The 55,431-nt window shown below is 48.5% G+C and carries 62 protein-coding genes and 2 tRNA genes (1 of these 64 only partly in view); 37 read left to right on the forward strand and 27 right to left on the reverse strand.

What is annotated here, in order from left to right; translation table 11 throughout:
* Nucleotides 1-154: 154 nt before the first annotated feature.
* Nucleotides 155-625 carry an NUDIX hydrolase gene (locus ITJ88_RS00005; RefSeq protein ID WP_195864302.1) on the reverse strand — a complete coding sequence of 157 codons (471 nt, stop codon included), beginning with the start codon at nt 623-625 and terminating at the stop codon, nt 155-157.
* 130 nt (nt 626-755) lie between these two features.
* On the opposite strand from ITJ88_RS00005, the gene ITJ88_RS00010 reads away from it, so the two are divergent.
* The 6 genes from ITJ88_RS00010 (at nt 756) to ITJ88_RS00035 (ending at nt 4,100) form a co-directional block, all read left to right on the forward strand.
* Nucleotides 756-832, forward strand: a tRNA-Met gene (locus ITJ88_RS00010).
* A 118-nt stretch (nt 833-950) separates the two neighbouring features.
* Entirely contained in the window at nt 951-1,400 is a 450-nt protein-coding gene (gene tsaE / locus ITJ88_RS00015; RefSeq protein WP_023469616.1) for a tRNA (adenosine(37)-N6)-threonylcarbamoyltransferase complex ATPase subunit type 1 TsaE, read from the forward strand.
* Nucleotides 1,397-2,050, forward strand: a complete 654-nt coding sequence (gene tsaB, locus ITJ88_RS00020) for a tRNA (adenosine(37)-N6)-threonylcarbamoyltransferase complex dimerization subunit type 1 TsaB (RefSeq protein ID WP_195864303.1) — start codon at nt 1,397-1,399, stop codon at nt 2,048-2,050. The genes tsaE and tsaB overlap by 4 nt, the downstream gene beginning before the upstream one ends.
* Nucleotides 2,043-2,498 carry a ribosomal protein S18-alanine N-acetyltransferase gene (rimI, locus tag ITJ88_RS00025; RefSeq protein ID WP_195864304.1) on the forward strand — a complete coding sequence of 152 codons (456 nt, stop codon included), beginning with the start codon at nt 2,043-2,045 and terminating at the stop codon, nt 2,496-2,498. Before tsaB ends, rimI begins: the two co-directional genes overlap by 8 nt.
* A complete protein-coding gene (tsaD, locus tag ITJ88_RS00030) occupies nt 2,495-3,502 on the forward strand; it encodes a tRNA (adenosine(37)-N6)-threonylcarbamoyltransferase complex transferase subunit TsaD (RefSeq protein ID WP_195864305.1) in 1,008 nt (335 codons plus the stop codon). The genes rimI and tsaD overlap by 4 nt, the downstream gene beginning before the upstream one ends.
* Nucleotides 3,503-3,530: 28 nt before the next feature.
* Complete coding sequence (locus ITJ88_RS00035) at nt 3,531-4,100, forward strand: hypothetical protein (RefSeq protein WP_055969420.1); 570 nt, start codon at nt 3,531-3,533, stop codon at nt 4,098-4,100.
* A 47-nt stretch (nt 4,101-4,147) separates the two neighbouring features.
* On the opposite strand, the gene ITJ88_RS00040 is transcribed toward ITJ88_RS00035, so the two are convergent.
* From ITJ88_RS00040 to ITJ88_RS00050, 3 genes are all read right to left on the reverse strand, one after another.
* Nucleotides 4,148-4,807 carry a haloacid dehalogenase type II gene (locus ITJ88_RS00040; RefSeq protein WP_195864306.1) on the reverse strand — a complete coding sequence of 220 codons (660 nt, stop codon included), beginning with the start codon at nt 4,805-4,807 and terminating at the stop codon, nt 4,148-4,150.
* A gap of 68 nt (nt 4,808-4,875) precedes the next feature.
* Nucleotides 4,876-5,331 carry a flavodoxin gene (locus ITJ88_RS00045; RefSeq protein ID WP_195864307.1) on the reverse strand — a complete coding sequence of 152 codons (456 nt, stop codon included), beginning with the start codon at nt 5,329-5,331 and terminating at the stop codon, nt 4,876-4,878.
* A 105-nt stretch (nt 5,332-5,436) separates the two neighbouring features.
* Nucleotides 5,437-5,757: a winged helix-turn-helix transcriptional regulator gene (locus tag ITJ88_RS00050; RefSeq protein ID WP_023469609.1), complete on the reverse strand. Its 321-nt coding sequence runs from the start codon at nt 5,755-5,757 to the stop codon at nt 5,437-5,439.
* Nucleotides 5,758-5,940: 183 nt separating this feature from the next.
* On the opposite strand from ITJ88_RS00050, the gene ITJ88_RS00055 reads away from it, so the two are divergent.
* A complete protein-coding gene (locus tag ITJ88_RS00055) occupies nt 5,941-6,339 on the forward strand; it encodes a DoxX family protein (RefSeq protein WP_195864308.1) in 399 nt (132 codons plus the stop codon).
* A 19-nt stretch (nt 6,340-6,358) separates the two neighbouring features.
* Nucleotides 6,359-6,952, forward strand: coding sequence for a flavin reductase family protein (locus ITJ88_RS00060; protein ID WP_195864309.1), 594 nt, complete (start codon nt 6,359-6,361; stop codon nt 6,950-6,952).
* A gap of 131 nt (nt 6,953-7,083) precedes the next feature.
* On the opposite strand, the gene ITJ88_RS00065 is transcribed toward ITJ88_RS00060, so the two are convergent.
* A complete protein-coding gene (locus tag ITJ88_RS00065) occupies nt 7,084-7,506 on the reverse strand; it encodes a hypothetical protein (protein WP_064299193.1) in 423 nt (140 codons plus the stop codon).
* Nucleotides 7,506-9,407 (reverse strand): ATP-binding cassette domain-containing protein, encoded by a 1,902-nt coding sequence (locus tag ITJ88_RS00070; RefSeq protein ID WP_195864310.1) that lies wholly within the window; start codon nt 9,405-9,407, stop codon nt 7,506-7,508. The genes ITJ88_RS00065 and ITJ88_RS00070 overlap by 1 nt, the downstream gene beginning before the upstream one ends.
* 167 nt (nt 9,408-9,574) lie before the next feature.
* On the opposite strand from ITJ88_RS00070, the gene ITJ88_RS00075 reads away from it, so the two are divergent.
* The 9 genes from ITJ88_RS00075 (at nt 9,575) to ITJ88_RS00115 (ending at nt 17,184) form a co-directional block, all read left to right on the forward strand.
* On the forward strand, nt 9,575-10,234 hold the full coding sequence (locus tag ITJ88_RS00075) for a redox-sensing transcriptional repressor Rex (RefSeq protein WP_023469604.1): 660 nt from the start codon (nt 9,575-9,577) through the stop codon (nt 10,232-10,234).
* The gene (locus ITJ88_RS00080; protein WP_029342825.1) at nt 10,234-10,431 is read left to right on the forward strand and encodes a twin-arginine translocase TatA/TatE family subunit; all 198 of its coding nucleotides are present in this window, start codon (nt 10,234-10,236) and stop codon (nt 10,429-10,431) included. The genes ITJ88_RS00075 and ITJ88_RS00080 overlap by 1 nt, the downstream gene beginning before the upstream one ends.
* Nucleotides 10,432-10,438: 7 nt before the next feature.
* Nucleotides 10,439-11,218 carry a twin-arginine translocase subunit TatC gene (gene tatC / locus ITJ88_RS00085; protein ID WP_029342824.1) on the forward strand — a complete coding sequence of 260 codons (780 nt, stop codon included), beginning with the start codon at nt 10,439-10,441 and terminating at the stop codon, nt 11,216-11,218.
* A gap of 104 nt (nt 11,219-11,322) precedes the next feature.
* A tRNA-Ala gene (locus ITJ88_RS00090) sits at nt 11,323-11,398 on the forward strand.
* 224 nt (nt 11,399-11,622) lie between these two features.
* Nucleotides 11,623-15,369 carry a S8 family serine peptidase gene (locus tag ITJ88_RS00095; RefSeq protein WP_195864311.1) on the forward strand — a complete coding sequence of 1,249 codons (3,747 nt, stop codon included), beginning with the start codon at nt 11,623-11,625 and terminating at the stop codon, nt 15,367-15,369.
* 127 nt (nt 15,370-15,496) lie between these two features.
* Nucleotides 15,497-15,655: a hypothetical protein gene (locus tag ITJ88_RS00100; RefSeq protein ID WP_014971497.1), complete on the forward strand. Its 159-nt coding sequence runs from the start codon at nt 15,497-15,499 to the stop codon at nt 15,653-15,655.
* Nucleotides 15,656-15,774: 119 nt separating this feature from the next.
* Entirely contained in the window at nt 15,775-16,227 is a 453-nt protein-coding gene (locus tag ITJ88_RS00105; protein WP_195864312.1) for a hypothetical protein, read from the forward strand.
* 13 nt (nt 16,228-16,240) lie between these two features.
* Nucleotides 16,241-16,750, forward strand: a complete 510-nt coding sequence (locus tag ITJ88_RS00110; protein ID WP_195864313.1) for a hypothetical protein — start codon at nt 16,241-16,243, stop codon at nt 16,748-16,750.
* Nucleotides 16,717-17,184, forward strand: a complete 468-nt coding sequence (locus ITJ88_RS00115; protein ID WP_195864314.1) for a hypothetical protein — start codon at nt 16,717-16,719, stop codon at nt 17,182-17,184. The genes ITJ88_RS00110 and ITJ88_RS00115 overlap by 34 nt, the downstream gene beginning before the upstream one ends.
* A 55-nt stretch (nt 17,185-17,239) precedes the next feature.
* Here ITJ88_RS00115 and ITJ88_RS00120 read toward each other — a convergent pair whose 3' ends face one another.
* The 4 genes from ITJ88_RS00120 to ITJ88_RS00135 all read right to left on the reverse strand — a co-directional run bounded on the left by ITJ88_RS00120 (nt 17,240) and on the right by ITJ88_RS00135 (nt 21,030).
* The gene (locus ITJ88_RS00120; protein ID WP_230088480.1) at nt 17,240-18,247 is read right to left on the reverse strand and encodes a FecCD family ABC transporter permease; all 1,008 of its coding nucleotides are present in this window, start codon (nt 18,245-18,247) and stop codon (nt 17,240-17,242) included.
* On the reverse strand, nt 18,244-19,245 hold the full coding sequence (locus ITJ88_RS00125; protein ID WP_195864315.1) for a FecCD family ABC transporter permease: 1,002 nt from the start codon (nt 19,243-19,245) through the stop codon (nt 18,244-18,246). The genes ITJ88_RS00120 and ITJ88_RS00125 overlap by 4 nt, the downstream gene beginning before the upstream one ends.
* Before the next feature lie 78 nt (nt 19,246-19,323).
* Nucleotides 19,324-20,235 carry an iron-hydroxamate ABC transporter substrate-binding protein gene (locus ITJ88_RS00130; RefSeq protein WP_195864316.1) on the reverse strand — a complete coding sequence of 304 codons (912 nt, stop codon included), beginning with the start codon at nt 20,233-20,235 and terminating at the stop codon, nt 19,324-19,326.
* Between the two features lie 3 nt (nt 20,236-20,238).
* On the reverse strand, nt 20,239-21,030 hold the full coding sequence (locus ITJ88_RS00135) for an ABC transporter ATP-binding protein (protein WP_023469594.1): 792 nt from the start codon (nt 21,028-21,030) through the stop codon (nt 20,239-20,241).
* Nucleotides 21,031-21,214: 184 nt separating this feature from the next.
* Here ITJ88_RS00135 and ITJ88_RS00140 point away from each other — a divergent pair, with 184 nt between their 5' ends.
* From ITJ88_RS00140 to ITJ88_RS00155, 4 genes are all read left to right on the forward strand, one after another.
* On the forward strand, nt 21,215-22,273 hold the full coding sequence (locus tag ITJ88_RS00140) for an NAD(P)/FAD-dependent oxidoreductase (protein WP_029342814.1): 1,059 nt from the start codon (nt 21,215-21,217) through the stop codon (nt 22,271-22,273).
* 176 nt (nt 22,274-22,449) lie between these two features.
* Nucleotides 22,450-23,745 carry a cation:dicarboxylate symporter family transporter gene (locus ITJ88_RS00145; protein ID WP_195864317.1) on the forward strand — a complete coding sequence of 432 codons (1,296 nt, stop codon included), beginning with the start codon at nt 22,450-22,452 and terminating at the stop codon, nt 23,743-23,745.
* A gap of 178 nt (nt 23,746-23,923) precedes the next feature.
* Nucleotides 23,924-24,211, forward strand: a complete 288-nt coding sequence (locus ITJ88_RS00150) for a hypothetical protein (protein ID WP_195864318.1) — start codon at nt 23,924-23,926, stop codon at nt 24,209-24,211.
* An 18-nt stretch (nt 24,212-24,229) separates the two neighbouring features.
* On the forward strand, nt 24,230-24,526 hold the full coding sequence (locus tag ITJ88_RS00155) for a DUF2089 family protein (protein ID WP_023469590.1): 297 nt from the start codon (nt 24,230-24,232) through the stop codon (nt 24,524-24,526).
* Between the two features lie 41 nt (nt 24,527-24,567).
* Here ITJ88_RS00155 and ITJ88_RS00160 read toward each other — a convergent pair whose 3' ends face one another.
* Nucleotides 24,568-24,780: a DUF4305 domain-containing protein gene (locus ITJ88_RS00160; protein WP_230088481.1), complete on the reverse strand. Its 213-nt coding sequence runs from the start codon at nt 24,778-24,780 to the stop codon at nt 24,568-24,570.
* A gap of 42 nt (nt 24,781-24,822) precedes the next feature.
* Nucleotides 24,823-25,515, reverse strand: a complete 693-nt coding sequence (locus ITJ88_RS00165; protein ID WP_195864319.1) for a CPBP family intramembrane glutamic endopeptidase — start codon at nt 25,513-25,515, stop codon at nt 24,823-24,825.
* Between the two features lie 220 nt (nt 25,516-25,735).
* Here ITJ88_RS00165 and groES point away from each other — a divergent pair, with 220 nt between their 5' ends.
* From groES to ITJ88_RS00185, 4 genes are all read left to right on the forward strand, one after another.
* A complete protein-coding gene (gene groES / locus ITJ88_RS00170; RefSeq protein WP_023469587.1) occupies nt 25,736-26,020 on the forward strand; it encodes a co-chaperone GroES in 285 nt (94 codons plus the stop codon).
* Nucleotides 26,021-26,052: 32 nt separating this feature from the next.
* Nucleotides 26,053-27,693, forward strand: a complete 1,641-nt coding sequence (groL, locus tag ITJ88_RS00175) for a chaperonin GroEL (RefSeq protein WP_029342811.1) — start codon at nt 26,053-26,055, stop codon at nt 27,691-27,693.
* A 147-nt stretch (nt 27,694-27,840) separates the two neighbouring features.
* Nucleotides 27,841-28,461, forward strand: a complete 621-nt coding sequence (locus tag ITJ88_RS00180) for a LysE/ArgO family amino acid transporter (protein WP_195864320.1) — start codon at nt 27,841-27,843, stop codon at nt 28,459-28,461.
* A 36-nt stretch (nt 28,462-28,497) separates the two neighbouring features.
* On the forward strand, nt 28,498-29,436 hold the full coding sequence (locus ITJ88_RS00185) for a HEAT repeat domain-containing protein (protein WP_195864321.1): 939 nt from the start codon (nt 28,498-28,500) through the stop codon (nt 29,434-29,436).
* A 107-nt stretch (nt 29,437-29,543) separates the two neighbouring features.
* On the opposite strand, the gene ITJ88_RS00190 is transcribed toward ITJ88_RS00185, so the two are convergent.
* The gene (locus tag ITJ88_RS00190) at nt 29,544-31,334 is read right to left on the reverse strand and encodes an LTA synthase family protein (RefSeq protein ID WP_195864322.1); all 1,791 of its coding nucleotides are present in this window, start codon (nt 31,332-31,334) and stop codon (nt 29,544-29,546) included.
* A gap of 155 nt (nt 31,335-31,489) precedes the next feature.
* Here ITJ88_RS00190 and ITJ88_RS00195 point away from each other — a divergent pair, with 155 nt between their 5' ends.
* Both ITJ88_RS00195 and wrbA read left to right on the forward strand, forming a co-directional pair.
* Entirely contained in the window at nt 31,490-33,637 is a 2,148-nt protein-coding gene (locus ITJ88_RS00195) for a hypothetical protein (protein WP_195864323.1), read from the forward strand.
* 209 nt (nt 33,638-33,846) lie between these two features.
* Complete coding sequence (gene wrbA / locus ITJ88_RS00200; RefSeq protein ID WP_023469582.1) at nt 33,847-34,449, forward strand: NAD(P)H:quinone oxidoreductase; 603 nt, start codon at nt 33,847-33,849, stop codon at nt 34,447-34,449.
* Nucleotides 34,450-34,510: 61 nt separating this feature from the next.
* Here the strand turns inward: wrbA and ITJ88_RS00205 are convergent, their stop codons facing one another.
* Both ITJ88_RS00205 and ITJ88_RS00210 read right to left on the reverse strand, forming a co-directional pair.
* Nucleotides 34,511-36,943, reverse strand: a complete 2,433-nt coding sequence (locus ITJ88_RS00205; protein ID WP_195864324.1) for a HAMP domain-containing sensor histidine kinase — start codon at nt 36,941-36,943, stop codon at nt 34,511-34,513.
* Between the two features lie 215 nt (nt 36,944-37,158).
* Nucleotides 37,159-38,172 carry a zinc-binding alcohol dehydrogenase family protein gene (locus ITJ88_RS00210; RefSeq protein ID WP_206542181.1) on the reverse strand — a complete coding sequence of 338 codons (1,014 nt, stop codon included), beginning with the start codon at nt 38,170-38,172 and terminating at the stop codon, nt 37,159-37,161.
* Nucleotides 38,173-38,361: 189 nt separating this feature from the next.
* On the opposite strand from ITJ88_RS00210, the gene ITJ88_RS00215 reads away from it, so the two are divergent.
* Both ITJ88_RS00215 and ITJ88_RS00220 read left to right on the forward strand, forming a co-directional pair.
* Nucleotides 38,362-38,802, forward strand: coding sequence for a hypothetical protein (locus ITJ88_RS00215; RefSeq protein WP_195864325.1), 441 nt, complete (start codon nt 38,362-38,364; stop codon nt 38,800-38,802).
* Nucleotides 38,799-39,167 (forward strand): VOC family protein, encoded by a 369-nt coding sequence (locus tag ITJ88_RS00220; protein WP_195864326.1) that lies wholly within the window; start codon nt 38,799-38,801, stop codon nt 39,165-39,167. The genes ITJ88_RS00215 and ITJ88_RS00220 overlap by 4 nt, the downstream gene beginning before the upstream one ends.
* Nucleotides 39,168-39,219: 52 nt before the next feature.
* On the opposite strand, the gene ITJ88_RS00225 is transcribed toward ITJ88_RS00220, so the two are convergent.
* The 4 genes from ITJ88_RS00225 to ITJ88_RS00240 form a co-directional block, all read right to left on the reverse strand.
* Nucleotides 39,220-39,732, reverse strand: a complete 513-nt coding sequence (locus ITJ88_RS00225) for a PCYCGC motif-containing (lipo)protein (RefSeq protein ID WP_195864327.1) — start codon at nt 39,730-39,732, stop codon at nt 39,220-39,222.
* Between the two features lie 76 nt (nt 39,733-39,808).
* Nucleotides 39,809-40,726 carry a metal ABC transporter substrate-binding protein gene (locus ITJ88_RS00230; RefSeq protein WP_195864328.1) on the reverse strand — a complete coding sequence of 306 codons (918 nt, stop codon included), beginning with the start codon at nt 40,724-40,726 and terminating at the stop codon, nt 39,809-39,811.
* The gene (locus ITJ88_RS00235) at nt 40,723-41,568 is read right to left on the reverse strand and encodes a metal ABC transporter permease (RefSeq protein WP_195864329.1); all 846 of its coding nucleotides are present in this window, start codon (nt 41,566-41,568) and stop codon (nt 40,723-40,725) included. Before ITJ88_RS00235 ends, ITJ88_RS00230 begins: the two co-directional genes overlap by 4 nt.
* Nucleotides 41,565-42,302: a metal ABC transporter ATP-binding protein gene (locus ITJ88_RS00240; RefSeq protein ID WP_195864330.1), complete on the reverse strand. Its 738-nt coding sequence runs from the start codon at nt 42,300-42,302 to the stop codon at nt 41,565-41,567. The genes ITJ88_RS00235 and ITJ88_RS00240 overlap by 4 nt, the downstream gene beginning before the upstream one ends.
* A 227-nt stretch (nt 42,303-42,529) precedes the next feature.
* On the opposite strand from ITJ88_RS00240, the gene mgtE reads away from it, so the two are divergent.
* On the forward strand, nt 42,530-43,882 hold the full coding sequence (gene mgtE / locus ITJ88_RS00245) for a magnesium transporter (RefSeq protein ID WP_195864331.1): 1,353 nt from the start codon (nt 42,530-42,532) through the stop codon (nt 43,880-43,882).
* A gap of 53 nt (nt 43,883-43,935) precedes the next feature.
* Here the strand turns inward: mgtE and ITJ88_RS00250 are convergent, their stop codons facing one another.
* The 4 genes from ITJ88_RS00250 to ITJ88_RS00265 form a co-directional block, all read right to left on the reverse strand.
* Entirely contained in the window at nt 43,936-44,586 is a 651-nt protein-coding gene (locus ITJ88_RS00250; RefSeq protein WP_195864332.1) for a hypothetical protein, read from the reverse strand.
* A gap of 13 nt (nt 44,587-44,599) precedes the next feature.
* Entirely contained in the window at nt 44,600-44,929 is a 330-nt protein-coding gene (locus tag ITJ88_RS00255; protein WP_047394390.1) for a potassium channel family protein, read from the reverse strand.
* Between the two features lie 12 nt (nt 44,930-44,941).
* Nucleotides 44,942-46,507 carry a sensor domain-containing diguanylate cyclase gene (locus ITJ88_RS00260; RefSeq protein WP_195864333.1) on the reverse strand — a complete coding sequence of 522 codons (1,566 nt, stop codon included), beginning with the start codon at nt 46,505-46,507 and terminating at the stop codon, nt 44,942-44,944.
* 94 nt (nt 46,508-46,601) lie between these two features.
* Entirely contained in the window at nt 46,602-47,435 is an 834-nt protein-coding gene (locus ITJ88_RS00265; protein WP_023469570.1) for an SDR family oxidoreductase, read from the reverse strand.
* A 126-nt stretch (nt 47,436-47,561) separates the two neighbouring features.
* Here ITJ88_RS00265 and ITJ88_RS00270 point away from each other — a divergent pair, with 126 nt between their 5' ends.
* The 3 genes from ITJ88_RS00270 to ITJ88_RS00280 are packed head-to-tail and all read left to right on the forward strand — an operon-like array spanning nt 47,562 to nt 49,821.
* Nucleotides 47,562-48,317: a DeoR/GlpR family DNA-binding transcription regulator gene (locus tag ITJ88_RS00270; RefSeq protein ID WP_069940057.1), complete on the forward strand. Its 756-nt coding sequence runs from the start codon at nt 47,562-47,564 to the stop codon at nt 48,315-48,317.
* Nucleotides 48,314-49,363, forward strand: coding sequence for a Gfo/Idh/MocA family oxidoreductase (locus ITJ88_RS00275; RefSeq protein ID WP_195864334.1), 1,050 nt, complete (start codon nt 48,314-48,316; stop codon nt 49,361-49,363). Before ITJ88_RS00270 ends, ITJ88_RS00275 begins: the two co-directional genes overlap by 4 nt.
* Nucleotides 49,351-49,821, forward strand: a complete 471-nt coding sequence (locus ITJ88_RS00280; RefSeq protein ID WP_195864335.1) for a heme-degrading domain-containing protein — start codon at nt 49,351-49,353, stop codon at nt 49,819-49,821. Before ITJ88_RS00275 ends, ITJ88_RS00280 begins: the two co-directional genes overlap by 13 nt.
* Before the next feature lie 242 nt (nt 49,822-50,063).
* Here ITJ88_RS00280 and ITJ88_RS00285 read toward each other — a convergent pair whose 3' ends face one another.
* From ITJ88_RS00285 to ITJ88_RS00300, 4 genes are all read right to left on the reverse strand, one after another.
* Nucleotides 50,064-50,543 carry a DMT family transporter gene (locus tag ITJ88_RS00285; protein WP_035395771.1) on the reverse strand — a complete coding sequence of 160 codons (480 nt, stop codon included), beginning with the start codon at nt 50,541-50,543 and terminating at the stop codon, nt 50,064-50,066.
* 12 nt (nt 50,544-50,555) lie between these two features.
* Nucleotides 50,556-50,984, reverse strand: a complete 429-nt coding sequence (locus tag ITJ88_RS00290; RefSeq protein ID WP_195864336.1) for a DMT family transporter — start codon at nt 50,982-50,984, stop codon at nt 50,556-50,558.
* 65 nt (nt 50,985-51,049) lie between these two features.
* Nucleotides 51,050-51,367: an ArsR/SmtB family transcription factor gene (locus ITJ88_RS00295; RefSeq protein ID WP_035410742.1), complete on the reverse strand. Its 318-nt coding sequence runs from the start codon at nt 51,365-51,367 to the stop codon at nt 51,050-51,052.
* Between the two features lie 45 nt (nt 51,368-51,412).
* Nucleotides 51,413-51,856 (reverse strand): GNAT family N-acetyltransferase, encoded by a 444-nt coding sequence (locus ITJ88_RS00300; RefSeq protein ID WP_023469563.1) that lies wholly within the window; start codon nt 51,854-51,856, stop codon nt 51,413-51,415.
* Nucleotides 51,857-52,026: 170 nt separating this feature from the next.
* On the opposite strand from ITJ88_RS00300, the gene rpoE reads away from it, so the two are divergent.
* The 4 genes from rpoE to ITJ88_RS00320 all read left to right on the forward strand — a co-directional run.
* Nucleotides 52,027-52,551, forward strand: coding sequence for a DNA-directed RNA polymerase subunit delta (rpoE, locus tag ITJ88_RS00305; RefSeq protein ID WP_023469562.1), 525 nt, complete (start codon nt 52,027-52,029; stop codon nt 52,549-52,551).
* 270 nt (nt 52,552-52,821) lie between these two features.
* Entirely contained in the window at nt 52,822-54,417 is a 1,596-nt protein-coding gene (gene pyrG / locus ITJ88_RS00310; RefSeq protein WP_023469561.1) for a CTP synthase, read from the forward strand.
* Nucleotides 54,418-54,549: 132 nt separating this feature from the next.
* On the forward strand, nt 54,550-55,257 hold the full coding sequence (locus tag ITJ88_RS00315) for a GntR family transcriptional regulator (RefSeq protein WP_023469560.1): 708 nt from the start codon (nt 54,550-54,552) through the stop codon (nt 55,255-55,257).
* Between the two features lie 152 nt (nt 55,258-55,409).
* On the forward strand, nt 55,410-55,431 hold the start of the coding sequence (locus ITJ88_RS00320) for a PTS lactose/cellobiose transporter subunit IIA (RefSeq protein WP_035395779.1). The gene runs 323 nt beyond the window's last position; the window shows 22 of its 345 coding nt (coding positions 1-22); the start codon lies at nt 55,410-55,412; the stop codon falls past the right edge of the window.

Genomic DNA, 55,431 nt, shown 5'->3' on the forward strand with positions numbered 1-55,431 from the left:
TGGGGGCTTCCCCCTGTGAGGATAGGACGTTGCCAGGCACTTGACCGATCTGCAGATTGCAGGTCGGTCTTTTTGTGTACTCCTTTTAGATAGGAAAGAAATAAAAAAACTGACGAATGGACGTTAAGCGTCAGTTTTAAGCGAAGCATCTAGATTAAAAAGAATGGGTTGTGCTAAGCAGACGAGGCGTAACTTTCTGTAAGAGCGCTGCAGCACGCGCTTCAAGCGGTGTTGGCAATTGATTCAGGGAGAAATACCGTAAGTCGAGACTCTCTCCGTCCGTCATTTGTAATGTACCCGATACGCCTTTTGCTTGAAAGAGATGGATCACTCTGTAGGTTTGATCGCCATTTGGATAACAGAAGAAGTAATCAGGACCCGAGAAGACGTCTAGCAGCTGAACGTTGCGTGCTTGAAGTCCGGTTTCTTCCTGTAATTCACGCATCGCGACTTCTTCAAGTGTCTCACCTGGTTCCATCGACCCACCGGGAAGTCCCCAACTGTGGGTATCCGAACGATACTGAAATAGCAGTTCATGTTGTGGATTTATGACGAGTACGGTCGCACCCACGCTGATCAACGGTCGGTTGCCTACGATTTTTCGTAAATCTAATAAGTATCCCATCTGCTCACTCCTTTCGTATCAGTATAGAAGAATATTCATTATGACAGTTAGTAAAAAAGAAATAAGGCAAAAAGACTTGCCAATTTAAAAGACACATGTTATATTAATATCTGTCGAAACGTTATATCATCGCGGGGTGGAGCAGTCTGGTAGCTCGTTGGGCTCATAACCCAAAGGTCGTCGGTTCAAATCCGGCCCCCGCAACCAATTTTAAACTTAACTTCAACTTTACTACGAAACGTTCAGCGTTTCGTATTTTTTTTTGCCTTTTTCGTCCGGTACAATAGAGAAGGACGAACAGTACGTATTAAGGAGGAGACATCGTATGATAGAACTGGAAATGAACAGCTTGGAAGAAACGACTGCCTTGGCTCTTGAACTCGGACGACGTGCTGAAGCAGGGATGGTCATTACGCTCGATGGGGATTTAGGTGCTGGGAAAACGACTTTTACGCAAAGCTTTGCGAAAGGATTAGGTGTGACGCGTCACGTCAACAGCCCTACCTTTACGATCATGAAAGTCTATACGGGACGTCTTCCTCTTTATCATATGGATGTTTATCGCCTGGAAGGTTCCGGTGATGATATCGGACTTGAAGAATATTTGAATGGTGAAGGCGTCGCCGTCGTCGAGTGGTCTGAGTTAATTGCGGACAGTCTTCCACCTGAACGGTTGGCAATCACGATTACGCGAACAGGTGATGATAGTCGACGTTTTGAGCTGACGCCGATCGGAGAACGATACATTACATTATGTGAGGGATTGAAATCATGAAAATCGTAGCTATTGATACATCGACGAAACAATTATCGGTCGCTCTTTCAGACGGGAAACAGATTGTAGCAGAAGCTTCTTATGTCACGTCTTTGAATCATGCGACGAAACTCATGCCGTTGCTTGAGCGCTTGATGGTGGAAGCAAAATGGACACCGGCTCAACTGACACGCATCGTTGTTGCTGACGGTCCTGGTTCTTATACGGGATTACGGATTGGAGCGACGACAGCAAAGACGCTCGCTTATACACTGGGCATCGAGCTCGTTGCCATCTCGACACTTGAACTGATGGCTGCTTCGACAGGTCATACGGGGCGCGTTGCGGCAATTCAAGATGCGCGGCGTGGAGCAGGGTTTGTCGGAGTGTACGACGCCGGGAAACGAATCGGTGAAGAACAGCATGTCGAGATCTCTTCTTTTGTGAAGACGTTACCGGCAGATACGCTCGTCACAGGAGACGTCGATGCGTTCGAAGAGATTCTTCAGCCCTTCGAAAAGGCGGCTTCTGCTTTCCGGACGCCACGTGCCGGCGTACTCGCTTTACTCGGTGCAACGCGTCAGACGGTCGAAGCGCATGCGTTTGAGCCACGTTACCTGCGCCTGGCTGAAGCAGAGGCGAAATGGATCGAGGCACAGCGTCATGAGTAAGGGCATTCGTCGCATGACCGTACAGGATGCTGCAGGTGTTCATGCGGTTGAACTCGAATCATTTGCGACACCGTGGACGCTAGGTGCCTTCGAAGCTGAAATGACACAAAATCCGAATGCCTATTATGTCGTTGCCGATCAAGATGGTATCGTTGGGTTTGCTGGTCTGTGGCATATTGCGGATGAAGGACATATTACGAATATTGCCGTCAAGCAGTCGCATCGCGGACAAGGGCTCGGGGAAGATCTGCTAACGGCATTGATCGCCGTCGGTCGTGCGCTTGATTTGCGGGCGATGACGCTCGAAGTACGTGTCTCGAACACACCAGCGCGGACTTTATATGAAAAACTCGGATTTCAGTATGTCGGTGTCCGAAAACGATATTATCAAGATAACAATGAAGATGCTGCCATCTACTGGCTGGAGCTGGAGGGAGAAGACCTATGACACAACCATTGATTCTAGCAATCGAATCGAGTTGCGACGAAACGGCGGCTGCCGTCGTCCGTGGAGGAACCGACGTCTTATCGAACGTCGTTTCGTCGCAGATCGAAAGTCATAAACGATTCGGTGGCGTCGTGCCTGAAGTGGCTTCACGGCATCACGTCGAACGGATCACATACGTCATTGATGACGCCTTGACGGAAGCAAACGTCACGATCGACGATATCGATGCGATCGCCGTCACGGAAGGACCTGGACTTGTCGGAGCATTACTCGTTGGTGTCAGCGCAGCGAAGGCACTCGCCTTTGCGCACAATAAACCATTGATCGGTGTTCATCATATCGCAGGTCATATCTATGCGAATCGTCTCGTGCAAGAGCTTGAGTTTCCGCTCGTCTGTTTGATTGCATCAGGTGGGCACACGGAACTGATCTACATGCCGGAAGACGGTGTATATGAAGTCATTGGTGAGACACGGGATGATGCCGCTGGGGAAGCATATGATAAAGTTGCACGGACGTTGAAGTTACCGTATCCAGGTGGTCCACGAATCGATCAATTGGCACAGACCGGTCAGGATACGTTCCATTTTCCACGTGTCTGGCTCGAAAAGGATTCGTATGACTTTAGCTTCAGCGGTTTGAAGTCAGCAGTTATCAATGCCGTGCATAACGCCGAACAACGGGGAGAAACGATCATTCCGGAAGATTTAGCTGCGAGTTTCCAAGCGAGCGTCGTCGAGGTACTCGTGACGAAGGCGGTCCGTGCCGTGAAGGATAAAGGGGGACGTCAATTACTGCTTGCTGGTGGCGTCGCTGCCAACAAAGGATTACGCCAAGGTCTCGAAGCGGCGTGTGCGAAGGAAGGAATCGATCTCATCATTCCGCCGATGCACCTGTGTGGAGACAATGCGGCGATGATCGGAGCGGCTGCGATTCATCCGTATCGCGCGTTACGCTATTCGACACTTGCCATGAACGCAGAACCTGGGCTAGATTTAAAGTAAGGAATCCGAACAACTTGGGGGAAATGGAATGAAAAAAGTCATCATCGCATTGTTAGCGGTACTGGTCATCGTCGCGATCGGACTTCAGGTTCGAGAAATCGTCAACGCATACCAAGTCGCCTATAAGGAAGAACTCGTACCCGATAAAAAAGCGGTCGAGACGAATACGAAACAACGTCCACTTTACGAAATCGGACGAGCAGAAGGGGAAAAGACCCGGATTCAAAAGTTATATGCTTTTGATCAGACAATCAATGGTAAGCTCAGTAACGTCGTCATCGTCGATCGGAAGTATGGTTTAACGAACAAGGCGAGTGATGATTATTTCATGATTGCTTCCGGAACACCGGTGACGGATCAAGAAAAGAAGTCATTCGAACCAATGATTCAAAAGATGGATGCAGAACAAGTCCAAGCCGAGGTCATCTCAAAGCATGAGGTGACGGCTGTCGAGAACAATAAAAAACGGACGTTGACGTTATTTAAGGTCTTCTATAAAGATACGGATCAAAACGAATACCTCTTCTTCATCGAAAAAGAAGGCGGTCTGAAACTCGATCTATTCAAGAAGGGTTACTCACGTCTTTCGAATTACTGAAGATATGAAAACAGCGGATTCCTAAATAGGAGTCCGCTGTTGTTCGTTCATTGCCATTCAGTGATACCCGTCAAGTCATCATAGATGCGATCGGGATCGAGATTCAATTCCTCGACCGGAAGTCCATTTCGATTAATCCATGCCGTCTTGAAGCCGAAACTCTTCGCCCCGGTGATATCCCAACCGTTCGAGGACATGAAGAGGATCTCCTCGCGTTTTAGACCGAGTGTGTTTAAGGCATGCATATAGGATGCAGGTGCTGGCTTATACTGTTTGATATCATCGACACTGACGAGATGTTCGAACCGATCGGCTAAGCCTGACTGCTCAATGAGCGGATCGAGCATATCATGGGAACCATTCGAGAAGACGACCAGACGCTTGTCCGCCATCGTCTCGAGAACGGAGCTGACTTCAGGATATACATCAAGCGTCAGGTACGTCTCCATTAAGGTCGTGATTTGTTCCTCGGTCACATGGAGCTTCAGTTCGAGTAACGTATAGCGGAGGGCATCTTGTGTCACTTGGCTGAACGGTACATACTGTCCGTTCAACTGCCGGAGGAAAGAGTACTCCAGTTGTTTCTCCCGCCAGCGTTGGCTGATCGCTTCTCCATGATCCGGATACAGCGCTTCGGCTTGTTCTTTGACGGAATGGACATCGAATAATGTACCGTAGACGTCAAAGACGAGTGCTTGAATCGTCATAAAACATTCATCTCACTTTCATAGAGTCTGTTTTAACGATTCCCTTACAGTACGGATTCAAACGACACTCAAGCATGAACCTGTTGCAAAAAGCGATGAAACGTTTGCGCGAACGCACGACAAGCGGCCTGTTTCTCCGGGGTATTCGGATCAAACTCAATCTTCAAGCCATCCGTGACGAGGGTCGCCCCAGCTTCTTTTAATGCGTCTTCAATCAAATCAACGGCTGCGCAGTACTTCGGATAATCAAGATCCCCCGAACCAAAAGCAGCCGCCGGTATTCCTTGTAAGGATTGTTCCCGGAGCTCCTCGACGAAGTCTTCTGCTTCATACGGTAAATCACCGTCTCCCCATGTATATGAGCCGAGTAATAGACCATCAAAATGTGATAAGTCCTCCCCGACGAATTGATCTAGTTCCGTGATCGTCACGTTGACATCGTGTTGCTCGAGTTCATGTTGAATGAGTGAGACGATATCTTCCGTATTACCGGACATGCTGACGAATCCAATCGCGATATGCATGCATCTTCCTCCTTTCACTGTACTTCTCTACTTTAATTGATAATGATTATCAATGTCAAAGGGCATATAAAAAAGCACCTTCCGAAGAAGATGCTTTTTTATACATTAGTCTTGTAGTTCGGCCCATTCCTCAATGGAACGAATGACCGGTTCGAGTTGGCGCCCTTTGTCGGTCAAACTGTATTGAATCTTAATCGGACGATCGGGAATGACAGTCCGGATGACGATGCCTTCCGCTTCGAGCTCCTTCATACGTTCCGTGAGCATACGACCTGATAATTCGGGAATGGCATCTTGAATCTCATTGAAACGACATGTCTTCGTCAACAAGTGACGTAAGATCAGACCCGTCCATTTCTTACCTAAGATTTCAAAGGCATGTTCGACTTTGGGACAAAGAGCCGGTTGGATTGCGACTTCTTCCATCAGCACTCATCCTTTCTATAGTTGTAGTATACCCGCTTCTGCTAAAAAAATCGAATCATTTTACTTAATGTAACAAAAAGAACTAAAACAAATCTATTTACTTTTAGTAAGTGATAAGATATAGTCTGTTTATCGAGTTACTTAAAGTAACTAAAATACATTAGGTAAAAGGAGAAGAGAGAAATGATGGATACAGGACTTTTAATTATTCGTTTAATCATCGGTTTAACGTTCGCTGCACACGGGACACAAAAATTATTTGGTTGGTTCGGCGGACACGGAATCGCTGGAACAGGCGGTTGGTTCGAATCAATCGGCATGAAGCCAGGGAAGGCGCTCGCGATTACAGCAGGTTTTGCTGAATTGATCGGCGGCTTGTTGTTTGCAGGAGGTGTATTCCTCTGGATTGCAGCGCTCCTCATCATCGGATCGATGCTTGTTGCGATCGTTAAAGTACACGGTGCAAATGGTTACTGGGTGACGCAGAACGGGTACGAATACAACATGGCATTGATCGTCATCGCGCTTGGTGTAGCGATGATCGGTGCTGGAGACTATTCACTCGCTGCACTCATCGGGTGAGGAAAAAGGTGGGTCATTCATGAAGTTCGAGGCATCAACGCTTAGCGCAAAAGACAATTATAAATTACTGATCGGAAGCATCATTCCGCGTCCGATTGCTTTCGTGACAACGCAAGGAGAAGACGGGACGGTCAACGCCGCACCGTTTTCCTTCTTTACGGTCGCTTCAAGCAGTCCACCGCAACTGGTGATTGCCGTACAACGGACGGATCAGGGGCAGAAGGATACGGCACGTAATATCCTTGCAAAACAAAGCTATGTCATCCATATCGTCAGCGAAGAAATCGTCGACGCGGTCAATGAGACAGCTGCGCCACTTGCTTACGGTGAAAGTGAGCTTGAGCGGACGGATTTGACGCTCGTCGATAGTGACGCGATCGACGTACCCGGAATCGCGGAAGCGAAAATCCGCTTCGAGATGCGCTTGACACAGCACGTCGAGCTAGAAGGTGCCGATCTTTTGATTGGGGAAGTACTGCGTTATCACGTCGCGGATGAACTCGTCGATTCATTCCGGATTGACGCAGCAGGATTGAAGGCTGTCGCTCGTTTAGCAGGGAATGATTATGCGACGATCGGGAAGACGTTTACGATTGCCCGACCGACAAAATGATAGAAGCGTAAATGCCTGATTCATCGTACGATTCGTTTTGATTCAAACGAAAAGGAGTGAAGAGACCGGCCTAGCTACCGGAATCTCCACTCCTTTTTCTCATGTCGTTCATCTGATTCATCGATCGGACTTCAAGGTTGCGGATCGATTTCGTTTGAAGAGGCTTCAAGACCATGACGTTTACTGTACTGATAGCCATCGAGCAAATAAAAGACGATCGCGAGTGCCCAAATGCCGACACAGCTGATCAAGAAAGCGGTGAGCGGTGAGACACTACCGTAATACGATAGGATCAACGGGTCATTGAGTTCAACAAATAGCTGTGTCGTCAGGAGCGTGCAGCATAATCCCGAGAGTAAACTGACGAAAAGACCGCTCCATGTCTGGATAACGAGACCGATCATACAAGAAATCAGGAGGAACAAAGGAAGCGCGGCATTAAAGGCATCCGGCCGGATGAAGGTCGACACGTAGTCCGCATACATCGGTACGAAATAAAGGATGCCGGATAGCAATCCTTGAATCAAGTTAATGAAAAAGCTTTTTGTCCGCATCAGTGTTGGTTCTCCCATCGTTCCATCAATTCGAGCAGATCGACATCAATCTGGTCACGTTCTGCTGAAAGAGCTGTCGCTTTCGGAATATCGTTGAAGACTTCCGGTTCACAGAGCAATTGTTCAATTTCTGCCGAACGCTGTTCGAGCCGCTCGATGTCTTGCTCGAGTTGCTCAATCTGCTGACGGCGCTTGCGTTCTTCTTTCTGTGCTTCCTTGTCGATCGTCTTCGACGCCGTGACCTTTGCGGCTTTTGCTTCCTCGGCTTCAAGACGCGCAATCTCTTCTTGCTCCGCCTTCTTCTCCGTGTAGTACGAATAATCACCAAGGTATTCCGTCACGCCGGCTTCACTCATCTCGATGACGCGGGTCGCGATTCGGTCGATGAAGTAACGGTCGTGAGAGACGAATAACAGCGTTCCTTCGTAGTCGACGAGCGCATTTTCAAGGACCATCTTCGAATCCAGATCCAAGTGGTTCGTCGGCTCATCGAGGACGAGGACGTTCGTTTTCCGGAGTTTCAGTTTTGCAAGTGCGAGACGTCCGCGTTCGCCACCAGATAACTCATGAACAATCTTGAAGACATCGTCACCGCTAAACAGGAATTGCCCGAGGACAGACCGGACTTCTTGTTCACGCATCAGTGGCCATTCGTTCCAAATCTCATCGATGACACGGTTCCGATCATTGAGTTCCGCCTGCTCTTGATCGTAATAGCCGATCGAGACGCCGGTTCCGAAACGGAAATCACCGAAGAGGGGGCGTAAGCGGCCGACGAGGACTTTCAGGAGCGTCGATTTTCCGATTCCATTCGGTCCGACGAGTGCCAGCGATTCACCGCGTTGCAAGTGGAACGTGATGTCTTTTGAGACAGCTTCTTCGTAACCGATCGCCAGTTGATTGACTTGAAGAACGTCGTTCCCGCTCTGTTTTTCAATCGGGAAGGACAGGACCGTGCTACGCTCATCCCCATCTGGTCGGTCGAGCCGGTCGACCTTCTCGAGCCGCTTCCGTACACTTTGGGCACGTTTTGTCGTCGTCGCCCGGGCGATGTTGCGTTGAATGAAGTCCTGCATCTTCGCGATTTCTTCTTGCTGCTGCTCGAACTGCTTCATTTCCTGATCGTACAAGGCGGCTTTTTGCTCCAAGTACTTCGTGTAGTTACCGGTGAACTTACGACAGACATTGCGTGACAATTCATAGACGACATTGACGACTTGGTCGAGGAAGTACCGGTCGTGCGAGACGATTAAGACGGCACCACGATAACCACCGAGGTAACTTTCGAGCCAAGCGAGCGTATCGATGTCAAGGTGATTGGTCGGCTCATCGAGAATGAGAAGCTCTGGTGCTTGTAAGAGCATCTTCGCTAAGGCAAGCCGTGTCCGTTGACCACCGGATAATGTCTGAATCCGGCGCGAATAATCATCCGGATAAAAGCGCATCCCGTGCAGAACGGAGCGGATATTTGCTTCGAACTGATAACCACCCGCTTCTGAGAAGTCGTGTTGCGCTTGATCGTATGTCTTCAAGAGACGATCGTACGCGACCGGGTCGTTCAAGATATGCTCCATACCCATTTCGATTTCCATCCGGCGCAGTGTTCGTTCTTGTTCCTGAAGATGTTCGAAGACAGTCAGCATCTCGTTCCAGATCGTCTCGTTCGATTCGAGACCACTGTCCTGCGCGAGATAACCGATTTTGACATCCTTGCCTTTCATGATGTCGCCCGAGTCATGACTGAGTTCGCCAGCAATGATTTTGAGCAGGGTCGATTTACCGGCACCGTTTCGTCCGACGAGCGCAATGCGATCGCGCTCTTGTACTTCCAATTTGATATTTTCTAAAATCGGCTCGACGCCGAATGATTTCGAGAGTTGGTTGACTTGTAAGAGTATCATTTCCATCCATCCTTCCACCCTTTAGTCTATCACGAACAAAAGCGCGAGGTCCTGCGGAATATATTATTTGTGACTCTATGTGAAGTGGTTTACAATCAAGGAGAGTAGAAAGCTTTTTGCAAAGATTTGGGTGCCACGATGGATGTGGCCGAAGGGGGAACTGCAGGATGAATGGACCAGACACAAAAATTCCACAAGCGACAGCAAAACGGTTGCCGCTATATTATCGCTTCATCCAAAGTTTATACAATTCAGGCAAGCTCCGCGTCTCTTCTGCTGAGTTAAGCGAGGCGGTGAAGGTTGATTCAGCAACGATTCGTCGCGATTTTTCCTACTTTGGGGCATTAGGGAAGAAGGGGTATGGATATAACGTTCAACATCTCTTAACGTTTTTCCGCAAAACCTTGAATCAAGATGAGGTGACGAATGTTGCCTTAATCGGGGTCGGTCATCTCGGAACAGCGTTTGCAAATTATAACTTTTTAAAGAATAATAGTACTCGGATAGTCGTTGCGTTTGATGCGGACGAAGAGAAGGTCGGAACAACGACGCATGACGTTCCAATCTATCATGTTTCGGACATGAAAGAACAAATCGAAGCGAATCAGGTCGATGTCGCCATCTTGACGGTTCCATCCCAGTTCGCGCAGTCAGTAGCGGATGAGTTAGTCGAGTATGGTGTGACAGGCATCCTGAACTTTACGCCAGCGCGGTTGAACGTGCCAGCGAGCGTCCGGGTCCATCACATTGATTTATCGATCGAGTTGCAGTCGTTAGTTTATTTCATGAAGCATTATTCGCAATCAGCTGAAGGAGTGAAATCATAATGGAAAACCTTATTCCGCTCACACTAGGTATCGGACCTGCGAGCATCGGATTAATCGCGGTCGTCGCATTGATCATTTTCGGACCGAAGAAGTTACCAGAATTCGGACGCGCTGCAGGTCAGACATTGAAAGAGTTCAAGAATGCCACGAACGGCATCATGGACGACGATAAAAAGGACGAACCGAAAGAGAAGTGATTGAATCATGACGGTTGATCAAGAGCAAAGCATGACGTCGCACCTTGACGAACTGCGTAAGCGGATCGTCTGGTCGCTTATCATCGTCGTCGTCCTGTTCGCTGTCGCATTTCCGCTCGTCCGACCGCTCGTTCGCTTCTTGCAAGCGGACTTAAAAGAGCTCGGCATCGGTTTGAATGCCTTCAACGTCGCCGATCCTTTAATGTTGTATTTGAATCTTGCGTTCATCATTGCGCTGATTTTAGCGTCACCGTTCTGGATGTATCAACTCTGGGCATTCGTCCGACCAGGACTTTATGACAAGGAGCAAAAAGCGACATTGACGTATATTCCGGTCATCTTCTTTCTGTTTTTGGCTGGCGTAGCCTTCTCGTATTTCTGGTTGCTTCCCTTCTTGCTTGAAGTCTCAACGGATCTCGGGAAAGAGCTCGGAATCGAACAAGTCATCGGAGTGGAAAACTATTTCAGTTTCCTCATCCGATTGACGATGCCGTTCGGTCTTCTGTTCCAATTGCCGGTCGTGACGATGTTCCTGACACGTCTTGGTCTCGTGACGCCATATTTCATGCGAAAGAATCGGAAATATGCGTACTTTGCGCTGTTCGTCGTTGCGGCATTGATCGCACCGCCGGACGTGACGTCACACTTGATGATCTCGGTGCCATTGTTCGTTCTCTATGAGATCAGCATCTTGATTTCTGCGCGGACATACAAAAAGGTCTTGATCCTCGAGCAACAGGCAGAGCTTGAACGACAGGCGGATTTGATGCGTGAATTGAATAAATGAATCGTGAATTCCTTCCGACGATTTTGGAAGGAATTCTTTTTTATGAAAGCGTTATTTTTATATTGATAAAGCAGTTAGCGATGCGTATACTAAAGATAATTCATGGGGGCTTAGCTCAGCTGGGAGAGCGTTTGGCTGGCAGCCAAAAGGTCGTCGGTTCGATCCCGATAGTCTCCACCAATACCAAATATCCAACTCCTCGAGGCGTCGAGGAGTTTTTATTTTTCTCCCAGTTAAATTCCTTAAAAATATAAAATGTCACGTAAAACAAATAAATTAAAAAAATAGGCAAATATAAATTGTTTATTTCCATTAAATTCATTAAACTAAATATACAGAATTTTCGTTTAACTGTTTTATCAGTAGTACTACTATGGTTTTACAGAAAAGGGGAAAACGAACGCATGAAGAAGAAGATTGCACTTATGGCAGCCGTCTTAATGACGTCTTCCAATCTAGTCAGTGCGCAAGGTGCACTGTCGTCGCAAGACAAAGCAACGGGTCAAAAACCGCAGACACTCTCTTTGAAGAAATCGGGGCAAGAGAAGAACTACAAACAATCGGATAAAGTCCGTGTCGTCATCGAGATGGAAGAGAAGCCGGCGATTCAAATCGCCCAGGCTCAAAACAAGCGGTATAGCACATTGAGCAATGCCGAAAAAGAGTCGATCAAAGATCGCCTCGTCAACGTCCAAAAATCAGTCAAGTCAGCCATCGCTAAAAAGGCGATTCCCGTTACATATAAGGAAAGCTTCACGACCGTCATCAACGGATTCAGTGGTGAAGTCAAGTTCGGCGACATCGAAGACATCAAACAACTGAGCGGAGTCAAGAGCGTACATATCGCCCATGAATACGCGCGTCCGGAAGTTGCTAAAGGTGCCAAGCCAGACATGCTGTACAGCAAGGACATGGTCAATGCGAAGGAAACATGGCAGGACTATGGTTTTAAAGGGGAAGGAACAATCGTTGCCGTCATCGATACGGGAATCGATCCATCGCATAAGGACATGGTCTTGAGCCCAGAAACGAAGATCGATTTGACTTCTTCGAAAGTCGATAGTGCGAAAGAAACAAAAGGCTTAAAAGGAAAGTACTTCACGGAAAAAGTACCGTACGGCTATAACTATGCCGATCACGATAGCGAAATCCGTGATTTAGGTGCGGGCGCATCAATGCACGGGATGCACGTCGCGGGTACGGTCGGAGCAAACGGGGATGAAGCAAACGGCGGCATCAAAGGAGTCGCACCGGAAACACAGCTCCTTGCGATGAAGGTCTTTGGAAACGATCCAGGAATGCCATCGACATTCAGCGATATCTACATTAAAGCGATCGATGATGCGATTGCACTCGGAGCCGATGTCATCAACATGAGTCTCGGTTCGACGGCATCGTTCGTCAATGCAGATGATCCAGAACAACGCGCAATCGTCAACGCGATGAACAACGGTATCTTGTGTGCGATTTCTGCTGGTAACTCGGCATTCGCAGGTCATGGTGCAGGTAATCCGTACACAGCGAACCCGGATATCGGTGTCGTCGGTGCACCAGGTTTAACGAGCCAAGCACTCCAAGTCGCATCACTCGAAAATACGAAATTGACACTCGAAGGCATGGCGCTGACGATTGACGGTCAGGATGCTGGTTATTTGGCATACCAAAAACAAGATTCACCGAATCCGATTGCTGTCTTCGATAAAGAGAAGAAGGATGTCGTCTATGTCGGTGACGGTCAAGCTTCGAACTACGAAGGCAAAGACGTCAAAGGGAAAGTCGTCTTCGTCGTGCGTAACGGTGGTTTCAACTACGGTATGATCCAAGCAGAAGCTGAGAAGCAAGGGGCAGCAGGTGTCATCGTCCGCGGTCGGGTCGATCATGGGGATTACGTCAGCATGGCGCTCAACAATCCGACGATTCCACTCGTCACACTCAGCATCGCAGACGGGAACGATCTTGAAGCAAAAGCAAAAGAGGGCAAGGCAATCGCTGTCACGTTCGACGGAAAAGCAGTCTCAGCCGATAACCCGGTCGCAGGACAAATGTCTGACTTCACGTCTTGGGGTGTCACACCAAGCCTTGACTTCAAGCCAGAAATTACGGCACCAGGTGGAAAAATCTACTCGACGCTCAACGATAACGAGTATGGTGTCATGAGTGGAACATCGATGGCGGCACCACACGTCGCTGGTGGAACGGCACTCGTCATGCAACGGATCGCGAAGGACTTCAAAGTCGATGGTGCGACACGCGTCAAGCTCGCGAAGAACATCTTGATGAACACGTCACGTCCGCAACTCGATCAAGGAAAATACAATGCGCAGCTAAAAACAGGCAACTTCTACTCCCCACGTCGTGAGGGAGCTGGATTGATGGATCTTCGTGCTGCCATGAAGACACCAGTCGTCGTCACAGAGACGAAGTCAGGTGAAGGTAAGGCATCCTTGAAGGAAGTCGGCGAGAAGTTCACGTTCACACTTGATTTGAAAAACTACAGCAGTGAAAAAGTGACGTATAAGTTAGCCGGAACGGTTCAATCGGATCTCGGTGCCGAAGGATCAAACTTCCTCGAAGCAAACGGCATCTTTAAAAAGGGAACGATCGGTACGGTGGATGCAAACAAAGGCACATATCCGATCTCATTTGCAGTTGGCTCGAAGAAAGCAAGTTCGGTCTCGATTAATCCGAAGAGCTCAACGAAAGTCAGTGTATCGGTTGATCTGAAGGATACAACGGACTGGGCAAACGAACTTCCGCTCGAACAAGTCTTTGAGAACGGCTACTTCGTCGAAGGATTCGTCCGTCTGATCGATACGAAGAGTAAGAATCCAGAATTGACGGTTCCTTACGTTGGCTTCAAAGGAAAATGGGATCAAGCTCCGATTCTAGACGCACCATTATACGATGAAGACAACACGTTCTACGGTTTGACAGGTCTAGCAACAGAAGTGAAGGATAACTTCGAATTCCTCGGTGCGAATGCTGCTGGAGATGTCGTCGCGAACAAAGTTTCGTTCTCACCAAACAACGATGGTAGCGCAGATGAAGCCTTCCCGATCATCTCGTTCCTCCGTAATGCGAAAAAAGTCGAGTACTCGATTCTTGACCGTAACAAAGCAACGCTTCAGAAGCTCGATACGCAAACGGACGTCGTCAAGAACTACTATGATAGCGGTTCAGAGGACGGATACACACCAGTCACAAGCGCTGCTTGGGACGGAACGATCAACGGGAAACCGGTCAAGGATGGTCTTTACTACTATAAAGTCAAATCCGTGATCGATTATCCGAATGCAAAATGGCAGTCGAACCTCTTCCCAGTCTATGTCGATACGAAAAAACCAGCCGCAACCGTGAAATGGGATGCGTCGAAATCAACGCTCTCATGGACAGCAGGTGACCAAGGGACAGGTGTCGCGTCATACGATATCCTCGTCAATGGTAAGAGTGTCTTGAAACAGCCGCTTGCTGCAACAGAAAAAGCGTACACGTTGACGAATCTTCCAGAGCGCGCGAAGATTGCCTTCGTCGTGAAGGATTATGCAGGAAACAGTGTGAAAAAAGACGTCAACACGACAGGTGTCGATAAAGCGGTACCGAACGTTCAAATCGATACACCGGTCGCACTTGGTCTTGCGACATCAAAAGTCATCAACATCGCAGGTCACGTCTCTGATGAATCAGGCATCAAATCGTTCAAAATCAACGGAAAATCCGTTAAATTGCGTTTCGATGCAGCCCAGCAAAACTATGCCTTCAGCCACGACGTGACGTATACGACGGATGGCGTCAAGTCATTCAAGGTCGAAGCGTACGATGGTAAAGGAAACCGTGTGGCGTTCAGTCGTCAAGTCATCATCGACACAGAATTACCGACGATTCGCGTCACAGCACCAAAAACCGTTTCAAGCAAAACAAAAACAGCTGAGATGAAGATCGTTCTTCGCGATAACTACAGCGAATTACGCTTTGACTTCAACGGTAGCGCGGAATACCGCCGGACGTTCAAAGAGCCGTACGAGATGAAAGCCTTCAAAAAGACAATCACGAAAAAAGTGACGCTCAAGAAGGGGAAAAACACGTACAACTTGAAACTGAAGGACCTCGGTGGACACGTTGTTACGAAAACAGTCGTCATCACGAAAAAATAAGGAACAAAAGATGAAGTCAGGCGGAAATCCGTCTGGCTTTTCTTGCGTGCCGAAGCGCCTTGAAGGGTTTATGAGATGAGAAGAGGGGGAATTTTAAGAACAGAAACAAGTCAGAGGGGGAACAACCATGAATCCGTTCACGACCTTAATCGCCTTCATCGTAGGGTGTCTCGTCTTATATCTCGGTATCCGCGACAAAAACGGTTGGCTGATCGGTGTCGCGATGATACCGCTCGCGATCGTTGCCTATAGCGTCATCTATCTGATCATTCAAGTCAGTGCGTAGTCTTCATGGAAGATGTCTTACCCTAAGCGGTAGGACGTCTTTTTTTTCGAAAATCGTACTACAGATGAAACCAATCTAGTAAAATGTAAGTATATGACAGTATAGAGAGGTGGATGATCATGGAACACGTACATACACAAACGGATGCCTTGGCGGCGCTGTACGAAGAGATGCATCAGAAGACGAAGACCGGCATGTGGGTCATGCTTGCGGCATTCTTAGCGCTCAGTAACACACTCGAGAAACCAATCTACGCGATGATCGTCCCGTTATTGTATTTTGGCTATGACATGTTACTACAACGGAAGCGGTTCGCGCTTGTTGCGGAATACACATCAAAGGATTCAGCAAGACGCCTTTATCAGGTGCATGTGTTGATTGGCATCTTACAGTACGGAGCACTCGCCGGTCTGATCGTTTGGGCAGTCGATCGCCCGAATACATCTTTCTTGATCGGTCTCGTCATCGTCGTCATTCCGTTCTACTGGCTCTGTCGAAAAACGTTAGAGTTCATCTCACGAAAGATTGATCCAACGTATATCACGGAAAAAGAAATTCACAAAGCGCGCTAAGGGAGAAGAGGCTATGCAAACGGCTCGTGAAGAACGTCTACAAAAACTTGCGCTCGCGTACCGGGATGTCGAGTGGCTCGGCACACGCTGGTACTGGAACGTGCTCTTATTCATAACAGTCGGTATCCTGATCGAGTGGACCGACATCCCCTTGTTGATTTTGACGATTCCAGCCCTTTTTCTCGGCTCTGATTTTCGCTACCAACTAAAAAAACGAAAAATTTTAGACGGCTACATCTCAAAAGCGCAGGTCCGTCGCCAATTTTTACTACGCATTGGTAGTCACGTCCTGCTGTATGTGATCTTAACGATCGTCATCACCCAGACGATCGAAGGACCGTTTTGGCAGATGCTGGTGGCAATTTTTGCGATCTTAACACCACTTTATTTCATCAGCGAATGGATCATCCGACGCGACGGAGCGCGTGATCCGGACTATATCAGTGACGTTGAGGTAGCCCGCTTCGTCAGACAGAAAGGAACATCGAAATGGAACACCTATTCGAGCGACAAGCACGTCTGAATGTAATGAAACGTCCGGTGCGTATCGTCACCTATTTCTTTTTGATTCCTGGATTGATTTTTGCAATACCCGCTTGGTTTGTGCCGGCGATTGCATCTGTCTTTAGTCAGATCATATTCTTTTGTCTTTGCGGGATTGGAGTCGTTCGAGAAATCGTTCGGCTACGACTCATGAAGTCGTATTTAACACCGAATATCTATCGACAGACTGTTCAAAGGGTCGCTCGTCTGACAATCATTGGTTATGTCGTAGCGTGGTTGATCGCTTTCGTCATGCTGTCGATTCCAAGCGCCCCTGGTTATTTATTCGTTCTCTTACTTGTCTGGAGCGGTGGAGTTGGTCTTAGCGTCACTCGACTGAACCGGTTGGCTAAACAAATCGATCCCGCGTACGTCTCGATGGGAGAAATCGAACGTGCGTGGTGGAAACGCTAAAGCCAAAAATCCGCATCAATCAGCGAAAAAGAAGCTGATGGATGCGGATTTTTGATTATTTCTTCAACAGGAGATAGATGAAGTATGGTGCTCCAATCAAGGCGACGACAATCCCAGCCGGTACACCGTCTGGTCCTGCGATGTTGCGTCCAATCGTATCAGCGAACGCAAGCAACCAGCCGCCGAGTAAAAGGGCAATTGGCAGGAAGAACTGATGCCGTGGTCCGACGAGGGCGCGGGCGATATGCGGCGCCATTAAACCGATGAAGGAAATCCCACCGGTGACAGAGACGGCAGCAGCGGCGAGCGCAACAGCTGTCAGCAAGAGTTGGATCCGTTCTTTTTCAAGCGCGACACCGACACCGATCGCGACCGGTTCATTCAAGGCAAGCAGATTGAGCTTATTCGCCTTGTAGAATGTCAGCGGAAACAAGACGAGTAACCACGGCAAGAGCGAGTAGACGAAAATCCAGTCCGTCCCCCAGATGTTACCGGCAAGCCATTTGGCGATGAAGTCGACCTTTTCGCGACGCGTCGATGAAATCAGGATGACCATGATTCCGGACAGCGCCATCGAGAAGCCGACACCGGTCAAAATCAACCGGATCGGTTGAAGTCCTTGTACGCGGTCGTACGAGAACAGGTAGATCGCTGTCGCGGTGACGAGTGCACCGAAGAAGGCAGCGATTGGTAACAGATAGATGAATGACCCGACATCGGTCGGGAAGTACAGGAAGAACAAGGCGACGGCGACGCCAGCTCCCGTGTTGATGCCGATGATACCAGGATCAGCGAGTTCATTGCGGGTAATTCCTTGTAATATTGCACCCGATAAGGCGAGTGCCATTCCTGCCATGACGGTGATAAGCAGTCGGGGTAAGCGGAGTGAATAGAGGACGAACTCCTCTTTGAACGATCCGTTTCCAAGTAACGTCGGCAGTAAACGATCATACGAGAGGGAAGCAGGTCCAAGACCGATGCTGACGACGAGTGTTGCGATCAATAATGCCAGTAACGTCCAAAACGTCAGTTGCTGGCGACGGCGTAAACGAGATTCCATCATGAGAAAGCACGCCCTCCTTTCCGAACGATCAAGAGGAAGAATGGTAGCCCGAGCATCGAGACGATTGCGATGACCGGCGTCTCATAGGGCGCGTACAGCGTCCGTCCGATCGTATCGGCAAGCAACATGAACGTTGCACCAAAGATCGCGGTCATCGGCAGGATGAATCGATAGTCCGTCCCGACGATTGCACGGACGATATGCGGAATCATCAGCCCGATGAACGCCATGTTACCGACGAGGGCTACGGCAGCACCGGCAAGCAGGATGACGACGACATAGAGGACCGCCTTGATCCGCTGGATGTTCTGTCCGAGTCCGAGCGCGACTTCTTCCGAAAGACTGAGGATCGTCAATTGCCGCGAGAAAATGAACGCAATCACGATGCCGATCGCGATGACCGGCGCGATGACTTGCAGTTGTCCCCATGTCGACCCGACGAGTCCGCCAGACGTCCATTGGGAGACATCTTGGGCAATCTTGAAGTAAATCCCGATGCCTTCCGCAATCGCGTACAGAAACGCTGAGATCGCGGAACCGGCAAGGACGATCCGGAGCGGGGAGAAGCCTCCTTTTTTCGAAGCGCCGATTCCAAAGACAAGTGCTGCCCCGAGTGCTGCTCCGACGAAACACGCGATCATGATCCCGAAGTAGTCAATTTTCGGGAACAAGACGATGACGAGCGCGAGTGCCGCATTCGCACCTGCTGTCAGACCGAGCAGACCAGGATCGGCGAGGGGATTGCGTGTCATGGCCTGCATGATGGCGCCCGAGACACCGAGTGCCGCTCCGACGAGGATTGCTGCCAGTTCCCGTGGCAAGCGGATTTCTTGGACGATTTTTGCTTTTTCATTCAACGGTCCGAACGTCAAAGCGTTCCAGACTTCGCGTGTCGTCGTATCGGCAGCACCGAACGTCATCGCGATCCAGAACATCCCGAAAAAAAGGACGAGACCGAGTGTGATTTTAATGCCGAACGGAATTCGACCAGATGACATGAATGTCGCCTCCATTTCTGATTTAGTGAGTGAGCCGCAAAAAAAGGGAGGGATCCCGCAGGTTCCCTCCCTTATTCATTATGCGCCAAGGAAACTTTTCTTGAAGAACTCGAGTTGACGTTCGAGTGTGAGCGGATCGTTGAAGTAGAATTCCTTCGAATCGACTTCGAAGACACGATCGTTTTTGACGGCTGGAATGTTCTTGAACGTATCCGTTTTCGTGAATGAGTTGTCCGCTTCCGCAGTCTTACTGAAGACGAGGTAGTCGCCTGCGTATTCAGGAAGGACTTCTGGTGACAACGCGTAGTATCCGTCTTTTAATGCCATCTTCGTGACTTTATCCGGCATTTTCAATTTCATTTCTTGATAAAGAATCTCTGTTCCACGACCCCAGTTATCGCCGAAGACGTAGAGTTGTTTATCGAAGCTTTCGATGACAGAAACAGTAGCATCTTCACCGATTTTTGCTTTGATGTCTTTACCGGCAGCAGCAGCGCGTGTTTTGAAGTCTTTGACCCAGTCGCGTGCTTCTTGCTCTTTGTTGAGCAATTTACCGATTTCGATGTGTTGCGTCAAGTAGTCGACTTTTCCGTATGTGTACGTGACTGTCGGAGCAATTTTTTTAATTTTATCGAGGTTTTTCGTTGTTGAGTAGCCGATGATTAAATCTGGTTCGAGTTCGATGATTTTTTCAACGTTCTCTTCCGATACTTCCGTGACATCTTTGAGCTTGTCGAACTTCGGATTCGCTTTTGACCACGAATCGACACCAACGACAGGAACGTCGAGCGCCATGACGTTACCAGCGAACCCAGCGAGGACGACGACACGTTTTGGATTAGCTGGAACTTTAATGTCACCATTCTCCGATTTGTACGTGATCGTCTCGTTTTTCGACCCAGACGCTGCGTCGTCTTTTTTCTCCGTATTGCCACACGCTGCGATGACGAGCGTGAGAATGAGTAGAACCGGTAAAAGTAGTTTCTTCATGATTCAATCTCCCTTGATTAAGTTGTAGGTGATACACATCGGCTTGTTCGTCCGCGGATCGCGTCCGATTTCAGCATCGATATGGAATACTTCTTGTAAGACGTCTTTTGCGATGACTTCCTCACACGTCCCGGCTTTGACGACTTCACCGTTTTTCATGGCGATGATATAGTCGGCGAACCGTGCCGCTTGATTCAAATCATGCAGGACCATGACGATCGTCCGTCCTTCGGTTCGGTTGAGATGCTCGAGCAGTTCGAGCACCTCGAGTTGGTGGGCGAGATCAAGATAAGTCGTCGGTTCATCGAGGAAGATGATGTCCGTCTCTTGGGCGAGTGCCATCGCAATCCAGACCCGTTGACGTTGACCACCCGACAACGCATCGACCGGACGGTGTTTGAATGCCATCGTATCCGTTGCTTCGAGTGCCCAATCGATGATCTCGTAATCGTGTTTCGTCAAGCGTCCGAATCCTTTTTGGTACGGGAAACGACCGTATGAGACGAGCTCTGCGACCGTCAGACCACTTGCGCTCTCTGGAGTTTGTGGCAGAATAGCCATTTTCCGGGCAAGTAGCTTCGTGCTTTCCTTGGCGATATCGAGACCATCGAGCAATGCACGTCCTGATTGATGAGGAATGATCCGTGTCATCGCTTTCAATAAAGTTGATTTGCCACATCCGTTCGCCCCAATGATTGTCGTGATTTGGCGATCGGGAATTTGGACGGACAAGTCTTTGACGATGGGACGATCACCGTAGCCGATATTGATTTCTTCTGTTGCTAGACGTACCATACGCGACGACTCCTTCGTTGTTCTCTCCGTTTTCACTGATAATGATTATCACTATCGTCTCATTAACCATACCAGTCCTGTAAAAACGCTGTCAACATTTTTTCTTGTGTTCAAGAGATGTTCACGTTATCATGAGGGAGTGAGAATGATAATCAATCGTAATCAAAGATGAGGAGTGAGTGAGATGAGGGAACAGGAGTTGTTCGACGTAACGATCATCGGTGGAGGACCTGCAGGGTTATATTCGACGTTCTATAGTGGTCTTCGGGGCATGAAGACAAAATTGATCGAGTATCAAGCAGAACTCGGAGGAAAATTGCACGTCTATCCGGAAAAGATGATCTGGGACGTCGGTGGACAGCCACCGATCACTGGTGAAAAACTCATGGCTCAACTCGTCGAACAAGGACTGACGTTCCAACCGACTGTTCAATTGAATGAAAAGATCATCTCGATCGCAAAAGACGTCTTCGGCAACTTCGTCTTAGAAGCAGAATCGGGTCGGATCCATTATTCGAAGACGGTCATCGTCGCGGTCGGCGGCGGCATCCTCAATCCACAAAAATTAAAAGTCGAGGGTGCGGAGCGCTTTGAAGTGTCGAACTTGAACTATACGGTCAAATCGATTGAACGCTTTAAAGGAAAGACCGTCATCGTCTCAGGGGGTGGGAACTCGGCGATCGACTGGGCGAATGAGCTCGAACCGGTCGCGAAAAAAGTCTACGTCACGTATCGCCGGGATTGTTTCTCGGGGCACGAGGCGCAAGTCGATCAGCTCGTCAAAAGTTCGGCTGTTTGTCTCCTCAACACGACGATTCACAAGCTGATCGCAAGTCCCGATCACCAGCGGATCGCATCGGTCGAATTGATCGACTGTCAAACAGACGAAATCGTTGAGATTCCAATTGATGAAGTCATCATTAATCATGGGTATGAACAGGATGCAGCACTGCTTGACGCGTGTGATCTCGATATCGCACGGGTCGATGACTTCTATATCGCGGGTAACGCGGCGAGCGAATCGAGTGTACCGGGACTATATGCTGCCGGAGATATTCTTTCGCACGACGGAAAGGTCCACTTGATCTCAGGTGCCTTCCAAGATGCGGCGAACGCCGTCAACCGGGCGAAACGCTTCATCGAGCCGGAAGCGCCAAAAGTGGCGATGGTCTCGTCACACAACGAAGTCTTCAAAAAACGCAATCGGGCGTTGATTGAGGAACGCGTTAATCAACAATCTTGAATAATGTTTAAACGTCCGAAATGCTTGGAAACAAGCGGATTTTGGACGTTTTTTTGTATGAATTTCATTTTTGTACTATAACAGAACGATTTGACAACGTACTGTATTTAGGACAAAATTCTTATGTTCCACTAGATGTAGGATACAAGTAAGACGGATGTATAAGGAGGAAGGGTATGACAACTACGAAACGTAAGCCAATTGGCCTTGCCTGGCAAATTTTAATCGGCTTGATTCTCGGGATCACAGTCGGTGGTGTATTTTATGGGAATCCCCATGTCGCGGAGTGGCTTAAGCCAATCGGTGACATCTTTATCCGGATGATGAAAATGATCGTCGTTCCGATCGTCTTCACGACGATCGTCCTCGGTGTCTCATCAGTCGGTAGTCCAAAAAGTCTCGGACGTCTTGGCGTCAAGACACTCGGTTACTTCACGATCGTGACGATGATTGCGATTTTCACGGGGCTGTTCGCAGCCAATCTGATTGAACCGGGTGCTGGTATTAATATGTCGACACTTGATAAAACGGACATCTCATCATATGTCGCAACGGAAGAGACGACACAAGACGCAGGACTCGTCGACAAGATCGTCAACATCGTACCGACGAACATCTTGGACGCGATGGTCCGAGGTGACATGCTTGCCATCATTTTCTTCTCGGTCTTATTCGGACTCGGTGTCGGTTTTGCAGGAGAGAAGGGTCAACCGGTCATTCGTTTCTTCGAAGGTGTCGCAGCGGCGATGTTCAATCTCGTCAACATCGTCATGAAGTTCGCACCAATCGGTGTCTTCGCCTTGATTGGTGTCACGGTCTCGACGTTCGGAATTGAATCGCTCGGTTCATTGTTTAAACTGATTGCGACATTATACGTCACGGCGCTTCTCTTCATGATGATTGTCTTCGGTTCGATCATGAAATGGGTCGGGATACGTGTTTCTGATTTTACGCGTATCTTTAAGGATGAGCTCTTGTTGACGTATTCGACAGCGTCGTCTGAGACGGTACTGCCGCGCGTCATGGAAAAACTCGAGCGGATGGGCGTTCCGAAATCAATCGTCAGCTTCGTCGTACCGACGGGTTATTCGTTTAACCTCGATGGATCTGCGCTCTATCAAGCGCTTGCTGCCTTGTTCATCGCACAGATGTACGGTATTGATCTCTCGATCGGAACACAACTGACGCTTGTCTTCGTCTTGATGCTGACATCAAAAGGGATGGCTGCCGTTCCTGGCGTCTCCTTCGTCGTGTTACTCGCAACACTCGGAACGGTCGGTATCCCGGCAGAAGGACTTGCCTTCATCGCGGGGATTGACCGAATCATGGATATGATGCGCTCAGTCGTCAACGTGACAGGAAACACGCTCGCTTCACTCGTCATCGCGAAGTGGGAAGGTGTCCTGGATGAAGACCAACTCGAGACGTTCATGTCAACAGAAGGTAAAAAAGACGACGTCCGCAGTGCGTGACCGTCGTAAATACAAGGAAGGACTGAATCGTCAGTCCTTTTTTTCGTCCTTGAAAATAGATTGAAATCAGTTGTTTTTAAGGAAAACCCCTTATTTTTGATTATAATTAAAATTATGTTTAATATTATTAATTTTAAAGTTAATATTATTAATATAATCATAAGGGAGAGGCGATAGGATGCAAACGGTAGGAATCGTCATTGGTATTGTCACAGTCTGTATCGTACAATTTTACTTAGCACGGCGCGGAAGAGTCTGGAGTTTCATCATTCCAGCGATCATCATCGGTCTCGGAATTTACTGGTATTTCGGAACAGGACCACACTCGTCGGATCGGGAGTCATTGATCCGAATCGGTACGTGTGTGGGGTTGTCCATGATGATCTCGATGGCTGAGATGGGTGTCGACTCGCGCCGTAAGCAACTGAAGCGTGAAAAAGAACGAATGGAGATTCAAGATTTGTAAGAGAAGTGAGGGAACACGATGGAACGACAAGACGTGCCCGCTTGGGTACTGGCACTCGAACAGGAGCATCTCGAGTTCATCCGCAAGTTCGTCTTGAGCTCAGGTTCATTAAAGGATATGGCAACGGCTTATCAAGTATCCTATCCGACCGTCCGGGCGAAGTTGAACCAGTTGATCGAGCGGATTGATTCGGTGCAGCAGGAAGATGTCGAATTCGTCAACATGATCAAGAACTTGGTCTTAGATGAACGGTTGAGTCTCGATGTGGCGAAGACAATCATCGATTCCTACCGCAAGGGTCAAGCGAAAGAATAAACCAAAAAACGAGATTCCCGTATGACGGAAATCTCGTTTTTTTATTGCTTGTCGTTCTTTTTGTCCTGTTCCTTCTTGATCATCTTCTTTGCTGCTGCGCGGAAGCGGAAGATCAAGTAGAGACGATAGAAGTCGATTGCGGCGAACAACGTCAGCAGGATTGTCCAGAAGTTAAAGACCGTTCCTGCTTCGACCGAGTTGTTGTAGGCGAGGAACATGAAGAGAATACCGAATATGGCATAGAATACTGCCATGAAGTTCGAGCTTTGACGCATGAAAACACGACCTTTCGTAAATTAAGACATCGCGTAGATGGCGAGTACGACGATTCCGTTGTTAAAGACATGGATGGCGATTGGAGCAATGATCCGGCGCGTCTTGACGAAGACGAGCGAGAAGACGAAACTCATCGCGACATAGATTAAAAATTTGTTGTCTTGGTGGATCAGTCCGAACAAGGCACCCGTCAAGATGAAGCTGAAGAAGAAACCGAGCTTCGAGGAGAGATTGCCGAACAGGATATGCCGGAACAAGAACTCTTCCATGATCGGTCCGAGCAGGACGACCATGACTTGCAGGAGTGGGATGACTTGGATTGCTTGGATGATCTGATCCGTATTTTGCGATTTCGCGACATTCTCGATCCCGCCTGCCATCCAGGCATCGATCAAGTTGACACCGATCAAAAGCGCATACAGGAGCGCAATTCCGATCCCGATCCATTTCAACGTATCCATCGGATCGGTTTGACGTCCCTCTGCCTTCCACTTCTGCCAATCGGGACGCAGGCAGTAGTAGGAGACGATGACGGCGACGGTGAAGCCGATCGCAAGCCACCAACCGGCGACGTCAGCAATGACGTCTTTCGGAAGGAAGTACTGGAACGAACCCGGAACCAATTGGACGATCAGATAGATGATGATCGGGATGACGTGACGCTTTTGCCACTTCTCCGCCATCACGAAAGGCAGACTGATTGGATTTTTCATCGTACAGGACACAACTCCTTTGTAATGAAGGTACTGTCCCGATTGTAACAAACAAACGGTCTTGGCGCACGATTGACGATGATTCAAAGGTGTCGATTTCGGGAAAACGGATAAAGGTTCAGGCTTGAATTCAGAGAAGAAAGCGTATAAGATAAAAATATGTTAGCACTCAACTAAAGTGAGTGCTAAAAAACAGTCATTTTCAAGGAGGATGTTTCGCATGTTAAAACCACTTGGTGATCGCATCGTGATCGAAGTCGTTAAAAAAGAAGAAACAACACTCGGAGGAATCGTTCTTCCTGGGTCAGCGAAAGAAAAACCACAAGAGGGTAAAGTCGTCGCTGTCGGTACAGGCCGTGTGACAGAGCAAGGCGTACGTGTACCACTTGAAGTGAGTGTCGGAGATCACGTTATTTATGCACAATATGCCGGTTCGGAGGTCAAAGTCGACGGCAATGAATACTTAATTTTACGCGAAAGCGATATTTTGGCAGTAGCCGAGTAATTCAGTCAATCATCTAAAGGGGGATTTCAGTCATGGCAAAAGAGATTTTATTCAGTGAAGAAGCACGTCGGGCAATGCTCCGCGGGGTCGACGCATTAGCGGATGCAGTCAAAGTCACGATCGGACCAAAAGGACGCAACGTCGTTCTCGAGCGGAAGTTCGGTTCACCACTCATCACGAATGATGGTGTGACGATCGCAAAAGAAATCGAACTCGAAGATCACTTCGAGAACATGGGTGCAAAACTCGTTGCAGAAGTTGCCTCAAAAACGAATGAGATCGCAGGGGATGGTACGACAACAGCGACAGTCCTCGCACAAGCAATGATTCGCGAAGGTCTCAAAAACGTCACAGCGGGCGCAAATCCGATGGTCATCCGTAAAGGAATCGAAAAAGCGGTCCGTCGCGCTGTCGAAGAGTTGCACACGATCGCTAAACCGATTGAAGGTAAAGAAGCAATTGCCCAAGTCGCAGCAATCTCAGCAGCGGACGAAGAAGTCGGTCAGTTGATCGCAGAAGCGATGGAACGTGTCGGTCAAGATGGTGTCATCACGATCGAAGAATCACGCGGCTTCACGACAGAACTCGATGTCGTTGAAGGGATGCAGTTCGATCGTGGTTACGCGTCACCATATATGATCACGGATTCAGATAAGATGGAAGCGGTCCTTGAGAACCCATACATTCTCGTCACGGACAAAAAGATCTCAAACATCCAAGAGATTCTTCCAGTCCTCGAGCAAGTCGTCCAACAAAACAAACCACTTCTCATCATCGCAGAAGACGTCGAAGGTGAAGCACTCGCGACACTCGTCGTCAACAAACTCCGTGGTACGTTCAACGCGGTAGCAGTCAAAGCACCAGGCTTCGGTGACCGCCGAAAAGCGATGCTTGAGGATATCTCGATCGTCACAGGTGCAGAATTGATTACAGAAGACCTCGGTCTTGATCTCAAGGAAACACAAATCACGCAACTTGGTCGCGCGTCGAAAGTCGTCGTCTCAAAAGACAACACGACAATCGTCGAAGGTCACGGACACGGGGATTCGATCGAAGCACGTGTCGGTACAATCCGTGCGCAAATCGAAGAGACAACAAGTGACTTCGATCGTGAGAAATTACAAGAGCGTCTGGCGAAACTCGCAGGTGGCGTAGCCGTCGTCAAAGTCGGGGCAGCAACTGAGACAGAACTGAAAGAACGTAAGCTCCGGATTGAAGATGCACTCAACGCAACACGCGCAGCGGTCGAAGAAGGCATCGTAGCAGGTGGGGGAACAGCTCTCATTCACGTTACGAAAGCCGTCGAATCGATTCTGTCGGTCTCAACAGGCGACGAAGCAACAGGTGTCAACATCGTGCTTCGCGCACTCGAAGCACCACTTCGTCAAATCGCGGAAAACGCAGGTCAAGAAGGCTCAGTCATCGTCGAGCGTCTCAAGCATGAAGCGCCAGGAATGGGCTACAATGCGGCAACAGACGAGTATGTCGACATGATTGAAACAGGAATCGTTGACCCAGCGAAGGTAACGCGTTCAGCACTTCAAAATGCAGCGTCCGTTTCAGCGATGTTCTTGACGACAGAAGCTGTCATCGCCGATAAACCAGAACCAGCTGGATCTGCTCCTGCAATGCCTGATATGGGCGGCATGGGTGGAATGGGCGGAATGATGTAAGACATTTCATCTAAAAGTACCGAATCCTAGTAAATAGGGTTCGGTACTTTTTGTTTGCGATAGTATACTTAATAGTTGAAAGAATTACATAAACAGTACTCATCAATTTAAAAATAAAGATAACGATAATGAGAGAGGAGACGTCAAGTGAATGAAATTTTAAAAGGCATAGTAACTTCGGGTACACTCATCGTCGCAATCGGCGCTCAAAATGCGTTCGTCCTTAAACAAGGTTTACTTAAAAACAATATTTTCTGGGTGGCGCTAGTATGTTTCTTGTGCGATGTGTTGTTGATGTGTACGGGCGTAATGGGAGTTGGTACCGTCATCAAGAATAATACGTTTGCAAATGTTGGTCTTGCGATTGTCGGAGGACTGTTTCTTCTCCTGTATGGATTTAAATCTTTTCGGAGTGCATTTTCGTCATCACATACAATGGATGTTTCAACAGATTCTAAAATCATGCCTGTTCATAAAACGATCTTACTCACATTAGCGATTACACTTTTAAATCCGCATGTCTACTTAGATACGGTCGTCGTCATCGGTGGTATAGCTGGGACTTTGACATTTGATCAAAAAGTTAATTTCTTGATCGGAGCGCTGATTGCCTCATTTATCTGGTTTTTTGGATTAGGATATGGATCGAGATGGCTCATTCCTGTGTTTAAACAACCAAAAGCGTGGAAGGTATTAGATTTTGGAATCGGTTGTTTGATGTTTTGGCTCTCGTATCAATTAATTCAGTTTGCTTTAGAACAAAGTTAAATAGATATTTAAAGGGGTAAGGAGCAACTATCACATATGAAGGACGATGAGATTTTATATTTAGTTGAACAGATGTCTGATGAAGAATACCTCTATCATGAAGAATTGAAGTGCTGTACGAACGAAGGATCACCATCTGACTTAGCTTATGCAAGAGTCCGTCAATTTAGGGACGTGAATATGCTTCCGATATTAAACACTTTACTCGATAAAGTGAAACAAGCAGAACAAAAACAACATCTTTATTTTATGATTGGAACGATTGGTGTGAATTCGGGAGATGCTCGTGCAGGGATGTTATTGCTTGAGAGACTGGAGCAAGAGACAAAGCCGAGTCTTCTCGAAAGCATTTTGGAAGAACTAGCAAAACAACAATGCATTCCTGATACAGAACGAATCGTAAAATATATAGACGATTCTCGGTCGTCCGTTCGAGAAGCTGCGATTCAAGCATTGCGAGCCTGTCGAGATGAGACAGCAGAGGATGTGCTAATTCGTTTGATTACGACATCAAATAACTCTTTTGATATCATGAGTGCTAATTTTGTTTTAGCCACGATTGGAACAGAGCGAGCCGTTCCTTATTTGACTCCTTTGTTGGATCATTCTCGAGGAGACGTGAGACATTCGGCTTTAGCTGCACTGAGTGAACTTGGAAATGGATTAGATCTTTCAATATTTTTGCATGGACTAAAAGATCGATCTAGCAATGTGAGAGAATATGCGTTAGTCGCAATTGATCGACATGGTGATGAAGTAGCGATTGAACCGGTGATCAAACGTGTACAAATATTATTGAAGCGAGCGCGACAAATACAAACAGATGAAGTCCTAATTGCTCTTCGATTTTTACATCGATACCAGCATTCCCATCAGGCGATTCCTAAATTATTTCATTGGATCATTCAAACAAAAAGAGAAGTCTTGTTTGACGAAGAATGGCAATGGATCGAAGACCATTGTACTTGTTATTGATGGGCTCGAGGGTAAGTGGAGATAACGATCAATAAACAAGCCTGACCTTCCTCACGTCTAGTGAGAAGTCAGGCTTGTTTATTTTAAGAAAATCAGATGCACTCTGATTACTCCAGTTCATTCTCCTCAATAATCTTATCCGATAGCTTTAACTGCTTACTCACATCCTTCACCTGACTGCGACAGAACTTCATCTCGACCTTTTTCTCAGTCGATACATCATAACAAGTGCCTTCGCCTGATGCTTTCGTTAAATCCGCTTCATAGTAATAGTCCTTGTAGCGGAACGAACCATCGCGGAAGCCCGTCAGATTCGGTTGATCATCGACGAGGGATTGTCCCATCATATAGGACGTTTTGAGATTCAATAAGTCAATAATCGTTGGTGCGATATCAATCTGTCCGCCATTTTCTTTCATGACCCGACCGGTTTGTTGGTCGGGTTTTTTGATGAAGAGCGGGATGCGGCGCTCGAGTTCAAAAGCAGCAACCGGAGACGAGACATCCGCTTTTTTGCGCATCTCGCTTCCTTCATTGACGAGTCCACTATCGTGATCACCATAAAAGATGACGAGGGACTGATCCCAAAGATCCCGTTGTTTTAACTCGTCGATCATCTTTCCGACACCGGTATCGACGTAATGGACAGTCTGGTAATACCGTTTCAACATCGGATTCTTATATCCGGACAGATCAAGCGTTTGATCTTCCTTGTCGATCTCATACGGTGTATGACTCGTCAGCGCGACTAAAAACGAGAAGAACGGTTTTTGTAACGTCTCCATGTGATCAATCGATTCGAGGAAGAACTGCTGATCGTTTAACGCCATTCCGATTTTCTTCTCTTTTGAATAATCCTTTTGGCTGAAGAAGTGCTTAAAACCGATGTTCTTGTAGACATCGTCACGATTCCAGAAGCCTTTTTCGTAGGCATGCATCGCTGCTGTATCGTACCCGTTTTTCTCAAGTAATGCAGGGAGCGGCTCGAATTCATTCGTCGGATATTGCGTATAGACAGAGCCTGATTTCAATGGATAAAGTGAGGTGTTCGTGATAAACTCGGCGTCCGAAGTTCGTCCTTCATGTGTCTGGTGATAGAGCGACGAGAAGTAGAGCGATTCCTTCTTCAGTTGATTCAAGTTCGGTGTCACTTCTTCGCCATTGATGGTTTGGTCGATGACTGAAGCCTGGAATGACTCGAGCTGTACCAAAATGATATTCGGTGTCTGCTTCGGACCGGTTGGATTCGTCTGTTGCTTTTGATTGATGCGCTGTTGCTCCTGTGCCGTCAGTTCGTCGCCGGGTCGTCCGGTCACGCCTTTGAACACATCCCACCCGTGATAGCCCCAGAAACCGAAAAGATAGTAGTCACGCATATCGGAGATCGTTGCCGTCGGTTGACGATCTTCCGTTAGCGTCCGGTATGTCAGCAACGAGGCAGACAAGATGATGCCACTGACTGCAAGGATTCCAGCCGTCCGGCGGCGTGTTTGCGTCGTCGTCACTTCCGGTCGTTTGTGGAAAACAAAAAGCAGTAGTACGAAAATCAAACTATCAGCGAACAAGAGGAAGTCTTGCGGTACGATCAAGGCGGTGAAGCCGCTACTGACGTCACTCATCTGCGTCATCTGTGAGAGGAGCGAGACGGAGAGAAAGTCCTCGAAGTAACGATAGTACCACATGTCGGAAGCGAGCAGAAAACTGTGCGCGAGCAGTAGACCGAGCCAGACCCAGCGGCGTTTATTCCACGGAATCAGTAACGTCCAGCTCGACAGGATCAGCATCCCGGCCAGGTTCATGAGTGTTAAATGGAGCGAAAGATCGGTCTTTGTAAAGTAACTAAACAGCATGAACTTCAGCATGCCGAGTAACAAATAAAGGGTGTAGCGAATCGCCATGGTCAGTACTCCTTACGTGTGTCGTCACACAGTCTTTACCCTGAATCGAAACGTGTCGAACGCTTGAGTGTTTTCTTCAAAAAACATTAGAAGAATTACTGGATATGGAATAAAATAGAAGTAATCACTTATTTTTGAAAGGATGTTCTACATAGATGAACTGGAAACAATGGATGGGAAGTGCCGCGCTGATCTACGGTACATGGATGACGCTCACTGTAAGTGCGGATGCTGCACCGTATGACGTCAAAACGAAAGATCAAGCAATCGTTGGATTTTATGATTTAGAGACAAAAGAGACGACACCTTATCCGAAAGACGTCTCACCGTATATGGTGATGCGGGCGACGTCAGCTGATAAAACGTTATTCTTGTATGAAGATTATTATGGAGACGAAACCGAGCATCCTTATTATTTGATTGATGCGAAGACGGGAGCTTCGGAACTGCTGGAACTTCCAGAAGGCAAGGAGTACCTGCGTGTCTTGAATCGCGATATGGTGATAGGGTATACCTCGTTTGATAAGTTATCAGTCTTTATTCGCGAAGGGAATCAATTCGTTGAGCAAGATACGATGAAAGTGACTTCTCAAAATCGGGTGCAATGGATTGGTGCGAATCGTTTTTCGATCCAACGAGAGGACAGTGCTGATTGGTATGATGTGAATCCGGACGGTACATTCTCAAAAGCCCTTTCCGTTGACGTGAAGCGGTTCTCGCCTTTAACGAATGACTGGATCTTAGATGATGAACAGGACACGTTGCGCCAAGTCGTCACCAATCAACAAATCACCTTACCGAAAGTCTCACGAGGATATTACGTTGAGGGAGCATACGAAACGAAAGACGGATTGTACGTTCAACTGGTCGATTCTAGTTCGTCAAGCGAGTCATCGTTATTCTACTTAGATACGGCGAGTGGGCAACTGACGACACTCGTTGACCATTCAAAGCAATTAGCGAATGAACTGTTAGCGGATGGAAAAGCCATCTACCGAAGCAAAGATCAAGCGACGATGTTATCGTTTGCATCCTATTTGCGCCAACCGATCGCAATTGATGACTTGACGAAGGATGATACGACGCTGCTCGAAGGAACGGTTCTAGCTCCGAGCGTTGAACTGACGCGCGTAGATGGGACGACAGGTATCGTTGAGCCTAGTAAATTATCGTTCACTGGGAATGTCGAACTGAAAAATGAGCTATTCACGATCACGACGACTCCGAAACGCTTGCCGTATAGTGAGTACCGGACGACATACACGACTGAAATCGGTAAGGTCTTGGAGGACCGGACACGTTATCAATACCAGCGTTATTTAAAAGCACAGGGTTCAACGATTCCAACCATCAAGGAAGGCACAACATCTTATAGCTTCAACATCGGTCAAAGCGATGTTCCGGTGACGGTCTATGGAAAAGATGGCGAACAACTTGGAAGTGCTGCCTCCGATGAGACAGGACGTGTCCAAATCAATGTGTCGACGAAAAATCTTGTCGGTCAGGTGACGCGTTGGACGTTCGGAAATACACGAGACTTCAATCAAGTAACATCCGTGAACCGGACCGTCGTAGGTTATGAAGTGCCACGCATTACCCAGTCGAAAAACGATAATTTTAAATTCATTACATACCGCTTAGAAAGTGCCAAAGAAGGCGGTATCTATAAAATCTATGCAGGGAAACGACAAATTCAATCTGTTCCAGCAACGAAAAAGACCGAGATCACGATTCCGTATACGAATGACTTAGCGTCATATCGTGTTACACGAAGTGGTGAGTATCCTACGAAATCACTCTCTCTGAAAGATAGCGTGATGATTTACAGTAATCTATCCGCACCACTAACGGATGAACATACGATGATCGAAGGAGTTCTTGATTGGGATGCTGATTACGGAAAGCTGTACATTGATGGGAAATATACAGCATACATCGATCGGAAGAAAACACGAATCTTTGCAATCAAAACCAAACCGTTGAAGATTGGTCAAGTCGTGACGTTCGTTGCCCGTAAAGGAACACAACTTCAAGTCTCCGGGCAGAAAGTCGTGGCAGCAGCCAATCCAACACTCAAGTCGTATACGACGTCACTCAGTCCGACGAGTACATCATGGAAAGTCAAAGCGACGAAAGGGAAGACGATCGTCGTCACAATCAATAAGAAGCGGTACACGAAACTCGCAACCGGTAAGACACAAACGATGACGTTCCCGAAACAAAAACGAGGCACTCGGGTCACGGTACATGCCGAGTCGATCAAGTTGCGTAAGAGTAAGACCTTTAGTTTAACCGTTAAATAAGTGAGCGGACAGGAATCCTTCAAGGCAGAAAATGTCTTACGGGATTCCTGTTTTATTTTAAAATGGTCTTTGGCTCAAACGTTTGGTTGAAGAATTGGTCTATATTTCCTCTTGAATTCAAACAATTGACGTTAATTTGCGCAGAAAGCGGGAATAGAAAGCGTGTACGTTCATCGTCCGTCACTGTCTTTTAAAAAAGGAGCGAAGTCATGTCAAACGTGAAACTAGCGGTCATCTATTACAGCGCAACCGGAACGAACCATCAACTTGCCTCATGGGCAAAAGAAGCGGGAGAAGCGGCAGGAGCAGAAGTCCGCCTTGCGAAAATCAAGGAGACAGCCCCAGCAGAAGCGATTGCTTCCAACCCATTGTGGCAAAAGCATGCGGATGCCACACGTGATATCGAAGAAGCGACACCGGATCTACTCGACTGGGCAGATGCGATTATCTTTAGCGTCCCGACACGTTACGGTCATGTCCCAGGACAATTCCAACAGTTCCTCGACACGACAGGCGGACTGTGGGCACAAGGCAAACTCGTCAATAAAGTCGTCAGTGCGATGTCGTCGGCACAGAATCCGCACGGGGGTCAGGAAGCGACTGTTCTCGCGGTCTATACGACGATGTTCCACTGGGGTGCAATCGTTGCGGCACCGGGTTATTCGGATCCTGTCTTGTTCGCAGCGGGCGGAAATCCATATGGTACATCGGTCACTGTCGACCAAGACGGCAACATGGTCGAATCCGTCGAACCAGCCGTGCGCCATCAAGCGAAACGGACGGTTGAAGTGGCAAGCCGTCTCAACTCATAACATTACCTAATTCAAAAAGCGCCGGAATGCGGATTCGCATTCTGGCGCTTTTTCGTATGCATCATGTGTTTTGTGTTAACGGAAGTTCGACTGTGAACGTCGAGCCTTGTCCTTCGATTGACTCGACATGGATTTCTCCATCATGTCCACGCGCAATTTCGCGACAGATTGAGAGCCCAAGACCGGTACCGCCGATTTGACGGGTATCCGAATTGTCGACACGATAGAATTTTTGGAACAGGTTACTCATCGCGGAAGCCGGAATCCCGATACCCTCATCTTGAATCGCGACGGTGACACGTGACGTGTGTCGCGTTAGTTGGATATCGATCGTTCCACCCGCTGGTGAGTATTTGATCGCATTGTTGATCAGGTTACTGAACAATTGGCGAATCTTCTTCGCATCCCCCTCGACAATCAGCGGTTCGACGTTTCGGAATATTTCAATTGCGTGGGAAGAAGACGACAGGCTATGCAACTGTTTCAAATCACGAATCATCGCGACGATATCGAACGGTGCCATCTCGTATTCCTGACGGTTTGCTTCCATCCGTTGTAGGTCGAGGAAGTCATTGATCAACAGTGAAAGACGTTCTGTTTCCGAATGGACCGCTTCGAGATACTTCTTCTGTCGCTTCGGTGGCAGGTCACGCTGAATCATCAGCTCAGTAAAGCCATAGATCGACGAGAGTGGTGTCCGCAGTTCGTGCGAGATCGTCGAGACGAGTTCGTTTTTGATTCGATCAATCTCGACTTCGTTCGTCACGTCACGTAAGACGAGTAGAATCCCGCGGAACTGTCCACCATAATGAATGCTCTCGGAGTACGTCTTGATGAAGCGTCGCTCGTGATCGATCGAGAAGGTGATTCCTTCACCGATTTCTCGTTTCACGAACGTCTTTTTCAAGTAACGTTCGAATTCCGGTAGTTGGTCGACGCGATGCTTGAGTTGAACGACAGACGGAGTGATATTCATCAGACCATTCTCATCGAGGCTGTCATCAACCGGGTGATCGAACAGGTCGAGTAACGGTCGGTTGATTAATTGAATATCACCTTCAGGTTCGATATAGACGATCGATTCACGGATCGAGTTCAATAGTCGCGCCGTTTTTTCTCGTTCGCGTTCAATCTCGTCGAACGTCCGCATCCGTAGGAGTGATAACGCTAGCTGGCGCGCGAAGGCAGCGAGCTCTTCCTGCTCGTAACGATCAAACCGATCCTGATCGCGGGACAAGAAGATATAGGCGATGATCTCATTTTGACTTGGATCAAGAACCGGTGTGACAGCGCGTGCGACTTCGTCCTCGAACTGTGTATGCGGTCGTTTATCTTGTCGCGATTCACGCAATAACGGCTCAATCGTTGGCATCCAATCCTCAACTGTGAGCGGTGTCTGTGGATAAAAGACGATATCGATGACTTTTGTTCCTTCTTTAAAGATCAGTGCGCCTTGATCAGACTGCGTGATTTCAACCATCTTTTGGATGACAGAAGGATAAGCACTGATGCTATCGCGCGATGCCAGTGTTTCGGTCAATTGGTTTCGCAGGCGCAAGTGGGACTCGTTCCGTTGCGTTAGTTTCAATGCATCTGCGAGATTAACGTTCGTCGACATCAATTGGTGTTTATTTTCAATCAAGGCTGTCGCCATCTGATGGAACGATTTACTCAATTCACCAATCTCGTCAGCACGATTGAGTGGAATAAGTGGTAACGTATGCTCACCGCTCGCAAGAAGCTTACTTTCTTTACTCAAGAGATGGATTTGTCGTGTCGTCCGTTCGATGAACGGGCGAACAATCAGCAAGATGACAAGGAATAGGACGAGCAGATTGACGAGCCAAATCCACTCAGCGTACTTCGTCTGGGTGACAAGTTGTTCTTTTGCACCGAGTTCTTTCGCGCGAAGACTACTCCGATAGTTCGTGAATGTGCTCTCCATCGTGTTGACGCTTTTACGCATCGTCTCACTGTTCGAGGCATTCATCTTGAACTTTCGGTTCGGGTCCCGCGGTACTTCTGGCATCATCGCTTTTAGACTCGGCATCTGCAAGAAACGTTCGTCAATCGTGCCTGACTGCTTCGCTTGGACATATTTAATCAGGCTTGGCATGACGAAGTTCGTATACGAGTTATAGAGCGACCGGATATCAGACGCATAGACTTCGTCCGCTTTATATAAGCGATTCTTCTCAAACCAAGCGGTCTGTTGTTCGAGTGATGCCTTCTTTTCATCAATCACGTCGAGCACGGCATCGTCCCCGAAGACGATATAGCCCCGCATCTCGTATTGAAGGGACTGCCAATCGTCCCAAAGTTTCGTCGCTCGATCTTCACGTAAGCTGATCGCATCGAGCTCTTGTTTCGCATCCGTGACTTGGTGGTTCGTATAAAAATAAGCAGCCAGGGAAGAGATCGATAGTGTAATAAGAATGAGATAAAACGACGACATGATCTGTCGGCTGATCTTCTGATTGAACCATTTTCGCATATGGATTATGGATGCTCCTTTGTCTATGTGAGTCAAGCGTCGATTAGATGTATTACATTGGAATATTTGTTACCGTAATCGTACATTTTTTAGACGAATAAATATAGTCATAATGCTTAAAATATCTTCAAAGTAAGAGATACAGGTTCACAAAGAAAACTTAGAACGACAAAAAAGCAGGACGGGATTTTACGCCCAACCTGCTCCGATGCCCATTAATGATGTTCGACGACAATCTTCCCAATCGTTTTTCCGCTCTCGACGAGACGGTGTGCTTCTTTCAGATTGTCAGCGTTCATGCCGATTAACGTCTGTGTCACCGTCGTCTCAAGTGTATGCTCTTCGATCCATGCTGCGACTTGCGTCAGAATCTCATGTTGGCGGATCATGTCCTCTGTCGCAAACAGCGGGCGTGTGAACATGAACTCCCAGACGAACGTTGCACTCTTTTGTTGGAGCGCACTTAAATCGAGTTTTTGATCCGTCTCGACGATGCTACAGATTTTCCCTTGTGGTGCAATTACATCGACCATCGTCTCAAAATGTTGGTCCGTCGCATTGAGACAGAAGATATAGTCGACGTATTTGTAGCCGAGGGCTTCCAGCTGAGGACGGAATGCCTCGTGGTGATTGATCGTATGATGTGCACCGTGTTCCTTTGCCCAATCGATCGTCTCGTCACGCGACGCTGTTCCGATGACCGTCAGTCCAGCATGATTCGCGAGTTGTGTTGCGATTGAACCGACACCACCAGCAGCTCCGATGATGAGAATCGTCTTCTCGAGATTCGACTTAGCGTCAAACGTCAATCCGAGACGATCAGTCAATGCTTCGTAAGCTGTCAGCGTCGTCAACGGGAGAGCAGCGGCTTCGCTGAACGTCAACCGTTCCGGCTTTTTGGCGACGATTCGTTCATCAACGAGTTGGAAGTCACTGTTTGAACCGGGACGCTGGATTGCACCGGCGTAATAAACTTCATCACCGACTTGGAAGAGGGAAGCATCATCGCCGACTTCAACGACGACTCCGGCTGCATCGTAACCGATGACCTTCGGGGCGTCTTCGTCTTTCCCGTGAGCACGGACTTTCGTATCGACCGGGTTGACGGAGACAGCTTTGATCTCAACTAAGAGATCGTGTCCCGTTGCTTCCGGGCGTGGTAGTTCCAGGTCAATCAGACTTTCGTGTTCCGTTAGTGGTAAGTGTCGGTGGAAACCGACAGCGGACATGTTCGACATCTACAATCATCCTTTCCAGATAGGAATCGCTTCTCTCCATCTGTTCCACGCTCGCTTCGTCTTAAAACCAGTTGCGAAACTTTGAAAACGGATTCCCCTTCTGTCGTCAACGGAAGAATGCTGGATAGATATGGTAGCATATGAGAGTAGCTATTATTTTTTGAGAAGGAGCGATTTTGTATGTATGACGTCATCTCTCTACCGGCAGGACCGACTCAGGTTACCATTGAACGTTACCTCGTCCATGCGCACCCGCACCCCCGTCCGTATCGACCCGCGCGTCTGATTGCCTTGCGTCAAAGTGGTGGCGTCATGCATCGATTGTATCGCACGGAGCGGGAAATCGTGCTCTCTCCGCACGAGGCACTCGCCCCACAAGTCCAGCGGCTCTCGTTCTCACAACAGGAGCGTGTCCTTGCGTATATCGAAGAACGGCGCGCGAGCTTCGGTTTTGATGAAGGGGAGGAATACAAATTTTATTTACTGGAAGTAGCGTATGAACTCCGTCACCTGCCACGAACGGATCGACCGATTCGGGCACATACGTACTATCAACTGGATGAGCTGTTGTCGGGTCGACCGCTTGTCTTACGAGCCAAACAGAGGGAGGAAATGAAATGAAACGCGTTCAACAGATTGGAATTCCAGTGAAGGATATTAAGCGTAGTACAGCATTTTATCGGGATGTGTTGCAATTATCCGTCCTATTTGAACTCGAGACGATGGTTTTCCTTCAGTGTGGGAATATTCAATTAATGTTAACTTTGCCAGAGACAGAGGCATTCGATCATCCGAGTTCCGTTATATATTTTGAGGTTGATTCGTTGCAAGTAGAATATAAGCGGATGCAAGAACAAGGTGTCGTTTTTCTCGGAGAACCACACATGATTACGCGTTCCGAGACGGAAGAGACGTGGATGGCGTTCTTTAAGGATTCGGAACAAAATACGATGGCGTTGACGGCGCAAGTTGCTGTGACGGTCTAAACGAAATAGCCTGCTTCAGATCACATGGTTCGTGACAAGAAGCAGGCTATTTTTAAAGCGCTGGCGTCGGCGTCGGTGTAACACCAGTCTTCGCGTACGCTTGATCGATGGCAGTCCGGATTTCCTTGACGGAGCTACCTTTTTGATAAGCGACAATCGACTGTGCTGCGATATCGAGACAGGTGCCGCACGTGATGCCGTGCGTCGTCCAGGTCGTGGAACTAGCAGTCTGCTCTTCGATGAAGCAGTCATAGTTGCTTGTATGACCAGCAGATTCGCCGCAACCGCAATAACAAGGCATTTTCTTCAAGAGATCAGGATGTTTAGCGACGGAGCGGTAAATCGTCTGGATCGACTTATCCTGTTCGTTCAGAAAAGCGGGTAACGTGTCTGGTCCCGCGGTCTTCTCGAGTTGATCACCAGCACCGTGGCTGGCATGATCCGCATGATCTCCGTGATTCGTCTGTTCTGTTTTTGGAGCACCCGTTTGGTCAGCTGTTCCGCATGCAGCGAGCAACAGGCTGATACTAAGGGGAAAGGCGTAACGATATAGTCGTGTTTGCATAATGTGCCTCTCTTTCATCGTCTTGCCTTCATTATAAGGAAAGCAAAACGATGAAAGCATGACGATTTGTTGACGCTTACTTGGCGAGTGCTTCCGTGATCGTCTCGATGTTTGTTTGTATCATGCTGTAATACGTATCACCGTCTTTTCCGGGGGCGCCAAGCGAATCAGTGAAGAGTGTGCCGCCGATCGGAACGCCAGTCTCTCTTGAGACGGTTTCCATGCTCCGTCGATCGACGCTTGTTTCGACGAATAAGACAGGGATATCTTGCTCCTTGATCGTATCGACGATCCGGCGGACTTGAGCCGGAGTTCCTTGATTATCCGAGTTGATCTCCCAAATATAATCCGCTTTGACGTCATAGGCGGTTCCGAAGTATTTGAAAGCTCCTTCGCTCGTGACAAGATGACGTTCTGCTTTCGGAATAGCGGCAAACTGCTGTTTCGCTTCCTGATCAAGCGTCTGCAGTTTTTCGATATAAGCATCGGCATTTTTTTCGTAGTCGGCTTCGTGCTTTGGATCTTCCTTGATTAATGCCTGCTTGACGTTTTCGACGTAGCGGATCCCATTGCTTACGTCGAGCCACGCGTGCGGATCGGTCTCCGATTCCTTGCCTTTCGTCGTCAGGTATTTCGGTTCGACGCCTTTGCTTAAACGATAGACGGGCGCGTCAGACGCGTCTTTGCCAGTCGTTGCCCGGAGTTTATCGAACCACGCGCCGCCGGCTTCCAGGTTCAACCCGTTGTAGAAGACGACGTCAGCATCTGCCATCGCTTGTACGTCTGCTGGAAGTGGATCATACTCGTGTGGGTTTGCCCCGATCTTGACCATACTGTGGACATCGACGTGTTCACCGCCGACCTCACGTGCGAGGTCAGCGAGGATCGAATATGTCGCGACGACCTTCAGCTTTCCATTATCTTCTGCTGGTGTCGAACAAGCAGCAAGTAAGACCGTGCTGAGGAGGACGAACAGAAAAAGTTTTACTTTCATACAGTAGACTCCTTTCGTTTCCGGTGACGCATCAGACCGTGACGTGGTGAGAAGACGAAGACGAGTGCGAACAACGTCGTCGCGACGAGGACGATCGACGCACCGGAAGATAGATTATAGGTGAAGCTGAAATACAGTCCGACGATGGCGGACAACGTACCGAATCCTGCCGCTAGGAACAGCATCCTTGAGAGGCGATTCGTCAGTAAATACGCGGTCGCTGCTGGTGTGATCAGCATCGCGACGACGAGGATGATGCCGACGGTCTGAAGTGAAGCGACGGTGACGAGTGTTAGTAACGTCATCAGTCCGTAATGAATCCAACGCGTCGATAGTCCATAGGCTTGCGCCATCGTCGGATCAAACGAGCTGATCAATAACTCTTTGTAGAACAAGAAGATTCCGCCGAGGACGATCAATCCGATGATGACGGTCATCCACATGTCGCTCGGACGGACCGCGAGGACGTTGCCGAACAAGATGTGATAGAGATCACTACTGCTGCGTAAGAACGAGATCAGGATGATCCCGAGGGCGAAGGCGGATGTGAACATGATTCCGATTGCCGTATCGTTCTTGATGCGACTGTTCTGGCTAACGAAGCCGATGCCGAGTGCGGTCACGAGTCCTGTGACAACGGCGCCGATCAGGAAGTTGATCCCGAGTAGGTAGGAAATCGCAACACCAGGTAAAACGGCGTGCGAGATTGCATCCCCCATCAACGACATCCCGCGAAGGATGATGAAACAGCCGATCATACCACAGATGATGCCGACCATGACGGCGGTGATCATCGCTTTTTGTAAGAACTCATACTGAAGTAATGCCTCAATGAACGTCATCCTTGTCCCTCCTTGCGTCGTTCGAATAGGGGTAAGCCATATGCTGGTTCGAGCCATTCCGGTGTCAAGATATCAGACGGCGGACCGACAGCGATCAGTTGTTTGTTCAACAGCATCAATGTGTCGAAGTAGTCCTCTGCTTTATGCAAATCATGATGGACGACGACGATCGTCCGCCCTTCGGCTCGAAGGGTCCGTAAGAGTTCGATGATCATCTGCTCACTCGCAACATCGATGCCGACGAACGGTTCGTCCAGCAATAGCAGCTCTGCTTCTTGGGCAAGGGCACGCGCCAGAAAGACCCGTTGTTGCTGTCCACCTGACAGTTCACCGATTTGGCGTTCGGCATGATCGGACATACCGACGCGCTCGAGGCATTCCATGGCGAACGCTTTTTGGGCCTTCGATGGTCGTTTGAATAAGCCGAGCTTCGGATAACAGCCCATCAACACGACATCCTGCACACGAACTGGGAAGTCCCAATCAATTGCACTTCGTTGCGGGACATAAGCGACGCGTGACCGGACGTCTTCGAGTGATTGGTCGAGCACGCGTAACTGCTCGATCCGAGCCGGGATCAGACCGAGGATGGCTTTTAAGAATGTGGATTTACCAGCACCGTTCGGTCCGATGATGCCAATCAACGAAGCGACCGGAAGACGAACGGACACTCCGTCGAGTGCATGGGTATCAAAATAAGAGACGGTGAGACGATCAACGTCAAGGGCGTACATGAATGATCACTCCTTTGATTTTGTGGTATATAGAAGGAAAGTTTCCTTAGGGCAAAAAATAGAGTAAAAAATTTAACTCCAATCACTGGAAAAAGATTCGGTCTACAAATAATGTTTCCTTAAGGCAAACTTTAAAGCCATAGGAAACAGATGTCAACTGTTTTTCGATATCGATCGCGAATCAACTCGTGCTAAGATGAAAAGGCAGAATACAGGGGGTGAGGAGATTGCGTCAGACAGCAGAACAGCAATGGAAGTGGCTCTTGCTCGATGCGCTCGCGAAGGAAAAACGGGAGCAAGCACAGCAAGTCATCGAAGAGGTCTATCCGTATGATATCGCGCAAGTGTATGAAGAGTTGGGCGAAGACGATCAGGCACGACTCCTCGACTATCTTGATCACGAGCGATTGGCAGATGTCCTCGAGGAGCTCGAAGGGGAGCAACGTCTCGCCGTCTTACGTCGTTTAGACGTCGAGCGTGCCGGGCACGTCCTCGATTTAATGGAAAACGATGATGTCGCGGATGTACTTGAGGAACTGGGACCGGAAGAGACCGACCGTTTGCTTGGTAGCATGCGGACGGACGAGGCTCTGATCGTCCGCAATCTCTTGACGTATCCACCGGAAACGGCCGGGCGCTTGATGACGAACCGGTTCATCTGGGTCGGCGAGGATTTCACGGTCGGTGAGACGGTCGAGAAAATGCGCGACTACATCGAATACTCGGAGACCATCAACTATGTCTACGTCGTCAATCAACTCAGTGAACTCGTTGGGGTCATCTCATACCGGGATGTCATCTTAGCTGAAAATACGGAACGGATCAGTGACGTCATGGAGACGAAGGTGATCCGGGTCGCAGCAGAGACCGATCAAGAAGAGGTCGCGCAATTGTTCGAACGCTATGATCTTGTCTCGTTACCCGTCGTCGAGGGCGACATTCTCGTCGGACTGATCACGGTCGATGATGCGCTTGATGTCTTACGGGAGGAAGCGAACGAAGATATCGAGAAACTCTCAGCGTCCGGTAAATCGATTGATTTTGAGACGAAGCCGTGGATTGCGGCGACTCGGCGTTTGCCATGGCTCGTCTTGCTACTGTTCATCGGGCTCGTCTCCGGATCGATCATCAGCCAGTTCGAAGAGACGCTCTCAAAAGTCGTCGCGCTTGCCTTCTTCATGCCAATGATTGCGGGGATGACCGGGAATACTGGTACTCAATCGCTCGCGGTCGTCGTCCGCGGATTGATCACGCGTGAAGTCGATAAGCGGGTCGCGACTCGATTAATCCTGCGAGAACTCTGGGTTGGTTTAATCATTGGTGTCATTTGTGGCATCTTGATTGCCGTCATCGCCTACGTCTGGCAAGGAAGTGCCGTCTTAGGTCTTGTCGTCGGCAGCTCGCTCGTCATTACGTTGATCTTTGGGACACTTGCTGGAACGATCATTCCGCTGATCTTACATCGTCTAAAGATTGACCCGGCAATCGCATCCGGACCATTGATCACGACGTTGAACGATATCTTGTCGCTCCTCGTCTACTTCGGGATCGCCACGGCATTCATTAGCCGCTTAATGTAAAAAAACCGAACCGATTCATCTTCGTCAAGAGGAAGGGAATCGGTTCGGTTTTTTCATGTGTGATCATTCGTCGTGCGAATCCAGATCGCGAGTGGACCAACATCGTCAAAGCCGGCTTCAAGCGCCGTGATCAGGTGATCACCATACTCGTAACCGACGAGCGATTGACCAGGAAAATGTGCTGAACTCAAACGTGCGATATCATCCCATAAGCGTTCGTCGAGGTAATCGGAGTTGACGTACGTCAGTCCGGTCGTCACTTGATTCGAGTAGGCGATGCAACTTGCTTGTTGCGCCTCTGAATAGAAGAAGCGGACAGCGGGATGTTGCCATAATGTTGTGGGCAACTCCGGTGTTGCCTGGATCGACTGGAAGCGAGCGAACTGATCGAGATCCGTCACGACGGACCAATCGACGGGAAGGGCACGGCGATCGAGTATGGCAGGGCGGGTCATCCATTCTGCTGTGAATAGATGACTGAGACCGGCATTCGAGAAATCATAGCTTGCCGTGCAGTCCTTGATGCTATAGACATCCGTGACACCAATTCGCTGATGGGGAAGCCGGACCATCAGTTCCGGATAATAGCTTGGTACATTTCCTTGAGCGTGCCAGGTCGAATCAGTTTCCGTCACCCGGCAACCGGCTGACTCACAGACGAGGCGACACCAATCGAAGTTATTTTGGATGGCAGCTTGGCGCATGAATCATTCCCCCTTATTCATCCTCCGGTTGTTTAATCAGGACATACGATAACGTGGCAATCAGTGTTAAGAACAGCCCGCAGCCGATCGTGATATATGCCATCGTAAAGACCTTACCGAGCGTCGTCGTTGGAACGAATGTTGGATGCCCGACCGTACTTAGTGTCGTGATACAAAAGTAAAGTGCATCCACCATCGATAGGTTTTCTTCCGTGCTATAGAAGATCGTCCCGGAGACGAGCGTCAACAGGCAGAGAATCAATAGACCACGAAAGTAAGATAAGTGAAAGGCGCGGCGCAATCCCTTGAATAAGCGTGAAAAAATCGTCAGTACAGAAATCATGGAATCTCTCCTTTAGGATCGTTGCGTCGAGTCCATCGTATCATGAATGAGATAATCATTCTTTCCGGCATGTTTGACGCGATACATCGCTTGGTCAGCATGCTGAATCAGCGTGTCGAGATCGACGCCATGATTGGGTGAGTAGCTAAGTCCGATGCTCGTTCGAATTTCAATGGTTTCTTCAGCGAACCGGTAAGGGTTGTCTTGCAAGTACGTCAACAGATTCGCAGCATAGGCATGGAGTGTAGCGACAGACGGATGACGATAGAGTAAGAAGAATTCGTCGCCACCGACACGGGCAGCGAACCCATTCTGTTCCGCATGGTGTTCTAGGAGGCGAGCGATATGAATCAAGAAGGCGTCACCGATTTGATGTCCATACGTATCGTTGATGGCTTTGAAACCGTCGAGGTCGACGACGATGATCGCGATATGATCAAGTTCGAGTAACTCTTGCGCCGCACGTTCATAAAAGCTCCGGCGATTCGCAATCTTCGTCAACGGATCGTGGTAGGCGAAGAAACGAATCGTCTGCTCCGCTTCCTTAAAGGACTGGATATCACGAATCAACAGCATCCCGTGCAGCTCTTGTTCGATGAAGACGAAGTCGGCATCCATGACGACGTAGCGTTCTTGCTGTTGTGCTGTCAAAATCTTCGTCTCGAATTCGTTGAACTTTCGCTGTGATAAAAAGTGCGTCATATAATGCAGCGACCAATCGGCTTGTTTTTTATCCGGTAAGTAGGTCGAAAACGTACATGCCGTTAAGTCATCGGTCTCAAACAGCCGATGAGCGGCTGGATTGGCGCTCTCGATTCGTCCATCTCGGTCGAGCAGCAGGATTGCCGAAGGATTCAAATTGTAGAGCGTCGCGAAACGCTTCTGATAGGACGCAAGATAATCGAATCGGCGCATCGCGATCGCCAGTGCTCCTGCCCAGAACAAACCGCCATACATATAGGCATACGGTGGCATGATGCCGTGGAACGACCAGTAGCCGAAGACGATATCCCACGCGAGAACGAGAATCGCGACACTGAGTAAGACACTGATGATGCCACGACGTGCATCTTTCAAGTGTGTCCGTGCGTATACGAGCAGACCGATGACGAGGAGATGGAAGATGTTCCCGACCGTCATCGTCACTAGATATTGTGTGTTGAATTCAGGGTAAATGAACTGTCCGACCTGTGTGAATTGCTGACTGTTGATGACGTTCGTCTGGAAGACGTATGTCGTCAGCACGATGCCCATTGGCAGATAGAAAATCCACGGATAGAGCAGTCGTGGCATCCGTTTCCATAAATTCGAGACGCGAAAGATGAAATGGAGCGATGTACTGAAGACGATCAGACCGGCATTCCCGAACCAGTAGGTCACGAACGCCGGACTCGACTCGATCGGGGAGGCATTCCGGAAAAATTCACCGAGGAACAACATCCCGTAAGCGAACGTGAATAAACTCAGCAGTCGGTGCTGTGGACGTGATGGATTGCGTAAAAATATATCAATCGACATGTAGAACATGATAAAGGTTGGAATCAGATAGACGATCGTAAAAAGAAACAAGGATGGCATGGCGTTCCGCCCTTCTAGATAATTTTTAGGTAGATAGTCTCAGTATAGTGGGCAAAGATTGCTGAGGCGGATTGAAATTTCAAAAAAAGGGAAATCAGTCGAGATTTAATGTCAGCCGTCGTATTTTGGCGATCCCTTCGAGTCCTGACGGATCATGATGCGTTTTATGGGCGACGAAATGTTCGTCGGCTTCTGTCGTCCGGATCCGTAACGGACGTTCGTCACGGTGGACGACCTCGAAGATCACCTCAGCCAGAGCTTCTGCCGATTGGCGATCGGCATGTCGCGTCCGATACGTCTGCAAATAGGCCGTGATGATCGGTTTGAAGTCGTCTTCGTGTAAGCCACCCGTACGTTCGAGTTGATCGAGAACCGTTGCGGTAAAGTTCGTCTCGACAGCGGCTGGTTCAATCAGGGTGACGTCGATGTTGAAGTACGGTTTATAGTAGGTCGCAAGACTTTCGAACAGCCCTTCGATCGCGAACTTACTGGCACAATACAGTTCATTCATCGGTTGACCGACGAGACCACTGACGCTTGAAGTCGCGAGTAAGTGACTACCGTCCGGTGCTTGTTTGAGTAAGGGGAGACAAGCTTCGATCGTTCGGATGACACCGAAGACGTTCGTTTCGAAGAGTTGTTTGATTTCATAACTCGTCGCTTGACCGAGTGCGCGCAGCAAACCATGACCGGCATTACAGAACACGACGTCGAGATGATCGACTTCTTGTTCAATTTGACGAACGGCTGCTTTCACGCTTGTTTCATCTGTCACATCGAGCGGCAAGAAGGTAAGCGTCGGTAATGACACGGTCATTTCGTCTGGACTCCGGACACCAGCGTAGACGAACCATCCGGCGTCTGCGAATCGCCGCGCCGTTGCAAGACCGATACCGGAAGAAGCACCCGTGATCAACATCGTTTGCATATCAATTCCTCCGTTCTGAAAGTAGTTGTCTTCTATTATTTACCCGAATTACTGTTGAACTATTTGCATTAAAATTGCGTATTGTAATGAAAAAACTTAAAATAAAGAAAAAGGAGGCAGGAAGCGATGGGGCAAATCGAACGATTGCAACAGATGCGGGAATGGATCAAGACGAGTCCTGAAATTTCGCTCGATCAATTGATGCAGGAGTATCAGATTTCACGAGATACTGCACGTCGTGACGTCATCGTCCTCGAACAAGAAGGGGAGATCATTCGCGTTAAGAATGGATTAGTTCGTGCTGGCGGAACGCTTGCGTATGAACAGCGGACAGAGAAACCGGAAAAACGGCGGATCGGGCAGCGTGCAGCGCGTCACGTCCAAGCGAACGATCGCTTATTGCTCGATGCTGCAACGACGGTATCTGAGATGGCACGAGCACTTCCGCCATATCCACTACAAGTCATCACGAACTCCCTCGATATCGCAGACTATGTCGGAGCTCGCACGGATATTGAGCTGTACGTCACGGGAGGACGTTTCGACCGGCATGCGCGTAGCTTAAGTGGGATCAAGACGGCAGACGACATCCTGAATTATCAAGTCGATTGTGTTTTTCTTGGAGCATGTGGATTGACGGAAGAAGGACTTTTTGCGGAACAACTCGAAGAAGCGGTCGTAAAGAAAGCGATGATTCGAAGCGCGACCCGTGTCATCGTCCTCGCAGACCATACGAAATTCAATAAGCGTTTTTTGCATAAGGTCTGTGACTGGGAGCAAATCGATGTACTCGTTACGGATCAAGTACCAGACGCAACGTGGCAAGAACGACTAGATCATTATCATGTCGATCTCGACGTGACAGAGGAGGAAACAACATGAACCCGATTCAAACGACGCTCGTCGGATTCGGTTTTTCAGCGGTGACGTTCCACGTTCCGTTCTTACAGGCATTACCGGCATTTGAAGTGACGCAAGTCGTCTCCAGTCGACCGGAACAGGTAGCACAACATTTCAGTAAGGCGACGGTCGTCGCGACACTTGCTGAAGCCTTGCAGGATGAGAACACGGAACTCGTCATCATCACGACACCAACGGCACTCCATTTCGAAATGGCAAAACAATCAATTGAAGCAAAAAAGCACGTCTTACTCGAAAAGCCGGCCGTCGTGACGATCGAAGAAGCACTGGCGCTGCAAACGTTAGCGAAACAACACGGCGTTCAAGTCGCCGTTTATCAAAACCGTCGTTTTGACGGTGACTTCCTGACACTTGAACAATTGATGGAAATGAACGAGATCGGCGACTGGCAAGTCATCGAATCACGCTTTGATCGCTATCGCCCGGTCGTTCGTGAACGCTGGCGGGAACAAGCGGGAAGTGGTGCCGGCATCCTGTTTGATCTCGGCTCACACTTACTCGATCAAGCACTTGCCTTGTTCGGAGAACCGGATGCACTGACGGGCGACGTCTACCTGCAACGTGACGGTGCTGTCGTCGATGATGGTTTCCATGTCACGCTACATTACGGTACACGTCGTGTCATCCTTCGTTCGACGTCCTTCATTCAAGGACCAACGCCGCGTTTCGAGTTTCATGCGACGCGCGGCAGTTACATTAAATACGGAATGGACCCGCAAGAAGGACGGCTTGCGAAAGGTCATCCGGTGAACGAACAGCTCGGTGAAGATGAAGTAGATTCCTACGGTTACCTTCAAATCGCCGATCAGCCCGTCGAGCGTCTCGCGACACTTCCAGGCAGTTATGCGACGTTTTATGAACAGTTGGCAGAAGGACTTCGCGGGGGACGAGTACCTGTCGATTTACGCGATGCGGAAAAAACGATGCGCTTGATTGAAGCGGTGCGCATCAGCAGTGATGAAGGACGACGCCTCTTACGAAAGGAATGGGATGCATGGAAGAATTGAAGGTATTGCTAGCGGAAGAAGATGAACTCGTTTTGACGTCACTGACGAACACGGAAGCAATCGGAATGGGGCATGAGTTGATCGGACGGGCGATGAAGGAGAACTTATCGATCGCCGTTGAAATCAAACGGAACGGGCAGCGTTTATATTACGCGGCACTCGACGGTACGGCACCGGATCAGGAAGAATGGATCCGTCGGAAATCGAACGTCGTCTTGCGGCATGGCTATAGCTCACTCTACATGCGTCGGTATAATGAGAGTAAACATCGCTCGTACCACTCGATGTATGCCGTTTCTCCGGCTGATTATGCCGATGCCGGCGGATCGTTCCCGATTCGGATCGAAGGAGTCGGTGTCATCGGTACGATTACCGTTTCCGGTCTATCGCAGGAAGCGGATCATCGCCTCGCGACGGAAGCGTTGCGCTTACTTAAGAGACAACAGCTGGGGCAATAAGATATTTATAAAACACAAGTGTTGATTCTCGTGCAAGACTTCGCTTTCCGCGGGCGGAAGGCGAGCCTCCTCGCCGCATTCGCGCCTACGGGGTCTCACCCATTCCGCTTTTCCCGCAGGAGTCTTCGTCTTGCACGTTCATCAACGGATCGTTCGACACGAAAAAACCGAAATGCTGAAGTAGATCCACTTCAGCATTTCGGTTTTTTTATGTTCTATTTGACAGATCGTGAGGACAATCGTCACGATGCCATCGAATCAGATGAAGCGGACACGTCTTTACGTGTGTTCCCGCGATAGACGAAGTAAAGCGCAGCCAGCATCGCAAGCAGACCAAGCAGACGTTTTCCATCGAGCGGAACGACGACGCCACCGAACGCACCGATGTGATCAATGACCATCCCTGCTGCGAGTTGACCGATGACGGTCGCGATACTAGCAGCCGTGACACCGATTTGCGGAACAGCAAGAATCGTCAGGAAGAGATAACTGACGCCGAACAAGACGGCACTCAGTTGCCAACGTGGTGCTTCAAGCAAGAGCAAGACGTTCCCTTGACCAAAGAACAAGATGGCGAGTGCGAGAATCAGCATCCCGGTGAAGAAAGTCAGAAACGTACTCTCGAGGGCCCCTGCCTTTTGACTGAAGGCACCGTTGATTGATGACTGTGCACTCAGCATCACGCCGCCGAGTAATGTAAAACCGAGTAATAGAATATTCACGAGCGAACCTCCTTAAAAGATAAGAAATAGAGCGACGAGCATCAAAGCAGAAGCCGTCAGCTTGTCACGATTGATCGGACGTTTCGGACTACCGAGCCAGCCGTAGTGTTCGATGACCATGCTGGCAATCATCTGTCCGATGATGACACTGATCATGGCGAGACTGACACCGACGAGCGGGATACTGATGATTAGGATCGTCAAGTAGATGCTACCGAGTAGACCACCAAGCAAGGTCCATTTCGGTGCGCGGAATGTATAGCCGAGCGAGCCTTTTCCGAAGAAGAGAACGATCAGTCCGATGATGATCGTACCGGCGAAGAAATTATAAAAGCTACTTTCGAGTTTTCCGACGAAGTTCCCGAGCTCACCATAGATGGCCCCTTCGACACTTAAAGCGATACCCGCAAGTAACGCGAGTACGTAATACACGATTTTCAACAGAATTCATCCTTTCACGAATCTAAATATCGAGAAATGTCGATATGTAAGGCAAGGAGAACGGATCAAAGTTCTCCTTTGAGGTACGCTGCGAGCTCCTGGATTTTTTCTTCATTTCGCCGGTAATACGTCCATTTGCCGTGACGTTCGGATTCGAGCAATCCGACTTTTTGCAACATCGTAAGATATTGGGAGACGGTCGATTGAGATAAGTTCGCCTTCTCTTGGATATCTCCGACGCAAATGCCTCCCTTGTCCGACAGATTCGTCGCGAGATGGGCCGTCGGCTTATTGAAATGAGTCTCGGGATCCTTGAGCCAGCGTAAGATATCAAGACGTACCTCGTTCGATAATGCCTTGAATAGATCCACTTGATTTGTCATACGCTTAAACTAATCGATGATTCTCGATATGTCAATCCAAGACACTCAAGGTTGGACGAATGCATGCTTTAAAAGTCGATGTGTCACCTTAGTTGCCGTATACGGCTCAAAACCAAATCGTTCATAAAATGTACTGGCATCGTCCGTATAGAGCCAGAGCTCGGAATACGTCAACAGCGCTTCTGGGATGATCTTCTCAAGCAGTTGCGTACCGACACCGTGATGTCGCATTTCCGGTAAGACATAGACATGACGAATCCGACCGACGTCGATCGCGTCGGTTTGTTTCATATAACCCCCGCACGCAATGACGTGACCGGAGAGCGACAAAACGACGAACATTGCTTCTCCGTCTTCTCGATACGTTTCATTTCGGCGTTCACGTAGCATCCGTTCGATGAAGGGATAGCCTTCCTGTGTACTCTTTGATAAGATTGGTAACCAGTTGAAGTCATCAAAATCGTTGACCCGTTCGATTGTCATCTCCATCTGTCATTCCTCCTTCTTCTCCCTTGGATATTCCTTTTTCGGGAGTAGGAAAAACACGAATCGAGAATCAATTCGAGCTTTTTTTAAATAGAGACTGGATTTTTAAAAGCTGTTTTGCGTATAATGAGAAGTAATGGATTGAACGCAAATGAAAGGAAGTGGCCGTCACAATGAGCCTCAGCCGTTTAAGTAAAGAAGAGATTACTGATCTTTCGCTGATCGAATTCGTCAACGAAATGTTGCAAGAAGCTGGCGAACAGCCAATCACGTTCGATGACATCACGTCAGAAATCGAAAAGTACCATACGTTTACAGATGAAGAAGACAAGTTCGAGAAACTTGCTCAACTCTATACAGACATGAACATCGACGGAAACTTCGTCAACGTCGGAGCGAACCGTTGGTCACTCCGCGCTTGGTATCCGTTCGATAAGTCGGATGAGGATCTCGTCATCGAAGCGCGTCAACGTGGAGAACTCGATGAGTTTGAAGAAGAGTTCAACTATGATGCAGAAGAAGATGAGTTCGAAACGATCGAAGACGATCTCGATACATTCGCGAAGACAGCAGACTATGATTCAGCTGACGACAGCGAAGACGATGATACGTTCAAAAAAGTCGCAGCCATCGATGATCTCGATGACGATCTCGACGAAGAAGACTTAGAAGACTTCGAAGAAGAAGAGGAAGTCTAAGCACGATCAACCACAACTGTACAGCTGCTATTTCCCTATAGAAATGGCAGTTTTTTCGTTGACGGCTGACGAACGAGCACGGAAATTTTTCTTTGAAAAATTAGGCTTGACGAAGTTTTCCGAATGACGTAAGTTAGTCATGGGCTTCTTTAAGCATCGTGCTTATTTCAGCAAAAGTGTCTCCTATTCCAATGGGGGCACTTTTGCTTTTTTGTTTTTACCACCTCTGTATTGTTGAGATGTGAATTAGAGAAGGGAGCAATATTTAACATGACAAAGTATATTTTCGTAACAGGTGGCGTCGTATCGTCACTCGGTAAAGGGATCACCGCTGCATCGCTCGCTCGTCTCTTGAAAAACCGTGGCCTCAACGTCACGATTCAAAAATTCGACCCGTACATCAACATCGACCCAGGTACGATGAGCCCGTATCAACACGGGGAAGTATTCGTCACGGATGATGGCGCGGAGACGGACCTTGACCTTGGTCACTACGAGCGTTTCATCGACATTAACTTGAGCCAGAACGCAAACGTCACGTCTGGTCGTATCTACTCGACGATCCTCAAGAAGGAACGCCGTGGCGACTACAACGGTGGAACGGTACAAGTCATTCCGCACATCACGAACGAAATCAAGGATCGCGTCTTCCGTGCTGGAAAAGAAACGGGTGCTGACGTCGTCATCACAGAGATTGGTGGAACAGTAGGGGATATCGAATCGCTTCCGTTCATCGAAGCCATTCGTCAGGTGAAAAACGATATCGGGAAAGAAAACGTCATGTACGTTCACTGTACGCTCGTTCCGTATCTTGCAGCGGCAGGTGAGCTCAAGACGAAACCGACACAACACAGTGTCAAAGAACTCCGTAGCTACGGTATTCAGCCAGACATCATCGTCTTACGTGCGGAGCACCCAGTCCCACAAGAGATGAAAGATAAAATCGCTCTCTTCTGTGACACACGTCCGGAAGCAGTCATCGAAGCGCAAGATGCATCGACACTCTATGAAGTACCACTCAACTTACAACGCCAAGGCATGGACCAACTCGTCTGTGACTACTTCAAGTTCGATACACCAGCTGCTGACATGACGGCTTGGAAACAACTCGTCCACACAGTGACGCACCTCGAGAAGACGACGAAGATCGCACTCGTCGGGAAATACGTCGAATTGCGTGATGCGTACATCTCGGTCGCAGAAGCATTGAAACATGCTGGATTCGCCTTCAACAGTGACATCGAAATCGACTGGATCAACGCAGAAGACGTGACACGCGAAAACGTCAACGAATTGCTTGGTTCAGCAGACGGTATCCTCGTTCCTGGTGGATTTGGAGAACGCGGCATCGAAGGGAAAATCGAAGCAACACGTTTCGCCCGTGAGAACAACGTACCGTTCTTCGGTATCTGTCTCGGGATGCAACTCGCGACAGTCGAATTCGCTCGTAACGTCCTCAACCTCGAAGGCGCACACTCAGCGGAAATCGACCCAGCGACACCATACCCGATCATCGACTTGTTGCCAGAACAAAAAGACATCGAGGACCTCGGTGGTACACTCCGTCTCGGACTCTACCCATGTAAACTCGAAGACGGAACGAAAGCACGTGCCGCGTACTCAAGCGAGCTCGTCTACGAACGTCACCGTCACCGTTATGAGTTCGGCAACGAATTCCGCGAGCAGTTCGAAGCAAACGGCATGGTCTTCTCAGGTACGAGCCCAGACGGTCGTCTCGTTGAGATCATCGAAATTCCAGAACACAAATGGTTCGTTGCGTGTCAATTCCACCCAGAATTGATCTCACGTCCAGAACGTCCACAAGCACTCTTCCATGACTTCATCCAAGCTTCACTTGGTGAATAAGTCATGTTCAAATAGACCTGTCTCCTTCGTGGAGACGGGTTTATTTTCATTTATTCCTATCTCCAAAATACATATCTGCTATAATGGTAGCGGATTCATTCCTACAAATTTTAGATAGAGGGGGGAATATCATTGATTCCGAAGTATAAACATGTCGCTGAACAAATCGAGATCGAGATCAATGAGCACGTCTATCAACATACGAACAAACTGTTGACGGAAGACGAATACGCCCAAAAATTCGATGTCAGCCGAAATACGATCCGGAAGGCGATCGAGATTCTCGTCAATAAAGGATACGTTTACCAAGTACAAGGGAGCGGTGTCTTCGTCCGCGATCATTATAAGAGTGATTACGTTAATCTCGAAAAGCTGCAAGGATTGACGAGCGACTTCAGTGGACGGAAGGTCGAGACGCGCGTTCTCGCTTTCGAACAGACGAAGGCAGACGAAGAGGTCGCGGAACGCATGAAATGTCCGGTCGGTACACCGGTCTATTATGTCAAACGACTGCGTCTCGTCGATGATCACCCGTTTTCGATTGAAGCGTCCTATTTCCGAAAAAATCTCGTCATGTATCTCGATGAGAATATCGTTCAAAAATCGATCTATACGTATTTACGAAACGATCAAAATCTATCGATCGGATTTGCGGATCGCGTCATCTATGCGGATTATTTGAATAGCAGTGACGCAGAGTTGCTTGGATTGAAAGAGAACGATCCATCCTTACTCGTCGACAATACAGTCTATTTGACGAATGGGAAAATCTTCGACGTTTCGCGGGCGACGCATCATTTCCGCCACGTGAAGATGCTGAAAGTCTCGAATATTAAATAAGAAGGAAACACACGAAGCAAATTTCGTGTGTTTTTTTTATTTAAATTTTTTAAAAAGAAAGGGTTTACACGTTATGAAAGCGCATGCTATTATCGAACTGTAGAATTTGTACCTATGAATTTAAGTTATCCATACAACAAAGGAGAGACAGCATGACTTCTGAAACGATTGAAA

Source organism: Exiguobacterium abrahamii (genome assembly GCF_015645365.1).
GTDB classification, from domain to species: Bacteria; Bacillota; Bacilli; order Exiguobacteriales; family Exiguobacteriaceae; genus Exiguobacterium_A; species Exiguobacterium_A abrahamii.

Bases quoted from the DNA above. Each gene is read 5' to 3' on its own strand.
- ITJ88_RS00080 (WP_029342825.1), top strand. From the start codon at position 10,234: ATGGAAAACCTTATTCCGCTCACACTAGGTATCGGACCTGCGAGCATC.
- tsaD (WP_195864305.1), top strand. From the start codon at position 2,495: ATGACACAACCATTGATTCTAGCAATCGAATCGAGTTGCGACGAAACG.
- ITJ88_RS00270 (WP_069940057.1), top strand. From the start codon at position 47,562: ATGGGGCAAATCGAACGATTGCAACAGATGCGGGAATGGATCAAGACG.
- ITJ88_RS00035 (WP_055969420.1), top strand. From the start codon at position 3,531: ATGAAAAAAGTCATCATCGCATTGTTAGCGGTACTGGTCATCGTCGCG.
- ITJ88_RS00050 (WP_023469609.1), bottom strand. From the start codon at position 5,757: ATGGAAGAAGTCGCAATCCAACCGGCTCTTTGTCCCAAAGTCGAACAT.
- ITJ88_RS00300 (WP_023469563.1), bottom strand. From the start codon at position 51,856: ATGGAGATGACAATCGAACGGGTCAACGATTTTGATGACTTCAACTGG.
- ITJ88_RS00135 (WP_023469594.1), bottom strand. From the start codon at position 21,030: ATGGTACGTCTAGCAACAGAAGAAATCAATATCGGCTACGGTGATCGT.
- ITJ88_RS00235 (WP_195864329.1), bottom strand. From the start codon at position 41,568: ATGACGTTCATTGAGGCATTACTTCAGTATGAGTTCTTACAAAAAGCG.
- ITJ88_RS00125 (WP_195864315.1), bottom strand. From the start codon at position 19,245: ATGTCATCTGGTCGAATTCCGTTCGGCATTAAAATCACACTCGGTCTC.
- ITJ88_RS00195 (WP_195864323.1), top strand. From the start codon at position 31,490: ATGAACTGGAAACAATGGATGGGAAGTGCCGCGCTGATCTACGGTACA.
- ITJ88_RS00190 (WP_195864322.1), bottom strand. From the start codon at position 31,334: ATGGCGATTCGCTACACCCTTTATTTGTTACTCGGCATGCTGAAGTTC.
- ITJ88_RS00065 (WP_064299193.1), bottom strand. From the start codon at position 7,506: ATGCGGACAAAAAGCTTTTTCATTAACTTGATTCAAGGATTGCTATCC.
- ITJ88_RS00120 (WP_230088480.1), bottom strand. From the start codon at position 18,247: ATGATGGAATCTCGTTTACGCCGTCGCCAGCAACTGACGTTTTGGACG.
- groES (WP_023469587.1), top strand. From the start codon at position 25,736: ATGTTAAAACCACTTGGTGATCGCATCGTGATCGAAGTCGTTAAAAAA.
- ITJ88_RS00260 (WP_195864333.1), bottom strand. From the start codon at position 46,507: ATGCCATCCTTGTTTCTTTTTACGATCGTCTATCTGATTCCAACCTTT.
- ITJ88_RS00130 (WP_195864316.1), bottom strand. From the start codon at position 20,235: ATGAAGAAACTACTTTTACCGGTTCTACTCATTCTCACGCTCGTCATC.
- ITJ88_RS00230 (WP_195864328.1), bottom strand. From the start codon at position 40,726: ATGAAAGTAAAACTTTTTCTGTTCGTCCTCCTCAGCACGGTCTTACTT.
- ITJ88_RS00155 (WP_023469590.1), top strand. From the start codon at position 24,230: ATGGAACGACAAGACGTGCCCGCTTGGGTACTGGCACTCGAACAGGAG.
- ITJ88_RS00140 (WP_029342814.1), top strand. From the start codon at position 21,215: ATGAGGGAACAGGAGTTGTTCGACGTAACGATCATCGGTGGAGGACCT.
- ITJ88_RS00150 (WP_195864318.1), top strand. From the start codon at position 23,924: ATGCAAACGGTAGGAATCGTCATTGGTATTGTCACAGTCTGTATCGTA.
- tatC (WP_029342824.1), top strand. From the start codon at position 10,439: ATGACGGTTGATCAAGAGCAAAGCATGACGTCGCACCTTGACGAACTG.
- groL (WP_029342811.1), top strand. From the start codon at position 26,053: ATGGCAAAAGAGATTTTATTCAGTGAAGAAGCACGTCGGGCAATGCTC.
- ITJ88_RS00110 (WP_195864313.1), top strand. From the start codon at position 16,241: ATGCAAACGGCTCGTGAAGAACGTCTACAAAAACTTGCGCTCGCGTAC.
- ITJ88_RS00105 (WP_195864312.1), top strand. From the start codon at position 15,775: ATGGAACACGTACATACACAAACGGATGCCTTGGCGGCGCTGTACGAA.
- ITJ88_RS00225 (WP_195864327.1), bottom strand. From the start codon at position 39,732: ATGCAAACACGACTATATCGTTACGCCTTTCCCCTTAGTATCAGCCTG.
- ITJ88_RS00275 (WP_195864334.1), top strand. From the start codon at position 48,314: ATGAACCCGATTCAAACGACGCTCGTCGGATTCGGTTTTTCAGCGGTG.
- ITJ88_RS00070 (WP_195864310.1), bottom strand. From the start codon at position 9,407: ATGATACTCTTACAAGTCAACCAACTCTCGAAATCATTCGGCGTCGAG.
- ITJ88_RS00240 (WP_195864330.1), bottom strand. From the start codon at position 42,302: ATGTACGCCCTTGACGTTGATCGTCTCACCGTCTCTTATTTTGATACC.
- ITJ88_RS00215 (WP_195864325.1), top strand. From the start codon at position 38,362: ATGTATGACGTCATCTCTCTACCGGCAGGACCGACTCAGGTTACCATT.
- ITJ88_RS00040 (WP_195864306.1), bottom strand. From the start codon at position 4,807: ATGACGATTCAAGCACTCGTCTTTGACGTCTACGGTACATTATTCGAT.
- rpoE (WP_023469562.1), top strand. From the start codon at position 52,027: ATGAGCCTCAGCCGTTTAAGTAAAGAAGAGATTACTGATCTTTCGCTG.
- ITJ88_RS00265 (WP_023469570.1), bottom strand. From the start codon at position 47,435: ATGCAAACGATGTTGATCACGGGTGCTTCTTCCGGTATCGGTCTTGCA.
- tsaE (WP_023469616.1), top strand. From the start codon at position 951: ATGATAGAACTGGAAATGAACAGCTTGGAAGAAACGACTGCCTTGGCT.
- pyrG (WP_023469561.1), top strand. From the start codon at position 52,822: ATGACAAAGTATATTTTCGTAACAGGTGGCGTCGTATCGTCACTCGGT.
- ITJ88_RS00220 (WP_195864326.1), top strand. From the start codon at position 38,799: ATGAAACGCGTTCAACAGATTGGAATTCCAGTGAAGGATATTAAGCGT.
- rimI (WP_195864304.1), top strand. From the start codon at position 2,043: ATGAGTAAGGGCATTCGTCGCATGACCGTACAGGATGCTGCAGGTGTT.
- ITJ88_RS00060 (WP_195864309.1), top strand. From the start codon at position 6,359: ATGAAGTTCGAGGCATCAACGCTTAGCGCAAAAGACAATTATAAATTA.
- ITJ88_RS00165 (WP_195864319.1), bottom strand. From the start codon at position 25,515: ATGAAAAATCCAATCAGTCTGCCTTTCGTGATGGCGGAGAAGTGGCAA.
- tsaB (WP_195864303.1), top strand. From the start codon at position 1,397: ATGAAAATCGTAGCTATTGATACATCGACGAAACAATTATCGGTCGCT.
- ITJ88_RS00185 (WP_195864321.1), top strand. From the start codon at position 28,498: ATGAAGGACGATGAGATTTTATATTTAGTTGAACAGATGTCTGATGAA.
- ITJ88_RS00210 (WP_206542181.1), bottom strand. From the start codon at position 38,172: ATGTCCGCTGTCGGTTTCCACCGACACTTACCACTAACGGAACACGAA.
- wrbA (WP_023469582.1), top strand. From the start codon at position 33,847: ATGTCAAACGTGAAACTAGCGGTCATCTATTACAGCGCAACCGGAACG.
- ITJ88_RS00095 (WP_195864311.1), top strand. From the start codon at position 11,623: ATGAAGAAGAAGATTGCACTTATGGCAGCCGTCTTAATGACGTCTTCC.
- ITJ88_RS00045 (WP_195864307.1), bottom strand. From the start codon at position 5,331: ATGCATATCGCGATTGGATTCGTCAGCATGTCCGGTAATACGGAAGAT.
- ITJ88_RS00295 (WP_035410742.1), bottom strand. From the start codon at position 51,367: ATGACAAATCAAGTGGATCTATTCAAGGCATTATCGAACGAGGTACGT.
- ITJ88_RS00160 (WP_230088481.1), bottom strand. From the start codon at position 24,780: ATGGCAGTATTCTATGCCATATTCGGTATTCTCTTCATGTTCCTCGCC.
- ITJ88_RS00115 (WP_195864314.1), top strand. From the start codon at position 16,717: ATGGAACACCTATTCGAGCGACAAGCACGTCTGAATGTAATGAAACGT.
- ITJ88_RS00280 (WP_195864335.1), top strand. From the start codon at position 49,351: ATGGAAGAATTGAAGGTATTGCTAGCGGAAGAAGATGAACTCGTTTTG.
- ITJ88_RS00205 (WP_195864324.1), bottom strand. From the start codon at position 36,943: ATGCGAAAATGGTTCAATCAGAAGATCAGCCGACAGATCATGTCGTCG.
- ITJ88_RS00100 (WP_014971497.1), top strand. From the start codon at position 15,497: ATGAATCCGTTCACGACCTTAATCGCCTTCATCGTAGGGTGTCTCGTC.
- ITJ88_RS00255 (WP_047394390.1), bottom strand. From the start codon at position 44,929: ATGATTTCTGTACTGACGATTTTTTCACGCTTATTCAAGGGATTGCGC.
- ITJ88_RS00145 (WP_195864317.1), top strand. From the start codon at position 22,450: ATGACAACTACGAAACGTAAGCCAATTGGCCTTGCCTGGCAAATTTTA.
- ITJ88_RS00005 (WP_195864302.1), bottom strand. From the start codon at position 625: ATGGGATACTTATTAGATTTACGAAAAATCGTAGGCAACCGACCGTTG.
- ITJ88_RS00250 (WP_195864332.1), bottom strand. From the start codon at position 44,586: ATGCGCCAAGCTGCCATCCAAAATAACTTCGATTGGTGTCGCCTCGTC.
- ITJ88_RS00075 (WP_023469604.1), top strand. From the start codon at position 9,575: ATGAATGGACCAGACACAAAAATTCCACAAGCGACAGCAAAACGGTTG.
- ITJ88_RS00055 (WP_195864308.1), top strand. From the start codon at position 5,941: ATGATGGATACAGGACTTTTAATTATTCGTTTAATCATCGGTTTAACG.